General features: G+C 71.5%; 49 protein-coding genes (1 of these 49 running past the window's edge). 35 read left to right on the forward strand and 14 right to left on the reverse strand.

The annotated features are described in order from the left end of the window. Positions 1-1,900 (forward strand): hypothetical protein (locus OXG55_11570; GenBank protein MCY4103875.1); only part of this gene is annotated, 1,900 nt, incomplete at its 5' end. Between the two features lie 141 nt (positions 1,901-2,041). Here OXG55_11570 and OXG55_11575 read toward each other — a convergent pair. The 3 genes from OXG55_11575 to OXG55_11585 are packed head-to-tail and all read right to left on the reverse strand — an operon-like array spanning position 2,042 to position 4,441. Beyond that, complete coding sequence (locus OXG55_11575; GenBank protein ID MCY4103876.1) at positions 2,042-2,200, reverse strand: hypothetical protein; 159 nt, start codon at positions 2,198-2,200, stop codon at positions 2,042-2,044. A gap of 47 nt (positions 2,201-2,247) precedes the next feature. Beyond that, complete coding sequence (locus OXG55_11580; protein ID MCY4103877.1) at positions 2,248-3,597, reverse strand: 3-deoxy-7-phosphoheptulonate synthase class II; 1,350 nt, start codon at positions 3,595-3,597, stop codon at positions 2,248-2,250. A gap of 13 nt (positions 3,598-3,610) precedes the next feature. Beyond that, entirely contained in the window at positions 3,611-4,441 is an 831-nt protein-coding gene (locus OXG55_11585; GenBank protein ID MCY4103878.1) for a sigma-70 family RNA polymerase sigma factor, read from the reverse strand. 410 nt (positions 4,442-4,851) lie between these two features. On the opposite strand from OXG55_11585, the gene nadD reads away from it, so the two are divergent. Continuing rightward, positions 4,852-5,460 (forward strand): nicotinate (nicotinamide) nucleotide adenylyltransferase, encoded by a 609-nt coding sequence (nadD, locus tag OXG55_11590; GenBank protein MCY4103879.1) that lies wholly within the window; start codon positions 4,852-4,854, stop codon positions 5,458-5,460. A gap of 58 nt (positions 5,461-5,518) precedes the next feature. Next, positions 5,519-5,908 carry a ribosome silencing factor gene (rsfS, locus tag OXG55_11595; protein MCY4103880.1) on the forward strand — a complete coding sequence of 130 codons (390 nt, stop codon included), beginning with the start codon at positions 5,519-5,521 and terminating at the stop codon, positions 5,906-5,908. A 197-nt stretch (positions 5,909-6,105) separates the two neighbouring features. On the opposite strand, the gene aroC is transcribed toward rsfS, so the two are convergent. Beyond that, positions 6,106-7,218 (reverse strand): chorismate synthase, encoded by a 1,113-nt coding sequence (aroC, locus tag OXG55_11600; GenBank protein ID MCY4103881.1) that lies wholly within the window; start codon positions 7,216-7,218, stop codon positions 6,106-6,108. A 273-nt stretch (positions 7,219-7,491) separates the two neighbouring features. Between aroC and fusA the strand changes: the two genes are divergently transcribed. Further along, positions 7,492-9,510, forward strand: a complete 2,019-nt coding sequence (fusA, locus tag OXG55_11605; protein MCY4103882.1) for an elongation factor G — start codon at positions 7,492-7,494, stop codon at positions 9,508-9,510. A 277-nt stretch (positions 9,511-9,787) separates the two neighbouring features. Then, on the forward strand, positions 9,788-12,241 hold the full coding sequence (locus OXG55_11610) for a CopD family protein (GenBank protein ID MCY4103883.1): 2,454 nt from the start codon (positions 9,788-9,790) through the stop codon (positions 12,239-12,241). Between the two features lie 170 nt (positions 12,242-12,411). Here OXG55_11610 and OXG55_11615 read toward each other — a convergent pair whose 3' ends face one another. Both OXG55_11615 and OXG55_11620 read right to left on the reverse strand, forming a co-directional pair. Next, on the reverse strand, positions 12,412-12,987 hold the full coding sequence (locus OXG55_11615; GenBank protein ID MCY4103884.1) for a DnaJ domain-containing protein: 576 nt from the start codon (positions 12,985-12,987) through the stop codon (positions 12,412-12,414). Between the two features lie 19 nt (positions 12,988-13,006). Further along, positions 13,007-15,124, reverse strand: coding sequence for a sodium-translocating pyrophosphatase (locus tag OXG55_11620; GenBank protein MCY4103885.1), 2,118 nt, complete (start codon positions 15,122-15,124; stop codon positions 13,007-13,009). 150 nt (positions 15,125-15,274) lie between these two features. Between OXG55_11620 and OXG55_11625 the strand changes: the two genes are divergently transcribed. The 8 genes from OXG55_11625 to OXG55_11660 all read left to right on the forward strand — a co-directional run bounded on the left by OXG55_11625 (position 15,275) and on the right by OXG55_11660 (position 29,031). Beyond that, positions 15,275-15,880: a 5-formyltetrahydrofolate cyclo-ligase gene (locus OXG55_11625; protein MCY4103886.1), complete on the forward strand. Its 606-nt coding sequence runs from the start codon at positions 15,275-15,277 to the stop codon at positions 15,878-15,880. 82 nt (positions 15,881-15,962) lie between these two features. Next, the gene (trkA, locus tag OXG55_11630) at positions 15,963-17,303 is read left to right on the forward strand and encodes a Trk system potassium transporter TrkA (protein MCY4103887.1); all 1,341 of its coding nucleotides are present in this window, start codon (positions 15,963-15,965) and stop codon (positions 17,301-17,303) included. Beyond that, entirely contained in the window at positions 17,300-18,823 is a 1,524-nt protein-coding gene (locus OXG55_11635) for a hypothetical protein (protein MCY4103888.1), read from the forward strand. Before trkA ends, OXG55_11635 begins: the two co-directional genes overlap by 4 nt. Next, complete coding sequence (locus OXG55_11640; protein MCY4103889.1) at positions 18,820-20,361, forward strand: TrkH family potassium uptake protein; 1,542 nt, start codon at positions 18,820-18,822, stop codon at positions 20,359-20,361. The genes OXG55_11635 and OXG55_11640 overlap by 4 nt, the downstream gene beginning before the upstream one ends. Positions 20,362-20,592: 231 nt before the next feature. Then, the gene (gltB, locus tag OXG55_11645) at positions 20,593-25,182 is read left to right on the forward strand and encodes a glutamate synthase large subunit (GenBank protein MCY4103890.1); all 4,590 of its coding nucleotides are present in this window, start codon (positions 20,593-20,595) and stop codon (positions 25,180-25,182) included. Positions 25,183-25,203: 21 nt separating this feature from the next. Further along, entirely contained in the window at positions 25,204-26,667 is a 1,464-nt protein-coding gene (locus tag OXG55_11650) for a glutamate synthase subunit beta (GenBank protein ID MCY4103891.1), read from the forward strand. A gap of 38 nt (positions 26,668-26,705) precedes the next feature. Further along, a complete protein-coding gene (locus OXG55_11655; GenBank protein MCY4103892.1) occupies positions 26,706-28,529 on the forward strand; it encodes an MFS transporter in 1,824 nt (607 codons plus the stop codon). Further along, the gene (locus OXG55_11660) at positions 28,483-29,031 is read left to right on the forward strand and encodes a DNA-3-methyladenine glycosylase 2 family protein (GenBank protein ID MCY4103893.1); all 549 of its coding nucleotides are present in this window, start codon (positions 28,483-28,485) and stop codon (positions 29,029-29,031) included. The genes OXG55_11655 and OXG55_11660 overlap by 47 nt, the downstream gene beginning before the upstream one ends. A gap of 832 nt (positions 29,032-29,863) precedes the next feature. Here the strand turns inward: OXG55_11660 and OXG55_11665 are convergent. Next, complete coding sequence (locus OXG55_11665) at positions 29,864-30,781, reverse strand: glycerophosphodiester phosphodiesterase (GenBank protein ID MCY4103894.1); 918 nt, start codon at positions 30,779-30,781, stop codon at positions 29,864-29,866. Here OXG55_11665 and pyk point away from each other — a divergent pair. From pyk to OXG55_11690, 5 genes are all read left to right on the forward strand, one after another. Beyond that, positions 30,741-32,222 (forward strand): pyruvate kinase, encoded by a 1,482-nt coding sequence (gene pyk / locus OXG55_11670; GenBank protein MCY4103895.1) that lies wholly within the window; start codon positions 30,741-30,743, stop codon positions 32,220-32,222. The genes OXG55_11665 and pyk overlap by 41 nt on opposite strands. A gap of 90 nt (positions 32,223-32,312) precedes the next feature. Then, positions 32,313-32,759, forward strand: a complete 447-nt coding sequence (locus OXG55_11675) for a DUF3151 family protein (GenBank protein MCY4103896.1) — start codon at positions 32,313-32,315, stop codon at positions 32,757-32,759. Continuing rightward, complete coding sequence (locus OXG55_11680; protein ID MCY4103897.1) at positions 32,752-33,405, forward strand: molybdenum cofactor guanylyltransferase; 654 nt, start codon at positions 32,752-32,754, stop codon at positions 33,403-33,405. Before OXG55_11675 ends, OXG55_11680 begins: the two co-directional genes overlap by 8 nt. Continuing rightward, on the forward strand, positions 33,405-34,580 hold the full coding sequence (locus OXG55_11685) for an HRDC domain-containing protein (protein MCY4103898.1): 1,176 nt from the start codon (positions 33,405-33,407) through the stop codon (positions 34,578-34,580). Before OXG55_11680 ends, OXG55_11685 begins: the two co-directional genes overlap by 1 nt. 199 nt (positions 34,581-34,779) lie before the next feature. Then, positions 34,780-34,944, forward strand: coding sequence for a hypothetical protein (locus OXG55_11690; GenBank protein ID MCY4103899.1), 165 nt, complete (start codon positions 34,780-34,782; stop codon positions 34,942-34,944). A 77-nt stretch (positions 34,945-35,021) separates the two neighbouring features. On the opposite strand, the gene OXG55_11695 is transcribed toward OXG55_11690, so the two are convergent. Beyond that, positions 35,022-36,626, reverse strand: coding sequence for a chloride channel protein (locus OXG55_11695; protein MCY4103900.1), 1,605 nt, complete (start codon positions 36,624-36,626; stop codon positions 35,022-35,024). A 173-nt stretch (positions 36,627-36,799) separates the two neighbouring features. On the opposite strand from OXG55_11695, the gene OXG55_11700 reads away from it, so the two are divergent. Beyond that, positions 36,800-37,021: a hypothetical protein gene (locus tag OXG55_11700; GenBank protein MCY4103901.1), complete on the forward strand. Its 222-nt coding sequence runs from the start codon at positions 36,800-36,802 to the stop codon at positions 37,019-37,021. Positions 37,022-37,034: 13 nt separating this feature from the next. Here the strand turns inward: OXG55_11700 and tal are convergent, their stop codons facing one another. From tal to OXG55_11720, 4 genes are read right to left on the reverse strand one after another with little or no spacing between them, the layout of a single operon-like run. Beyond that, positions 37,035-38,129 (reverse strand): transaldolase, encoded by a 1,095-nt coding sequence (gene tal, locus OXG55_11705; protein MCY4103902.1) that lies wholly within the window; start codon positions 38,127-38,129, stop codon positions 37,035-37,037. Between the two features lie 23 nt (positions 38,130-38,152). Further along, positions 38,153-40,168, reverse strand: coding sequence for a transketolase (gene tkt / locus OXG55_11710; GenBank protein MCY4103903.1), 2,016 nt, complete (start codon positions 40,166-40,168; stop codon positions 38,153-38,155). Further along, positions 40,165-41,313, reverse strand: a complete 1,149-nt coding sequence (locus OXG55_11715; protein ID MCY4103904.1) for an FIST C-terminal domain-containing protein — start codon at positions 41,311-41,313, stop codon at positions 40,165-40,167. The genes tkt and OXG55_11715 overlap by 4 nt, the downstream gene beginning before the upstream one ends. Before the next feature lie 25 nt (positions 41,314-41,338). Continuing rightward, positions 41,339-41,734, reverse strand: coding sequence for a hypothetical protein (locus OXG55_11720; protein ID MCY4103905.1), 396 nt, complete (start codon positions 41,732-41,734; stop codon positions 41,339-41,341). 122 nt (positions 41,735-41,856) lie between these two features. On the opposite strand from OXG55_11720, the gene OXG55_11725 reads away from it, so the two are divergent. The 6 genes from OXG55_11725 to OXG55_11750 all read left to right on the forward strand — a co-directional run bounded on the left by OXG55_11725 (position 41,857) and on the right by OXG55_11750 (position 45,597). Continuing rightward, positions 41,857-43,308 carry a D-alanyl-D-alanine carboxypeptidase gene (locus OXG55_11725; GenBank protein MCY4103906.1) on the forward strand — a complete coding sequence of 484 codons (1,452 nt, stop codon included), beginning with the start codon at positions 41,857-41,859 and terminating at the stop codon, positions 43,306-43,308. 71 nt (positions 43,309-43,379) lie between these two features. Next, positions 43,380-43,793 carry a hypothetical protein gene (locus tag OXG55_11730; GenBank protein MCY4103907.1) on the forward strand — a complete coding sequence of 138 codons (414 nt, stop codon included), beginning with the start codon at positions 43,380-43,382 and terminating at the stop codon, positions 43,791-43,793. Further along, complete coding sequence (locus tag OXG55_11735; protein MCY4103908.1) at positions 43,790-44,005, forward strand: hypothetical protein; 216 nt, start codon at positions 43,790-43,792, stop codon at positions 44,003-44,005. Before OXG55_11730 ends, OXG55_11735 begins: the two co-directional genes overlap by 4 nt. A 4-nt stretch (positions 44,006-44,009) precedes the next feature. Beyond that, on the forward strand, positions 44,010-44,240 hold the full coding sequence (locus tag OXG55_11740) for a hypothetical protein (GenBank protein MCY4103909.1): 231 nt from the start codon (positions 44,010-44,012) through the stop codon (positions 44,238-44,240). Between the two features lie 13 nt (positions 44,241-44,253). Continuing rightward, the gene (locus OXG55_11745) at positions 44,254-45,081 is read left to right on the forward strand and encodes a tRNA (adenine-N1)-methyltransferase (GenBank protein ID MCY4103910.1); all 828 of its coding nucleotides are present in this window, start codon (positions 44,254-44,256) and stop codon (positions 45,079-45,081) included. Positions 45,082-45,087: 6 nt separating this feature from the next. Then, a complete protein-coding gene (locus tag OXG55_11750) occupies positions 45,088-45,597 on the forward strand; it encodes a CvpA family protein (GenBank protein MCY4103911.1) in 510 nt (169 codons plus the stop codon). 71 nt (positions 45,598-45,668) lie between these two features. Here OXG55_11750 and OXG55_11755 read toward each other — a convergent pair whose 3' ends face one another. Beyond that, the gene (locus OXG55_11755; protein MCY4103912.1) at positions 45,669-45,908 is read right to left on the reverse strand and encodes a ferredoxin; all 240 of its coding nucleotides are present in this window, start codon (positions 45,906-45,908) and stop codon (positions 45,669-45,671) included. 210 nt (positions 45,909-46,118) lie between these two features. Between OXG55_11755 and arc the strand changes: the two genes are divergently transcribed. The 8 genes from arc to lepB all read left to right on the forward strand — a co-directional run bounded on the left by arc (position 46,119) and on the right by lepB (position 56,024). Then, a complete protein-coding gene (gene arc, locus OXG55_11760) occupies positions 46,119-47,852 on the forward strand; it encodes a proteasome ATPase (protein MCY4103913.1) in 1,734 nt (577 codons plus the stop codon). A gap of 20 nt (positions 47,853-47,872) precedes the next feature. Then, complete coding sequence (gene dop, locus OXG55_11765) at positions 47,873-49,378, forward strand: depupylase/deamidase Dop (protein MCY4103914.1); 1,506 nt, start codon at positions 47,873-47,875, stop codon at positions 49,376-49,378. Positions 49,379-49,381: 3 nt separating this feature from the next. Further along, a complete protein-coding gene (locus OXG55_11770) occupies positions 49,382-49,594 on the forward strand; it encodes a ubiquitin-like protein Pup (protein ID MCY4103915.1) in 213 nt (70 codons plus the stop codon). Between the two features lie 73 nt (positions 49,595-49,667). Beyond that, positions 49,668-50,525, forward strand: a complete 858-nt coding sequence (gene prcB, locus OXG55_11775) for a proteasome subunit beta (GenBank protein ID MCY4103916.1) — start codon at positions 49,668-49,670, stop codon at positions 50,523-50,525. A gap of 54 nt (positions 50,526-50,579) precedes the next feature. Continuing rightward, entirely contained in the window at positions 50,580-51,302 is a 723-nt protein-coding gene (gene prcA / locus OXG55_11780) for a proteasome subunit alpha (protein ID MCY4103917.1), read from the forward strand. Between the two features lie 10 nt (positions 51,303-51,312). After that, on the forward strand, positions 51,313-52,695 hold the full coding sequence (gene pafA, locus OXG55_11785; GenBank protein ID MCY4103918.1) for a Pup--protein ligase: 1,383 nt from the start codon (positions 51,313-51,315) through the stop codon (positions 52,693-52,695). Positions 52,696-52,717: 22 nt separating this feature from the next. After that, positions 52,718-54,667: a WYL domain-containing protein gene (locus OXG55_11790; GenBank protein MCY4103919.1), complete on the forward strand. Its 1,950-nt coding sequence runs from the start codon at positions 52,718-52,720 to the stop codon at positions 54,665-54,667. Positions 54,668-54,707: 40 nt separating this feature from the next. After that, a complete protein-coding gene (gene lepB / locus OXG55_11795; protein MCY4103920.1) occupies positions 54,708-56,024 on the forward strand; it encodes a signal peptidase I in 1,317 nt (438 codons plus the stop codon). Between the two features lie 17 nt (positions 56,025-56,041). Here lepB and OXG55_11800 read toward each other — a convergent pair whose 3' ends face one another. Then, on the reverse strand, positions 56,042-56,746 hold the full coding sequence (locus OXG55_11800) for a glycerophosphodiester phosphodiesterase (GenBank protein ID MCY4103921.1): 705 nt from the start codon (positions 56,744-56,746) through the stop codon (positions 56,042-56,044). A gap of 77 nt (positions 56,747-56,823) precedes the next feature. On the opposite strand from OXG55_11800, the gene OXG55_11805 reads away from it, so the two are divergent. Both OXG55_11805 and tatC read left to right on the forward strand, forming a co-directional pair. Continuing rightward, positions 56,824-57,222, forward strand: a complete 399-nt coding sequence (locus OXG55_11805) for a twin-arginine translocase TatA/TatE family subunit (protein MCY4103922.1) — start codon at positions 56,824-56,826, stop codon at positions 57,220-57,222. Next, positions 57,219-57,671, forward strand: partial view of a twin-arginine translocase subunit TatC gene (gene tatC, locus OXG55_11810; GenBank protein MCY4103923.1) — the 5' portion only. The gene runs 384 nt beyond the window's last position; only the first 453 of its 837 coding nucleotides appear in the window; its start codon is at positions 57,219-57,221; the stop codon falls past the right edge of the window. The genes OXG55_11805 and tatC overlap by 4 nt, the downstream gene beginning before the upstream one ends.

Here is a 57,671-nt window from a genome sequence, read left to right on the forward strand (position 1 = left end):
CGCGCTGTGGCAGAGCATCTACGCCGAGTTGGACAGCCTCGAGGCGTGCCGCGAGACAGCCGGCACGCCGCCGCCGCCGCCGACGGCGCCGGAGGTCAGCGTCACTGCCGAGGCGGGCGTCACCGAGGGCGCCGCCGCGTCGTTCACCGTCACCGCCAGCCCGGTGCCGTCCTCGGCGCTGACGGTGGTGGTGACGGTCACCGGGGCTGGCGAGTTCGGCGCCACCGTCGGCGCGCGGACCGTGGAGATCCCCACGGGCGGCAGCGTGAGCCTCACGGTGGCCACCGCCGGCGACGGCGTCGAGGAGGCCGACGGGTCGGTCACGGTGACCGTCAACGCCGGCAGCGGCTACACCGTCTCGGCCACGGCGGGCGCGGCGACGGTCGCGGTCGCCGACGACGACGATTCCCAGCAAACCCCGCCGCCTCCGCCTCCGCCGCCCCCGCCGCCGCAGGTGCCCGAGGTCGGCGTGACCGCCGGCGGCGGGGTCACCGAGGGCCAGAGCGCCTCGTTCACCGTCTCGGCGAGCCCGGCGCCGTCGTCCGCGTTGGCCGTGACGGTGACGGTCACCCAGAGCGGCGACTTCGGGGCTTCGACGGGGACGAGGACCGTCGTCGTCCCCACCAGCGGCAGCAAGTCCTACAGCGTCGCCACCGTCGGCGACGATGCCGACGAGCCGGACGGGTCGGTCACCGTCACGGTGAAGGCGGGCAGCGGCTACACCGTGTCGTCGTCCCAGGGCGCCGCGACGGTGACCGTGGCCGACGACGACGACCCGCCGCCGACGCCGGTGCCGGTGGTCAGCGTCACCGCCGGCGGCGGCGTGACCGAGGGCGGCACGGCGCGCTTCACCCTCACCGCCGACAGAGCGCCCGCCTCGCCGCTGTCGGTGCGGGTGACGGTGACCCAGAGCGGCGACTTCGGCGCCTCCGCGGGCACCAGGACCGTGACGATGTCCGGGCGCGTCGCCCGCGTCAGCGTCGCCACCGTCGGCGACGGCGCCGATGAGGCCGACGGGTCGGTCACCGCCACCGTCGAAGCCGGGCAGGGCTACGCGGTCTCGTCGTCCAAGGCGACCGCCTCGGTGTCGGTGGCCGACGACGACGCCACGACCGTGGCCCTCGCCGGCGCCGCCGGCGGCAGTGTGGCCGAGGACGGCGGCGCCCGCGAGGTCACCCTCGCCCTCGGCCGCGCCCTCGCCGCCGGCGAGTCCCTCACGGCGCCGCTGTCGGTGACCGGCGCCGCCGCCGGCGGCCACTACACGCTCGCCCTCAAGCAGGGCCAGGGCCTCAACGGGCACGTCACGCTGCTCACCGGGTCGCCCCACAGCGCCCAGAACCCCGCCGTGGCGTTCGCGCCGGGCGCCCGGACGGCGACACTCGTGCTGACGGCGCTGGCGAACGACGACACCGCTGAGCGCACCGTGCGCATCGCCTTCGGCGCCGGCCGGCGCGCCCCGACCGGCCAGGGCCTCTCCGGCGGCGTCACCGCCAGCGGCGGCCCCGTCGACACGTCCATCGCCAACGACGACGCCCCGCCGCCGCCGGACACCGACCTGCCCACGGTCAGCATCGACGACGCCCGCGACGTCGAAGGCGACGTGTACTACCTCGGAGGGCTCCTGGAGTTCCGGGTCACCCTCAGCGAGGCGTCCACGCAGCGAGTCACGGTCACATGGGCCACGAAGGAGGGCACCGCCTACAATGCCGTCGACTTCGGCGAGGTCCGCGGCAGGACCCTCACCTTCGAGCCCGGCCGGACCCGCAAGACCATCATCGTGGTCATCGCCGGCGACCGCCGGCGCGAGGCCGACGAGACCCTGAAAGTGGTCCTGTCCAACCCCGTCGGCGCCACCCTCGCCGACGCCGAAGCCACCGGCACCATCATCGACGACGACTAGCAACCAGCCCCGCCGAGACAGGCATCCCACCGGACCCTCGCAGTCCGGTGGGATGCCTGTCCGGCCTGCCCGCGGCGCGCTCGATGACGCCGCAGCCATTGTCAGAGGCGGAGGCTGGCGGGCGTCAGGGGCTGGCGGGCGTCAGGGGCTGGAGGTCGGGTGGGCGTCGGGGGGGTGGGGGATGCCCATCTGCTCGGTCGGCGTGTCGGCGTGGAGGTTCCAGCGGTCCAGTGCCCGTTCGATGGCGTCGGCGAACCGGACGGCGTCGGCGGCGTGGCGGGACGCCGGAGCGGGGGGCAAGCCCGCGGAGTCCGAGGCGCCGGGAGAGACGCCGGGGCGGACGTTGTTCAGATGCGTAGCTTCTCGGCGACTCTGAACGCCAGGTCGAGGGACTGCGGGCCGTTCAGGCGGGGGTCGCACATCGTCTCGTAGCGCATCGGCAGGTCGTCGTGGCTGAGATCCTCGGGTCCGCCGAGGCACTCGGTCACATCGTCGCCGGTGAGTTCCACGTGGATCCCGCCCGGCCAGGTGCCCTCGGCCCGGTGTACGGCGAAGAAGGCGTCGATCTCGGCGCAGATGTCCTCGAGGTGGCGGGTCTTGTGGCCCGTGGCCGATGAGGTGAAGGTGTTGCCGTGCATCGGGTCGCACGCCCAGACCACCGGATGGCCGGCGTCCCGCACCGCTGCGGTGAGCGGTGGGAGCACGTCGCCGACGCGCTCGGCGCCCATCCGCGAGATCAGCGTGAGCCGGCCGGGGACGCCTTCGGGGTTGAGGATCTCGCACAACTCCAGGACCTCGGCGCGGGTCGCGGTCGGCCCCAGCTTGCATCCCAGGGGATTGCGCACGCCGCGCAGGAACTCGACGTGCGCGCCGTCGAGCTGGCGAGTGCGCTCGCCGATCCACAGCATGTGGGCCGAGCAGTCGTACGGCTCGCCGCCCAGCGAGTCGATGCGCGTCAGCGCCTCCTCGTAGGGGAGGATCAGGGCCTCGTGGCTCGTGAAGAAGTCCACGGTGTGCAACTGCACGTGATCGCCGCTGCCGATGCCGCAGGCGGCCATGAACCGCAGCGCCGCGTCGATCCCGCCGGCCAGTTCCTCGTAGCGCTGCCCGGCGGAGGAGGAGGCCACGAACTCCTGGTTCCAGGCGTGGACCCGGCCCAGGTCGGCGAAGCCGCCCTTGGTGAACGAGCGCAGCAGGTTCAGCGTCGACGCCGAGGCGTGGTAGGCGGTCAGCAGCCGGCCGGCGTCGGCCACCCGGGCCGAGGCCGAGAAGGTGATGTCGTTGACCATGTGGCCGCGGAACGAGGGCAGGGCCTCGTCGTGGAGCACCTCGGTGGGGCTGGAGCGAGGCTTGGCGAACTGCCCGGCGATCCGGCCCACCTTGACGACCGGCACGCCCGCCGAGTACGTGAGGACGACGGCCATCTGCAGGATCACGCGCAGCTTGTCGCGGATGCTGTCCGCCGACAGGGCGTCGAAGGACTCGGCGCAGTCGCCGGCCTGCAGCAGGAACGCCCGGCCGGCGGCCACGTCGCCCAGCTTGGCGGTGAGACTGCGCGCCTCGCCGGCGAAGACCAGCGGCGGGAAGCCGGCCAGGATCTTGAGCACCCGCTCGAGGTCCGCCGGGTCGGGCCAGGCGGGCTGCTGCTGGGCCGGGTAGCGCCGCCAGCTCTCCCGAGTCCAGGGCTGCGCGGCCATGGCGCGCCCCGACTCAGGCGGCGTCGGTGCGCTCGACGGCTCGCTCGCGCACCACGTTGACGGCGCGCTTGACGAGTCGCCGGGCGGCCTCTGCGGTGACGCCCAACTCCTCACCCACCTCGCGGTAGCTCCGCTTCCGGCCGTCCTGCAGCCCGAAGCGCTGCTCCACCGCGTAGCGGGCGCGCTCGTCGAGGACCGACAGCAGGTCGGTGACCATCTCGTTGTCGGCGAACGCCATCACCATCTGCTCGGGTCCGGGATTGCCGTCGGCGATCAGGTCGATCAGCTCGTTGCTGTCGTCGTCGCCGATGGTGCGGTCGAGCGAGGTCGGGGTGGTGAGACGGTGCAGGCGGGCGTGCTCCTCGTCCAGCTCGTCGCCGTTGCCCGAGACCTGGCGCAGCGCCGCCCGCAGGCTCGCCGAGCGGTCCCCGGGCAGGCGCACGAGGCTGGCCTTCTGGTCGAGCGCCCGGCCGATGGCCTGGCGGATCCAGAAGGTGGCGTAGGTGGAGAACTTGAACCCCTTGCGCCAGTCGAACTTGTCCACGGCGTGCTCGAGTCCGAGGTTGCCCTCCTGGATCAGGTCGAGCAGCTCCATGCCCGGGGGCAGGGGATAGCGCCGCGCCACGCTGACCACGAGGCGCAGGTTCGACCGGATGAAGCGGTCCTTGGCGACCGCCGCAGCCTGGATCTCGCGGTCGAGGCGCCGGGCGCGCTCGCCCGCGGCCTTGCGTTCGGCGGCGAGGCGGCCGCGCTCGATGATCTGCGACAGCTCGCGCTCGTCCGCGGCGGTGAGCAGGGGCACCACGCCGATCTCGTTGAGGTACTGGCCGACTGAATCACTCATGGCTTCTTCGTCTCTGCTTCGCTCGGTTTCCCACCTCGCAGCGGGGCCGTCGGCGGCCACCGGTGCGATCCCCTCGGGTTCGATCCGACTCGACTCGTTCCAACAACTCCGGGCGGTGTCTTGTTCCCGCCCCCTGACGCCTGGCGATCCGAGCTTGTGACAGATTTCACAGGTTCCGGACCGCCCTGCGGACGACCTTTGGCATCGGCCGCTGCAGGAGGAACTCGACCTGGTTCGCCGGAATCCGGTCGAGACCGAACGAGGGGCTATTTGCTCGCAGATTTCCTTGCGTTTCCTGCCGTATGGCCCCGACGAGGCACCACACGGCACGCGCAGGAACGCCGCAAGCACGAATCACTCTAGCGCGTCGAGACCGTCAGGTCCAGCCGGCCCGGCGGTAGGTTCGCACCATGGAGGGTTCCTCGAGCGCGGCGCCGGCGGGGCCGGAGCGCCTCGGTGTCTTCGGGGGAACCTTCGATCCGCCCCACATCGGCCACCTGGCCGCGGCGGAGGCGGCACGCTGGGCGCTGGGTTTGCACCGGGTGCTCTTCGTGGTCGCCAACGCCCCCTGGCAGAAGATCAACGATCAACCGGTGAGCCCGGCGGCTGATCGCCTGGCGCTCGTGCGCGCCGCGGTGTCGAACCTCGAAGGGTTCGAGGTCTCGACGCTGGAGATCGACCGGGGCGGCGAGTCCTCCACGGCCGAGACGTTGACCGAACTCGGCGACGAAGGACGGGAGCTGTTCCTCGTTGTGGGCAGCGACCTCGCCGACTCCCTCGACACCTGGCGCCGTCCCGAGGTCATCCGCTCCCTGGCAACGGTGGCGGTGGTGGCGCGGCTGGGTGCCACCGGAGCGGGCGTCCCGCCACCCGGCTGGCGCTGGCTGGCCGTGGACGGGCCGGGCATCGAGGTCTCCAGCACGCATGTGCGGCGTTGGTTGGCAGAGGGCCACCCGCTCGGCAGCGTCCTGTCGCGACCGGTGGCCGCCGAGATCGAGCGTCGGGGCCTCTATCGCTGAGAGGCCGGCAGCGGCGGGAACCCAACATGGCCCGCGCCGGCGATCTACACTGGCCGGAGTGCGGCACGGCAGGGACCGAAGCGACCTCATCTCCTGGGCGAGCGCCGGGGCGCGGGCGGCACAGAATCACTTCGGCCGCGACACCCTGCTGATCGACGTGGCCGACGTGCTGTCGGTCTGTGACTTCTTCGTCATAACCAGCGGCGCCAACCCGCGGCAGATCAAGGCCATCTGCGAGGAGGTCACCGGCGGCGTGCGGGCCGCGGGCGGCCCCGCGCCGCTGTCGGTGGAGGGCCTCGAGGCGCGCTCGTGGGTGCTGATGGACTTTGGCGACTTCGTGGTGCACGTCTTCAGCGAGGAGGACCGCGAGTACTACCAGCTCGAGCGCCTCTGGGGCGACTGTCCCCGGCTCTCCTGGGATCTCGGACTCGTGGCCGAGGCGGGCTGACCGCCCCTGGGACGCGGGCGCGCCGCCCGGCAAAGAGCGTTAGCGGATAGGCGGCCACCACCGACTGAGGATTCCGATCCGCGAAATCTCGTCATTTCGGCGAAGAGCCTGCCCCGGACTCGATCCGGGGCCGGAATCCAGGCTCCGGCGAAGCGATTCGCGCCGCTCTAGTCGGCTGCAAAGCGCCTGGTCAGAGCCTATCCGCGAGTGATCTCATCCTCATCGGCGAGCACCGCCACGCTCTGCTGGCGCAGCCAGTGGTCCGCCAGAACCAGGCAGACCATCGCCTCGACGATCGGAACGGCCCGGGGCACCACACAGGGGTCGTGGCGGCCGCGGGCGGCGAGCAGCACCTCCTGGCCGGAGCGATCCACCGTGCGCTGCTCGGAGGCGACCGTGGCCGTGGGCTTGAAGGCCACGCGCACGACGATGTCCTCGCCGTTGGAGATCCCGCCCTGCACCCCGCCGGAACGGTTCGAGGCCGTGCGCGGCCGGCCGTCGGGGCCTGCCACGAAGGGGTCGTTGTGCTCGATCCCCGTCATCTCCACAGAGGCGAACCCGCTGCCGATCTCGAAGCCCTTGGCGGCCGGCAGCGACAGCAGCCCCTTGGCGAGGTCGGCTTCGAGCTTGTCGAACACCGGGTCTCCCAGGCCCGGCGGCACGCCCCGCGCCACGCAGGCCACGATGCCGCCCAGCGAGTCGCCGCGCCCGCGCGCCGCCTCGATGGCCTCGATCATCGACTCGGCAGCGACCGGATCCCCGCAGCGCGTCGGCGACGCCTCCACCGCCTCGCCGGTGACGCTGCCGGAGTCGGTGGCGGCGCGGACCCCGTGTACCTGCGCCACCCACGCCACGACCTCCACGCCGCACGCCGCCGCCAGCAAGCGGCGCGCCACGGCCCCGCCGGCCACGCGGGCGGCCGTCTCGCGGGCGCTGGCGCGCCCCCCGCCCTGCCAGTTGCGGATGCCGTACTTGGCGTCGGTCACGTAGTCGGCGTGGGAGGGGCGGTACACGTCGCGCAGGTGCTCGTAGGCCTCGGGGCGGGCGTCGGTGTTGGGGATGAGCATCCCGATGGGGGTGCCGAGCGTGCGCCCCTCGAAGGTTCCCGAAAGGATCTGCACCCGGTCGGCCTCGTCGCGCTGGGTCGTGAGACGGCTCTGGCCGGGCCGGCGCCGGTCCAGGTCCGCCTGAATGTGCTCGGGACCCAGCTCCAGCCGGGGCGGGCACCCCTCCACGCTGACGCCCATGGCCCCGCCGTGGGACTCCCCGAAGGTGCTGATCCGGAAGGTGTGGCCCCAAGTGCTGCCCATAACCTCTACGTTAGGGCCATCGCCCCCACCTCAGGGCGCCTCGGGCCCTGCCACCTCGCCGAGCAGGCGCCGCTGCACGGTGGAACGATGCGCCGACCCTCCCGCACACGGTCCGGTACTGCGCTGGGGCGGCGACGGCGACCGAGGCCGGGAATCCCGGGCGCTTGGCCCCCGGTGGGGTGCCTCGGTAGTCTCCGCTGCATCGTCCCGAGCGTCGCCGGACCGCGGCGCCCGCGGCGGGCACGCTGAAGCGAACTGAACGAAGGGGTGTCGGTGAAGACCTACCCGACCGAACGCATCCGCAACGTGGCGCTCGTGGGTGCCAGCGGCGCAGGCAAGACCATGCTGGCCGAGGCCATGCTGTTCCGAGCCGGCGCACTCGACCGCATGGGCGGCATCGAGTCGCAGAACACCGTCTGCGATCACGAGCCGGAGGAGCGAGATGCCGGCAGCTCGCAGGTCATGGCGCTGGCCTCCTTCGAGTGGAACGACCACAAGATCAACCTCCTGGACACGCCGGGATCGTTCGACTTCGCCGGCGAGCAGTGGGCCGCGATGGCGGTGGCCGACCTGCTGGTGCTGGTCGTCGACGCCACCGCGGGAGTCGACCACGCCGTCGCCGGTGCCTGGCGCCGGGCCGCTGCGGCGGGCATCCCGCGCATGTTCTTCGTCAACAAGCTGGACCGCGAGTTCGTCAACTTCGACGCCGTGCTGAGCGCATTGCAGGAGACCTTCGACAGCGGCGTCGCCCCCCTCGAGTTGCCCATCTCCGAGGGGCCGGGCCTCTGCGGCGTGGCCGACCTGCTGAGCGACGACGCCTGGCTCTACGAGGACGGCTCGATCACCGAGACCCCCATCCCCGCCGACATGGCGGCGCGTGTCGAGGAGGTGCGCGAGTCGCTCATCGAAGGGATCGTCGTGGCCGATGACGACCTGCTGGAGCGGTACCTGGAGGGCGACGTTCCCTCGACGGCGGAGTTGGAGAAGACCCTCGGGCAAGGGGTCGCGGAGGCCTCGGTGTTCCCCGTGATCTGCGGTTCCGCCACGACGCCGATCGGCGTGGACCGCCTCTGCAACTACATCTGCGGCATCGGGCCGTCACCGTTGGCGGCCAGAGCGATGCTCGACGGTGCGGGTGAGCCCGTGGCACTCAGCGGCGACGGCGCACCGGCGTTGCTGGTGTTCAAGACCACCGTGGATCCCTACCTCGGCACCGTCTCGGTCTTCAAGGTTGCGACCGGCACTCTGGTCGCCGACACGAACCTACAGAACTCCCGCACGGGCAACAGCGAGCGGGTCCGCACCCTGGTGACCCTGTGCGGGGGGACCAGCGAGCCGGCCACCGAGTTGGCTGCGGGGGACATCGCCGCGGTCGCCAAGCTGGCCGACACCAACACCGGGGACACCCTTGCCGACGGCTCGACGGAACTGGCGCCGCCGCCGTGCCCCGAGGCGATGCTGTCGTTCGCGGTGGTGCCGCGCAGCAAGGCCGACGAGGAGAAGCTCTCCAACGCCCTGCGACGACTCTGCGGGGAGGACCCGTCGCTGCGCGTGACGCGCCCCATCGAGACCCGCCAGACGCTGCTCTCGGGGCTCGGCGACATGCATCTGCGCACGGCCTTGAAGCGCATCGAGCGCAAGTTCAACGTGGGTGTGGATCTCGAGGACCTGCGGATCCCGTTCCGGGAGACGATCACCGCCAAGGCGGCCGCCGAGGGCAAGCACAAGAAGCAGACCGGCGGCCACGGCCAGTTCGGCATCGCCCATGTGCGCATCGAACCACTGCCCCGGGGATCGGGATTCGAGTTCTCCGACGAGGTCACCGGCGGCGTGATACCCCGGCAGTACATCCCGGCGGTGGAGGCCGGGATCCGCGAGGCCATGGAGCACGGCGGCAAGCACGGCTACCCGGTCGTGGACCTGCGCGCCACCGTCTACGACGGGAAGCACCACTCCGTGGACTCCTCGGAGATGAGCTTCAAGATGGCCGGGCGCCTGGCGTTCAACGCGGCGCTGAGCGAGGCCCGCCCGGTGGTGCTGGAACCCGTCTCCCAAGTGGACGTGCGCGTCCCCGGCGAGTGCCTGGGGGATGTCATCGGCGATCTGTCCTCACGCCGGGCGATCGTGCAGGGAACCGACCCCGGAAACTACGGGGAGCAGCACGTCCGCGCCCTGGTGCCGGAATCCGAGCTGGTGCGCTACGCGATCGATCTGCGGTCCATCACCGGGGGGCGGGGCGCCTTCACCGCCACTCACGACCACTACGCGGTGCTGCCGGGCGTTCCGAGCTGACCGCGCCGCCCCCGATCGGCGCACTCAGCGCACTCAGCGCACCGACGACCTCGCTTCGGCGCGTTCAGGGCCCGGCGAGCCCAGGAGACTGCTGAGCAATGCCGCCGACGCCCCGACCCGATGTCATTCCGGCGAAGGCCGGAATCCAGGACTCGGTCGCGAGACCGGCGGTGACCGTGGATTGCTCGGCACGCCCAGGTGGGCTTCACTCGAGGGAGGCCGGGACCTGATGGACGCGGGGACGGGGCATAAGCTCTGGAGCATGAGGCTCCGGAGCGTGAGTCGGCAATCGACGCCGCTGCTTGCCGCGCCCCGCCGGGGGGTTTCCAGGCGCCTGGTCCCGGCGCTGCTCACGGCGCTGATCCTGGCGGCGGCGCTGCTGGCCGTCGGTTCGTCGCCCGCCGCCGCGCACACCCGGCTGCTGGAGACGATCCCCGACAACCGCACGATCAGCGACGAGCCGCCCGAGCGGCTGACCCTGGTCTTCGCCGAGGCGGTCGACCCTCGCACCGTCCAACTGGACGTGATCGCCGCCGACGGCGACGTGGTCGCCGGCCCTGTGCTGCTCACGCCGGTCGGCGCCGACCAGGCCGTCATCGAGTTCTCCCTGCCCGCGCTGGACGACGGCGTCTACGGGCTCTCCTGGATCACCGTGGGACCCGACGGCCACCGGGTGGCCGGGGAGGTCGTCGTCGGCGTGGGGGTGGTCGACGGCGCCAGCGTGCAGGACGCGCATTTCAGCGAGACGCCGCCGCTCGAACGCGTCCTGAGTGTCGCCGCCGGCGTGGCCCGCTACCTCTGGTACTTCGGCCTCGCCGCCGTGGCGGGGTCGATGCTCGTGCTCGCCTGGGGTCTGCGACCGGGGCCCGGATCGCCGGCGAAGGAGATCCTCGCCCGCAGCGCCCGGCGAATCCTCCTCCGGGGTGCGATCCTCCTGCACGTCGGCATCCTCGTGCGCGCCGCCGCCACCATCACCCTCGTGACCCGCGGTTACCGCACCGGGTCGCTGAGTGAGGACCTGCAACTCGCCCTGGTGGACGGCATGGGGTTGACGCTGCTGCTGGCGGCGGTCGGCGCCGGCGTCCTCGTGGTCTGGGCCCCGCGCCTGAGCCGGGCGCGATCGGGCTGGACGTTCCTGCAGGCTGGCCTCGGGGTGGTGGCGCTGGCGGCGGTCGGGTCGGCGACCTCGCACACGGCGGTGCTCTCCGAGGACCCCTTCGGGATCTGGGTGTCCACGCTGCACCTGACCGCCGCAGCCCTCTGGCTCGGGCCGCTGCTCGTCGTGGGCTGGAGCACCGCCTCGGGCCACTGGCGTGCCCGGCCGGCAGCCGAACGGGCGGCGACCCTGCGGGACGTCTTCGGCCGCTTCGGTCCCGTGGCCGTGGGCGCCTTCGCCGTGCTCGTGGCAACCGGCGCGCGTTCGACCTGGCTCCTGGCCGGCTCCGAGTTGCTCTCGGGCTCGGGCTACACCACCGCCCTCATCGTCAAGCTGGCCCTGCTGGCGGCGGTGATCCTGCCGCTCGGCATGTATCACGACCGGCGCCTCGGCTGGCTGGCTCGGCGCGGGCCGGCCGCAGACACCGGTGCCGCCCCGGTTCGCTCGCTGCGGCTGGAGGCCGGGGCGCTGGCCGCGGTGCTGGTCGTGGCCGCGGTGCTGGCGGGGCTGAACCCGGCCGTCTTCGGCTCCGGTGAGCGAGGCTCCGGACCGCAGGTGGCGACTGTCGGAGGGGCGGCCGCCCCCGCCGAGGCCGCCGATCCGCTGACGCTGCTCTCCGACGCGCCACCCGAGAGCGTCGAGGACTGCACCACCCGGACGGTGGGCAAGCCCAACTGCTACCGCGACTACTTCGCGGAGGTCATGCGCAACGAGGGAGCGGACGTCGCCGTGGCGGAGATCGCCGCCCTCTCCGAGAGCGACGAGTACGTGGCGCGGGACTGCCACCAGGTGGTGCACGACCTCGGCAACGATGCCGCCGAGCACTACGGCGACGTGGGCATCGCACTCACCTACGAGGGATCGGCCTGCTGGTCGGGCTACTACCACGGCGTGGTGGAGTACGCCATCTCGCAATTCAACGGCACGGAGCTGTTCGACGAGATGCCCAACATCTGCACCACCGCGGCCGAGCGGGAGTACTCCTTCACCCACTACAACTGCGTGCACGGGCTGGGCCACGGGGTCATGCTGAACACTGACGGCGACCTGTTCGGCTCGATCCCGTACTGCGAGACCTTGCCGGACCGCTGGGAGCTCAGCTCCTGCGTCGGCGGCGCCATCATGGAGAACGTCGTGTCCGCCCAGCAGGGCATCCAGACCGACCTGCGCACCGACGACCTGATCTACCCGTGCAACGTGATCGGGGACGACTACGTCGACGAGTGCTTCGCCATGCAGACCTCCTGGATGCTCTACAACCTCGGCTACGCGGACGAGAACTTCGCGGAGGCGTTCGCCATCTGCGACACCGTCCAGACCGACATGGTCGACAACTGCTACCGCAGCATGGGACGCGACATCAGCGGCTCCTCGCTGCTGGAAGTGAGCCGGATCGTGCGGCTCTGCTCGCTCGGCGATCCCGGCTACCAGGAGGAGTGCTTCGTGGGCGCCTCGCTGAACGCGGTCTACAACGACCACGGCACGGCGATGGCCACGGCGCTCTGCGAGGCGATCCCGGCCCGCATGCAGGACGCCTGCTACGCGGCGCGTGATCGGGCGGCGGGCACCTTCTGAGCCGACCGCCGGCCGCTGCGGGGGCCCCCGGCGACCCGCAGGCCTCCAGCATCGGTTGGCGTGAACGCCGCCGGCCCCGAGGAGGTGGATCGGCTACTCATCGACGGCTTCGGCCGGCCCGCCGGCCCCTTCGGTCGGGGCGTCGAGGGTCGCCAGCGAGAACGGCCGCCTCAGAGGGCCGCCAGCAACCGCTTCACGATCGCCTCGATCGGCGGTCCCGGCGCTGCAGTGAGGCTCTCGAGAGTGAACATGATGGCGGTGTCCTCCTCTCGCCGGTACACCTCCGCCAGGAGTTGGGCGGGCGGCGCGCCGGGGGCTTCGACGAGGACCTGCAGGGTCAGCGTCTCCGGGTCGACGCCGCTGAGATTGCCCACCGCGGAGGCTGCCGCGCGGAGCCGCCGGAAGACCTCCTCGGGCGATCGCCGTCCCACGACCGCACCGGCCGTGCCGGGACCTGCGGTGCGATCCGCCGGAGTGCGCCGCTTCGGCTCGGCGGGCGCGGCGCGGCGCGGGGCCCGCGGCCCGGGGGTCGCCCTCGGCGCCGGGAGCGGGCGGCGGCCGCCGTCGGTGGCCTTCTGCAGCGCGGCGTAGGCGGCGGTCAGACGAGCGGTTCGGTCGACCGCGCCGGGATCGGAGGTCAGGTCGGGATGGTGCGCGCGCAGCAGCCTGCGGTATCGGGCGCGGATCTCATTCCAGGTGGCGCCGGGCCCCAACTGCAGGGCCGCCAGGGCCTCAGCGACCTCCACCGCCCCCCCGCCGGCAGGCTCAGACGAAGGCCGAGGCGAAGATGAGCGACACGATGGTCATCACCTTGATGAGGATGTTCATGGACGGCCCCGATGTGTCCTTGAAGGGATCCCCGACGGTGTCGCCCACGACCGCGGCCTTGTGGGCCTCCGAACCTTTGCCGCCATGGTGTCCGGCCTCGATGTACTTCTTGGCGTTGTCCCAGGCCCCGCCGGAGTTGGCCATGAATATGGCGAGCGCGAATCCTGACACCAGCGCCCCGGCCAGGAAGCCGCCCAACGTGTCGACGTTGATGAAGCCGATGACGAGCGGCGCCGCGATCGCCAGCGCGCCCGGGATGAGCATCTCGCGCAGCGACGCCCGGGTGGAGATGTCGACGCAGCGTGAGGAGTCCGGCTGCACACCCGCGGCGCCTTCCCGCAAGCCGGGGATCTCCCGGAACTGCCGGCGCACCTCGGAGATCATCTTGTTGGCGGCGCGGCCGACCGCGTCGATCGTGAGCGCGGCGAACAGGAACGGCAGCATCACCCCCAGGAACAGGCCGATGAAGACGTCCACCGAACTCAGATCGAGGAACAGGAGGCCGCCTTCGGCGCCGATGGCCTGTTTGAAGGCGGCGAAGAGGGCCAGCGCGGTGACTGCGGCCGAGCCCACCGCGAACCCCTTGGCGACCGCCGCGGTGGTGTTCCCGAGCGAGTCCAGCGAGTCGGTGACCTCGCGCACCTCCGACGGCAGTTCCGACATCTCGGCGATGCCGCCGGCGTTGTCGGCGATCGGGCCGTAAGCGTCCACCGCCACGACCACGCCGGTGGTGGCGAGCATGCCGATGGCGGCGATCGCCACGCCGTAGATGCCCCCGGAGAGCTCCGCCCCCGCGGCCCCCAGCGTGGCGTCACCGGCCCAGTAGGCCAGTCCCACCGCCACCACGATCAGACCCACCGAGGCGGCCACGGAGATCATGCCCGCCGAGAGACCCGACAGGATCGTGGTGGCCGGTCCGGTCTTGGCCTGCCGGGCGATCTGGCGCACCGGCCGGTAGTGGTCGCTGGTCCAGATCTCGGCCACCTGGCCGATGGCGTAGCCCACGGCGACCCCGCACACCACCGCCAGGGGGAGCCCCCAGGAGGCGCTGCCCTCGAACAGCGCCGCGCCGACGGCGAAGACGCCGCCGAGGGTGATCAGCATCGCCGCGTTGGTTCCGCGGTGCAGTGCTTTGGCCAGATCCTTGACGCGGGAGGAGGCGCCGGCCCGGACGAAGAAGGCGCCGATGATCGAGGCGGCCATACCCACGAACGCCACCAGGAACGGGAACAGCAGCAGGTCGCCGAGCAGCCCCTCGCCGGCGTCGCCGAGCAGCCCCTCGCCGGCGTCGCCGACCGAAGTGGCTCCGTAGGCGAACCAGACGTAGGCCACCGGGGCGATGATGGCGCCGGCGTAGCTCTCGAAGAGGTCGGCGCCCATGCCGGCCACGTCGCCCACGTTGTCGCCCACGTTGTCGGCGATGGTGGCGGGGTTGCGCGGATCGTCCTCGGGGATGCCTGCCTCCACCTTGCCGACGAGGTCGGCCCCCACGTCGGCGGCCTTGGTGTAGATGCCGCCGCCGACACGGCTGAACAGGGCGATGGAGCTGGCACCCAGGCCGTAGGCCGTGATGATCTGGAAAGCGTCCAGGTGCTCCAGCCAGACGACGAAAAGCAGGTAGCAGAAGCTGAGTCCCAGCAGGCTCAGGCCGGCCACGGAGAAGCCCATGACGGCGCCGCCCCGGAACGCCAGCGGGAGGGCCTTCTGCGGACCCGTGCGGGCGGCCTGGGTGGTGCGGGCGTTGGCCATCGTGGCGACGGTCATGCCGATCCAGCCGGCCGCTGCCGAGAGCAGCGCGCCCAGAAAGTAGGCCACCGCTCCCATCGGGCCCCAGTCCAGGAGCGTGACGAGCAGCACGATCATGATGATCACGAAGCCGGCCACCCAGCGGTACTCCCGGCGCAGGAAGGTCCGGGCCCCGCCGGCGATGGCCTCCATGAGCTGCACCATGCGGGGACTGCCCGGATCCGCGGCGCGCACGTAGCGGAAGAAGTATCCGGCCAGAGCCAGGGCCGCCAGCGCGATCGCGCCGGCAAGGTAGGGGATTGCCTCCACTCCGATGACCTCCTCGGTTCCAAAAGTCCTCCGCAAGCTAGCAGCGGACCCTGCGGTCCGGCCGCTTCGCGACGCCCGGCTCGCCGCCGCCGGGGCGGCCGGGGCGCGGTTGAATCATCCGGACGCCGTCACCTCGCTAGAGTTCAATCGGTGGAGGTGTCCACACGACAGGCCCTCGCGCGACGTGAACGCCGCAGCCTTCCCGGTGACGTGCAGGCACTGTCCAGCCTCGTGCTGGCGGAGCACCTGTGGGGGATCCCCGAGATGCACCCCGCGCGCGTCGTCGCCGCGTTCATCGCCGACGACGGCGAGGTCAGCCTGTGGCCGGTGGTGGCCCGGCTGTGGGCCGACGGGGTGACCGTCACCGTGCCGGCGATCGATGATGCCGACGACCTGATGTTCGTGCGCTGGGAGAGGGGGGCGGACCTGGCGCCGGGCCGGTTCGGGATCCCCGTGCCGCCCCACGGCGAGCCGGTGGGCGTGGCGGGCCACGACGTCATTCTGGTGCCCGGCGTGCTCTTCGGGCCGGAGGGCGCCCGTGCCGGTCGCGGCCGCGGCTACTACGACCGCGCTCTGGCCGACCGGCATGCCCCGCAGGAGCCCGCGGCCCCGGAGGGTCCCCTGCTGGTGGGGATCGGCCACGTCTGCCAGTGGGATCCCGAGTTGCGTCGCAGGCCGCAGGACGTGACAGTGGACGTCTTCGTCTCGCCGGCGGGCGTGCGCCGCTTCCAGCGCACCTCGGCACCATGGAACTGACTCCCGGGATCGAGGCTCCGGAGCCGGGGGCCGAGCCGCCGCATCCGGGGGCCGGCGACGGCGACCGCAGGAGGCAAGGGCGATGAAGGTGGTCATCGTGGGTGCGGGCGAGGTGGGGTCGTATCTCGCTGAGCGGCTCACCAAGGAGAACCACCACGTGGTCGTGGTCGAGCAGGACTTCGAGCGCGCGCACCACGTCGAACAGCACATCGATGCCCACGTGGTCCCGGGGAGTGGCAGCCACCCGGATGTCATGGCCGCTGCGGGGATCGACAGTGCCGACCTTCTGGTGGCTGTCACCACCGACGACGAGGTCAACCTCGTGGCGTGCATGCTGGCCCGCCAGGCAGGTGTGGGCCGGAGGATTGCCCGCATCGAAGCCGCCGCCCTGCGGGCGCCGGGAGCCTCGGAGCTGCTGCGGGCGGCAGGGGCCGACGAGGTGATCGATCCCGACGAGGAGACCGCAGCGGAGATCCTCCATCTCCTCGAGTACCCGGGAGCGAGCGAGGTCAACATGCTCGCCAACGACCGGGTCACCGTCATCGGCACCGTCCTGGGTCCCGACTCCGCGCTCGTGGGTCGGCCCCTCTCGGAGAGCTTCGCCCCCTTCGGGACCGACTGGGAGTTCCTCATCGGCGCCGTTTCCCGAGGCGACCGGACGGTCATACCGCGCCGGGACATGGTGCTGCGGGCGGGCGACGTCGTGCGGATCGTGGACCTGGGAACGGCCTCGAACCAACTCCGCCGGCTGCTCGGACTGGAGCACGGGCGTCCCCACCGGGTGATGATCCTCGGCGGAGGCCGCACGGGGGAGATGGTGGCGAGGCGGCTGGTCGAGATGCACGCCGACGTGTGTCTTGTGGAGAGGGATCCCGAACGCGCCCGCGAACTTGCCGAATCGCTCGACGACGTCCTGATCCTCGAGGGCGACATCACCGATGCCGAACTGCTCGAACAGGAGCGGGTCGATAATCAGGACGCGGTGATCGCGGTCACCGGCAACGACGAGGACAACATCCTGGCCTGCCTGTACGCCAAGTCGATGGGAGTGCCCGAGACGATCGCCCTGCTGCACCGCCTGGAGTTCCTGCCGCTGCTGCGCACCCTCGGCATCGACGGTGCCCTCTCGCCGCGCACCGCCTGCGCCAACGGTGTGATGCGGATCATCCGCGGTGGCGTGCAGGTCGCCACCTACCTCGACATGGACGTGGAGGTGCTGGAGTTGACCGTCGCCGACGGCAGCAGCGTGCACGGGCAGCGGATCAGCGATCTCCACCTGCCGAAGGAGGTTCTCATCGCCGCCGTGGTCCGCGACGGCACCTCGATGATCGGCCGCGGCCATACAGTCCTGCAGGCGCAGGATCACCTCGTGATCTTCGCCCGCCCCAAGGCGGTCGCCGCAGCCCGCAAGCGGTTCGAGTGAGAGCCGCGGCGGACCCGCCGCTCAGGCACGGCTCCTCCGGCGCCCGGACCCGTCCCCGGCAGCGAACCGGCCTGAGCCTCTGGGCCGCGGCCTGGGCGGCTGTCGCCTGCGCCGCGGGCCTCGTGCTGTCGGGCCTCGTGGGGCTCGCCGAGGCCGGCGAGGCGACGGCACTGCTGTGGCTGGGAGTCGGCTGCGGCGCCGTGGGCGGAGTCGGGGTGCGCCGGGCGCGGCCGCCTCAAGATCTAACCTCGACGGCGACGTTCGTCGCCGTCAGCAGCGCCTGGTTGACGATGATCGTCATCTCGGTGGCGGCGTATCTGGCCACCGGCACGACAGGATCGCTGCCGGACGCCATCTTCGAGTCGGTCGCCGGCTTCTGCACCACCAACCTCAGCGTGCTGGACGGACTCGAGTCTCTCCCGGCGGGAGTGCTGTTCTGGCGGGCACTCACGCAATGGCTCGGCGGGTTCGCCGCCCTGGCGCTGATGAGCGCGGTGTTGCCCCTGCACGCCCCGGCGCTGGTGCTGCCGGGTGACGGCGGGGCGCTGCCCGACCGGGCGTCGGCTCCGCCGTTCGGTACGCAACTGCGCCGCCTGGCCATCGTCTACTGCACCCTCGGGGGGCTGTGCACCGTCGCCTACGCGGCCGCCGGCATGGGGGCGTTCGACGCCTTCAGCTATGCGTTCACGACCGTCTCCACGGGAGGCTTCGGCAATCACGACGGTGGTCTGGCCCACTTCGACTCGGTTGCGGTGGATGCGGTTGCGAGCGTGTTCATGGCACTCGCCGGTGTGAGCGCGGTCACCCTCTGGTGGGCGGTGCGAGGCAGGTTCCGGATCCTCCGCCGCTCCTTCGAGCTGCGGGTCTACCTCCTGGTGCTCGCTGCGGCGATTCTCGTCGTGACCGCGTGGACCTGGGACGGCCGCGGTCCGGAGGCGCTGCGGAGCGGTGCCCTTGCCGTCACGGCCGCCATGAGCAGCACGGGCTTCGAGGCCGTCGCCTGGTCGGACTGGGCGTGGGGGGCACAGATGCTGATCGTGACGCTCATCGCCACCGGTGGCATGGCCGGAACCGCCGGCGGCGGCTTCCGGATGCGCCGCGCCATCGCCGTGGCGCGGTACGCCTACCGGGAACTCGTCACCGAGATCCACCCCCACACGGTGCACGTGGTGAAGATCGGGCGCCGGTCGGTGGGGGAGAGATCCCTGGCCATGCTCAACGGCTTCCAGGTCCTCTTCGCGCTCTCGGTCGCCGCCGGGGTCTTCGCTCTGAGTCTCGCCGGCATGGATCTCTGGGCCGGCGCCGGCGCCTCGATCAGCGCACTCGCCACGATGGGACCCGCCCCCGGTGCTGATCTGACCGCGCTCGGCGGCGCGGAGCAGGGTGTGCTTGCGGTCCTCATGCTGCTGGGCCGCCTCGCCTTCTTCCCGCTCGTCGTGGCGACCGGCTGGGCTCTGGTCGGCGCCCGCCGTCTGCTGCTGCCGGCCGAAGGACCCAACGGCCGCAGGGAATCACCATGAGGCGCGCCCTGCGTGAGAGGGCCGAGTTCCCGCTCATCCCCCGTGCTCGCCGTCGTGAGAACCTCTCGCTGCACGTCGTCGGTCTGGCCCTGCTGTTCCTCGTGCCCGGGATGCTCGTGGCCACGCTCGTCGAGTGGGCTTCGGCGAACTCCGACGGCGAGCGGGCACTGCTGACCGCCGCCCTCATCACGGCCGGGGTCGGAGTGACCCTGGCGTTCGGGTTCCGGCCTCCCGACGACGTGCGGCCGACCGACACCTTCCCGGTCGTGGTGTGGACGTGGCTTTCCTGCTCGCTCCTCGGGGCGCTGCCGTACGTGCTGGATGCCGACATGTTCGGCTGGGCGCACTGGGACTCGGCGTTGTTCGAGGCGATCTCCGGTTTCACCGCGAGCGGATCGACAGTCCTGGTCGACATCGAGACGCACGGCCGCGGGATGCTGTTGTGGCGGCAACTCACGCAGTGGTACGGCGGCATGGGCATGCTCGTGCTGGCGGTGAGCGTGCTGCCCCTGCTCGGCGTGGGGGGGCAGGAACTCATGCGCGCCGAGATCCCCGGTCCCGAGAGCGACCGGCTGGCGCCGCGGATCAGCGGCACGGCCAAGCGCCTCTGGGCGGTCTACGCCGGACTCACCGTGGCGATCGGGGTCGCACTCTTCGCGGTGCCCGGCGTGGGGCTCTACGACTCCGTCGCCCACGCCCTCACGGTCGCCGCCACCGGAGGGTTCTCGCCCTACGGCGCCTCGGTCGGCCACTTCGATTCCCTGGCGGTCGAGTTGATCGTCGCCTCCGGGCTGATCGTCGGTTCCATGAGTTTCAGCCTCCACTACCGGGCCGTGCTCGGGAACTTCGGTGTCTACAGGCGCGCCAGCGATCAGATGCTCTTCCTGAAGATGCTCGCCACCGCGACAGGGTTGGTGACGCTGCTGCTCTGGCTGCGCCAGGGTGCCCCGTTCGGGCTGTCGCTGCGCGACGGCTTCTTCAACGTCGTGACGCTCGCCTCCAGCGGGGGATTCCACAACATCCGCCCGGGTGGGCTCGGGGATTTCGCGGCTTGGGCGCCACCGGCGCAGGTGGTGCTGGCCGTCCTGATGCTGATCGGCGGGGGAGCGGGCTCGACATCGGGCGGCATGAAGGTCTTCCGCGGCCAGATCGCCGCCGCGCACGCCCTGCGGTCGGTGCGCCAGGCCCGCCGCCCCCGCTCGGTGTTGCCCATCAAGCTCGGCGGATCCGTGATTCCCGAGCGCATCGTCGGCCGGGTGCTGGGCTACGGAACGCTCTTCATCATCACCTTCGGGGTGGGCACGATCATCGTCTCCGCCCTCGGCGCCGAGCCGGTCACCGCCGCCTCCGGCGTGATCGCCGCCATGTCCAACATGGGCCCGGCGTTGGGCGAGGCCGGGCCGGCCTCGAACTTCACGGCCTTCACCCGGCCCGCCCGCCTGGTGCTGGCCGCACTGATGCTCGTGGGCCGCCTCGAGATCACGGCCGTCTTCCTGGGCGCCGCGGTGATCCTGCGCCGCCTGCACCTGCGCCGCTAGGGAGCAGCAGCGGTCCGGCCCGGGCCGCCCCGCGCCCGGCGGCCGGCTCTTGGCCCCGCAGGGGCCTCTCGGTAGGATGGAGTCCCCAGTGGGAACCCCACAGGGGATCGGCCGCCGACGAAGTCGGCCGGCTCGGGCGCGCCGACCAGAGCATCTCCCGTCACTCGCGCGCCCGAACGGACAACCCCCACCGAGGGTACGAGACGAGACACGATGCCCATCACGACCGATCTGCCGCCGCCTCAGGGCCTCTACAGCCCCGCGTTCGAGCACGACTCGTGCGGGGTGGGTTTCGTGGTGGACCTGCAGGGCCGGGGGAGCCACCGCATCGTGGAACTGGCTCTGCGCTCGCTGGGGAACCTCGAGCATCGCGGCGCCCTCGGCGCCGAGGTCAACAGCGGCGACGGCGCGGGGATCCTGGTCCAGGTGCCCGACGCCTTCTTCAGGGCCGTCGTGGACTTCGAACTGCCCGCCCCCGGCGGCTACGCCACCGGGATCGCCTTCCTGCCGAATGACCGGGCGCGAGCCACCGAGGCCTGCGCGGTCGTGGAGCGGATCGTCCGCGACGAGGGCCTGCAGGTCCTGGGTTGGCGAGAGGTCCCGACCGATCCGAGCATGCTCGGCACCGGCGCGCGGCGCACCATGCCCCGCTTCCGCCAACTCTTCATTGCCGGCGACGGCGCCGCGGGCATCGACCTGGACCGCAAGGCATACATCTGCCGGCGCCGGATCCGCCACGAGATGGACCCCGACACCACCCGGACCAGCGGCGAGATGCTCGGGTCGATGAGCCTGGCGCACGAGGGGGTCTACTTCCCGAGCCTTTCGGCGCGCACCTTCGTCTACAAGGGGATGCTCGTCGTTCCGCAGTTGAGCCAGTTCTACCCCGACCTGCTGGACGAGCGGCTCGGTAGCGCGCTGGCCATGGTGCACAGCCGTTTCTCCACCAACACCTTCCCCTCCTGGCCCCTGGCCCACCCCTACCGGATGATCGTGCACAACGGTGAGATCAACACCGTCCAGGGCAATCAGAACTGGATGCGCGCCCGCGAGGCGCTCCTGGCCTCGGAGCACTTCCCGCCCGGCGCCCTCGAGAGCATCTTCCCGATCTGCACCCCCGGCGCCAGCGACACGGCACGCTTCGACGAGTGCCTGGAGATGCTCTGCCTCGGCGGCTACTCGCTGCCGGAGGCGGTGCTCATGATGATTCCCGAACCATGGGAGAACCACGAGTCCATGGCGCCGGAGTTGAAGGCGTTCTACCGCTACAACGCCTCGCGCATGGAGCCGTGGGACGGTCCGGCCTCGATTGCCTTCACCGACGGCACCGTCATCGGGGCGGTCCTGGACCGCAACGGCCTGCGCCCGAGCCGGTACTGGGTGACCGACGAGGACCTCGTGGTCATGGCCTCGGAGGTCGGCGTGCTGGACGTGGCGCCGGACCGCGTCATCGAGAAGGGCCGGCTGCAACCGGGGCGGATGTTCCTGGTGGACACGAGCCAGGGCCGCATCGTGCGCGACCACGAGATCAAGCACGACCTCGCCACCGCCCGCCCCTACGGCACATGGCTGGAGGAGAACCAGATCCGCCTGGCGGACCTGCCGGCGGTCTCCGCGGGTCGCAGCGCCGCCGAGCCTCTGCTGCGGCGGCACCAGTTGACCTTCGGCTACACCCACGAGGAGCTCCGGATCCTTGTCGCCCCGATGGCCCGGGACGGCAAGGAGGCGCTCGGGTCCATGGGCACCGACACCCCGGTCGCCGTGCTGTCGAAGCGCTCGCGGCTGCTGTTCGACTACTTCCAGCAGCTGTTCGCCCAGGTGACCAACCCGCCTCTGGACGCTATCCGGGAGGAGATAATCACCTCGGTCTACGGCTGGCTGGGACCGGAGGGCAACCTGTTGGACCCCCGGCCGGAGTCCTGCCGGCAGATCCTCATCGACCACCCCGTGCTGACCAACGAGCAACTGGCCCGCCTGGTCGACATCGATCACGTGAACCCGGCCTTCCGCACCGCCGTGATCGATTGCCTGTATCCCGTCTCCGAAGGCGGTCCGGGGTTGCGCAGCGCTCTGGACCGGATCCGCGCCGAGGTCAGCGAGGCCATCGCCGGCGGCGCGAACCTGGTCGTGCTGTCGGATCGCTTCAGCGACGAGACTCTGGCGCCGGTGCCGTCACTGCTGGCGGTCGGAGCCGTCCACCAGCATCTCGTGCGCGAGCGCAAGCGCACCCAGGTGGGGCTGATCTCCGAGTCCGGCGATGCCCGCGAGGTGCATCACATGTGCCTGCTCCTGGGGTACGGGGCGACGGCCGTCAACCCGTATCTGGCGCTGGAGTCCGTCGCCGACCTCATCGCGCAGGGCGCCCACGGCCTGAGCCCCGACAGCGACGTGGCCGAAGCGCACCGCAACTACATCAAGGCCTGCGACAAGGGGATCCTGAAGGTCCTCTCGAAGATGGGCATCTCCACGGTGCGGTCCTACGTCGGGGCGCAGATCTTCGAGGCGGTGGGTCTGGGTCACCGGCTCGTCATGGACTGCTTCGGTGGCACGATCAGCCGGCTCGGCGGCATCGGCTACTCGCACCTGGCCCGGGAGGTGGAGTTGCGCCATCGCCTGGCCTACGCCCCCAACGAGGTCGAGCGGGCGCACCGCGACCTCGAGCTCGGCGGCGAGTACCAGTGGCGGCGCGAGGGGGAGTACCACCTCTTCAACCCCGAGACGGTCTTCAAGCTGCAGCACGCCACGCAACAGGGTCGCTTCGACATCTTCCGGACGTACTCGCAGGCCGTCGACGAGCAGTCCCAGAACCTGGGAACCCTGCGGGGCCTGTTCCGGCTGCGCACCGAGGACCGAGAGCCGGTCCCCCTGGGGGAGGTGGAGCCGGTCAGCGAGATCGTGAAGCGGTTCGCCACCGGCGCCATGTCCTACGGCTCCATCTCCGCCGAGGCGCACGAGACCCTGGCCATCGCCATGAACCGCATCGGGGGCAAGTCGAACACCGGCGAGGGCGGGGAGGACCCGCGCCGCTACGTGCGCGACCCCAACGGCGACTACCGCCGCAGCGCCGTCAAGCAGGCGGCATCGGGCCGCTTCGGCGTCACCAGCCAGTACCTCGTCGAGGCCGACGACATCCAGATCAAGATGGCCCAGGGCGCCAAGCCCGGTGAGGGCGGCCAGCTGCCGGGACACAAGGTGTGGCCCTGGATCGCGCAGGTGCGCCACTCCACGCCGGGGGTCGGGCTCATCTCACCGCCGCCGCACCACGACATCTACTCGATCGAGGATCTGGCACAGCTCATCCACGACCTCAAGAACGCCAACCCCCGGGCCCGCATCCACGTGAAACTCGTCTCGGAGTTGGGGGTCGGCACGGTGGCCGCGGGCGTGTCGAAGGCACACGCCGACGTGGTCCTGATCTCCGGCCACGACGGAGGGACCGGCGCCTCGCCGCTGACCTCCATCAAGCACGCCGGCACGCCCTGGGAGTTGGGCCTCGCCGAGACGCAGCAGACCCTGCTGCTCAACGACCTGCGGGACCGCATCGTGGTGCAGGTGGACGGGCAGCTGAAGACCGGTCGCGACGTGATCATCGCCGCGCTGCTGGGCGCCGAGGAGTACGGCTTCGCCACGGCGCCGCTGGTGGTCATGGGCTGCGTGATGATGCGCGTCTGCCACCTGGACACCTGCCCGGTAGGGATCGCGACCCAGAACCCCGACCTGCGCGAGAAGTTCGCCGGGCGGGCCGAGTTCGTCGTCAACTTCATGGAGTTCGTGGCCGAAGAGGTCCGGCGGACTCTGGCGCAGCTGGGCTTCCGGAAGCTGACCGAAGCGGTGGGCCGGGCCGACCTGCTGGACGTGACCGGCGCGGTCAACCACTGGAAGGCCGAAGGGCTGGATCTGAGCCCCATGTTCCACATGCCCGCGGTGGCGCCGGGCAGCCACCGGTACTGCGTGAACGAGCAGGACCACGGCCTGGACCGGGCGCTGGACAACGAGCTGATCCGGCTCGCCGCCCCGGCGCTGACCGAGCGTGAGCCGGTGCGCATCGATCTGCCGATCAGCAACGTGAACCGCACCGTCGGCACCATGCTGGGCTACGAGATCACCCGTCGCTGGGGCCCCGACGGCCTTCCCGACGGCACCATCGACGTGCGCTTCGAGGGCTCGGCGGGCAACAGTTTCGGCGCTTTCGTCCCCCGGGGCGTGACATTGCGGCTCTTCGGCGACGCCAACGACTACCTCGGCAAGGGCCTCTCCGGGGGATGCATCGTCGCCCGGCCGCACCGCGCGGCGCGCTTCGTGGCCTCCGAGAACGTGCTGGCCGGCAACGTGATCCTCTACGGCGCCACCGGCGGCGAGGTGTTCCTGCGCGGCGTGGTGGGGGAGCGGTTCTGCGTGCGCAACTCGGGCGCGATCGCCGTGGCCGAGGGGGTCGGCGATCACGGCTGCGAGTACATGACCGGCGGTCGGGCGGTCATCCTGGGCCCCACCGGTCGCAATTTCGGTGCCGGCATGTCCGGGGGAATCGCCTACGTCTACGATCCCGACGGCACCTTCCCGCTCCGTGTGAACCGGGAGATGGTGGACCTCGACCCGATGGGCGAGGAGGACCGCGCCTGGCTCACCGAGCGTCTGCGCCTGCACCACGACGAGACCGAGTCGGAACTCGCCGGGCGGCTGCTGGCCGAGGGGGACCACCACCTGGAGATGTTCGTGAAGGTCATGCCGAAGGACTACAAGCGGGTGCTGGAAGCCACCGAGCGCGCCGCACGGACCGGCAGCGACGCCCAGTCGGCCGTCATGGCCGCGGCGCACGACTGAGGATGTCGACGGAGGCCGGACGTGGGTGACCGCACCGGCTTCATGCGCCACGGCCGCGCCGTGCCCGAGCGGCGTCCCGTGCCGGTTCGGCTGCGGGACTGGCGCGAGGTGTACAAGCCCTTCGGCCTCGAGGCGGTGCGCACGCAGGCCTCGCGCTGCATGGACTGCGGGATCCCGTTCTGCAACAGCGGCTGCCCGCTCGGCAACCTCATCCCCGACTGGAACGATCTCGTCTACCGGGACCACTGGCGGGATGCCATCGAACGGCTGCATGCCACCAACAACTTTCCCGAGTTCACCGGACGGCTCTGCCCGGCGCCCTGCGAGGCGGCGTGCGTGCTGGGAATCAACGAGGATCCCGTCACCATCAAGCAGGTCGAGGTGGAGATCATCGACCGGGCCTGGGAGGAGGGATGGGTGCGCCCCATCCCGGCCGCCGAGCACACCGGTCACAGCGTGGCCGTGGTGGGTTCGGGCCCGGCCGGGCTGGCCGCGGCCCAGCAACTGACGCGCGCCGGCCACGAGGTGGTGTGCTTCGAGCGCGACGACCGACTCGGCGGGCTGCTGCGCTACGGGATCCCCGAGTTCAAGATGGAGAAGCGCTTCCTGGACCGGCGCCTGGACCAGATGTCAGCCGAGGGCACACGCTTCGTGACCGGTACCGAGGCGGGAGTCGACATCTCCGCCGGCGCGTTGCGCGAGCAGTTCGACGCGGTCGTCCTGGCGGGCGGCGCCACCGCTTGGCGGGATCTGCCCATCCCGGGCCGTGAGCTGCAGGGCATCCACCAGGCGATGGAGTTCCTGCCTCCCGCCAACCGGGTCGTCGAGGGCGACCTCCTGAACCACCCCTTCCCGGCCACCGGCAAGGACGTGATCATCGTGGGTGGGGGAGACACGGGAGCGGACTGTCTCGGCACGGTGCACCGCCAGCGCTGCGCCTCGGTGCAGCAGTTCGAGATCATGCCCCGCCCGCCCGACGAGCGCGCCGCCAGCACGCCCTGGCCCACCTGGCCGCTGATGATGCGCACCTCCGCGGCGCACGAGGAGGGCGGTGAGCGGCGCTACGCCATCGGTACCCAGGAGTTCGTGGGCGACGGCGACGGGCGGGTGGCGGCGCTGCGCACGGTGCGCGTCGACCAGAAGTCCGACAACGGCGCCATGAGCTTCGAACCCGTCCCCGGCACCGAGGAGAACCATCCGGCCCAGCTCGTCCTGCTGGCGCTGGGTTTCACCGGACCCGAACGCTCCCGCCTGCTGGAGGATCTCGGTGTGACCTTCGACGCGCGTGGCAACGTGGCCCGCAACGACCACTGGATGACCAGCGTCGACGGAACCTTCGTCTGCGGAGACATGGGGCGAGGTCAGAGCCTTATCGTGTGGGCCATCGCCGAGGGCCGCTCCTGTGCCGCCGCCGTCGACCACTGGCTGGAGGGTCGGACCTTCCTGCCCGCGCCGGTGACGCCCACCGATCAACCGCTGCGCTGACCGGGCCGCGCCGAGCCGCGCCGCCGGGCACACCCGCAATGGAGCTCTACCGGCAACCCGAGGTCCACCGGCGCCGCTGGTGGCTGCTGGCGGTGGTGAGCCTCGGCCTGGCGCTCGTGATCATGTCGATCGCCGGGGTCAACGTGGCCCTCGCCAGCCTGCAGCGCGATCTCGGCGTGAGCCTGGCCGTCCTGCAGTGGATCAACAACGCCTACACGCTCGCTTTCGGCGGGCTGCTGCTGACCGCGGGCGCCCTCGGTGACCGTTACGGGCGCAAGGGCGCGCTCGAGTTGGGCCTGGTGATCTTCACAGGCGCCGCCTTGCTGGGCGGCATGGCGACGAACGCGGCCGTGCTGCTGGTCTCACGGGCGCTCATGGGACTCGGCGCCGCCTTCATCATGCCGGCCACGCTGTCCATCACGACGAACGTCTTCTCGCCGCGGGAGCGGCCCAAGGCGATCGCTGTCTGGGCGGGCGTCGCCAGCGCCGGCGGCGCGCTCGGCCCGCTCCTGACCGGCCTGCTGATGACCGGCTGGTGGTTCATCCCCCCCGGCGGTTGGGAGATGGCGTTCCTCTACAACGTTCCCATCGGCGCCGCGGTCCTCGTGGCCGCCGCGCTCTGGGTGCCCAAGTCGAGCGACCCGGAGGCCGCCCGGCTGGATCCCCTCGGGGCGCTGACCTCGCTGGTGGCGCTGAGTGCGCTGCTGTTCGGGCTCATCGAGGGGCCCGAACGGGGCTGGACCTCCCCGCTGGTGGTCTCCGGGCTGGTGACAGCGCTGGTCACCGGGGCGGCGTTCGTGGCGTGGGAACGGCGCAGCGCGCAGCCGATGCTGCCGCTCTCGCTGTTCTCCGAGCCCCGCTTCACGGTGGGGGCAGGCGTCAACACGATGTCGTTCCTGGTGCTCATCGGCTTCTGGTTCCTGCTGATCCTGTATGTGCAGTTCGCCCTGGGCTACAGCCCGCTGCAGGCCGGGCTGACGACCCTGCCCGAGGCGGCCAGCGGCATGCTCACAGCCCCGCTCACGCCGAGGCTGGTCAGCCGCTTCGGCGCCAGGCGGGTCATGGCCGCCGGCTTCGCCACCCTCACCGTCTGCTTCGGTCTGCTGTCACTGGTCGGTCCGACCACGAGCTACGGCTTCCTGGTGGCGCCGATCGCCCTGGCGGGCGTGGGGCTCAGCCTGACGACGGTTCCGGCGACCAACGACATCATGGCCGCCACGCCGCTCGCCAAAGCGGGGGTGGGCTCGGCCGTCAACGACGCCACCCGGGAGATCGGGGCGGCACTCGGCATCGCCACTCTGGGCACGCTCTCGGCGGTTGTCTATCGCCGCAGCGTCGACGTGGCCGGTCTGCACGAGGCGCTGGCGGGTGCGGCCGCCGACTCGCCGGGCGCCGCACTGGAGACGGCGGCCGGGTTGGCGGCTGCGGGGGAGCTGCCGGCCGGCCGGGTGGAGGCAGTCGCCGCCGAGGTGGCGGGGGCGTTCAGCCGGGCATTCGCCCTCAGCATGTCGGCCGCGGCGGTCCTGTCGGCGCTGTGCGGCCTGGGGGTCCTGTTCGCCCGGCGCGGATCCGCCGACAGGCGGCGTCCGGACCACCGCGAGGCTGTGGGTGATCCCGCCGCCGATGTGGGGGGACGGCGGCCGGCGAGGACTGAGGAACGGGCTCGGATCCGCCCGCCGGGCGCTGGACTCCGGTCTCCGCCGGAACCGCGGCGGGGCTTGGCGAGCGGTGTCGTAGCATCCGACCGTGCCGCGCGTCGGCCTGCGGGAGGCCAGCGAGGAAATAGCCCGCCGCAGCCCCGAGATGGCGCGCCTGATGGCCCTGCACGGCCCGTGCCGGCTGGGGCGGCGGCCGCGGCGTGACGCCCGGTTCGGCTCGCTGGCCCGGTCGATCGTCTACCAGCAGTTGGCAGGCGCGGCGGCGGGCGCCATCTGGGCGCGCGTGCTCACCGTCCTCGACGGCGCCTGCAGCGCTCGCGGCATCCTCGAGGCCGGACCCGAGGCGCTGCGGGCCGCCGGTCTCTCGGCGGCCAAGACGGCCTCCCTGATGGATCTCGCCGAACGCGATCTGTCCGGCGATCTGGCGCTCGAGAGCCTCGGACGCCTCGCGGACGACGCCGTTGCAGCACGGCTCACCCGGGTCAGGGGCGTCGGCCCGTGGACGGCCGACATGTTCCTGCTGTTCACGCTGCACCGGCTCGACGTCTGGCCCACGGGCGATCTGGGGGTGCGCAAGGGTTGTGCCCTGGCGTTCGACCTGCCCGAAGTGCCTGCTCCGGCGGTTCTCGAAGAGTTCGGCGAGCGGTTCCGGCCGTACCGGTCCGTGGCGGCCTGGTACTGCTGGCGGGCCTGCGAGGCCACCTGAAACGGCGAGGCCCCCAGCGACTCGTCGGCTTGCGCCGGCCGGCTTCCGAGGGCACCTAAGCCATTAGCGGATAGGCTCAGACCAGGCGCTTTGCAGTCGACTACAGCGGCGCGAACCGTGTCGCCGGAGCCTGGATTCCGGCCTTCGCCGGAATGACGAGAGTTCGCGGATCGGACTCTCAGTCGGTGATGGCCGCCTGTCCGCCTATCCGCTGACGCTCTAATCCGAGGCAACTGAAATAGCGAGGCCCCGATGAAATAGCGAGGCCCCGAGTAGCTTTCCGGCTTGCGCCGGTCGGCTTCTCGGGGCCTCCGTTCGAATCGTCTCCAGCGGCCGAGCCACCCCGCAGAGGTGGCCCGCCTCCTCCGACCCGTCCCGGTCTCTACCGATGGCCGCAGCCTCCGGCGGTTCCGGTTCGGTTCGGAGCAGACCCGCCTGCCTTGCGGCCGGCGGACCCGCTATCGGTTCCTGTTTCCAGGTCCCAGCGGAGCCGATCCTGGCCGAACCCTCCGCCCGCCTCCGCCGGAGCCGCTTCGCACCGGTTTCCCGGTTCGCTGCGTTTCCTGCGGGCTCGCCTCCTCGCGGCAACGAGCAAGGCAGGTGATTCGGTTGAGTGTGAGTTTGGCAAGGAGCCCGCGGGCGTGCAATCGCGAAATGCCCGAATCGGGGGAAATCCCCAGAATTTCGCGAGAAATCCCCAGTTCGACCCACGCTGTCAACAGGGTTGCAGACAGTTGTCAACGAAGTGCTCAACAGGCGTCGCTCAACAGGCGTCCAGCGCGTGGTGGCAGACTCGCCGTCCTCACCCGGGCGCGAGGCTCCTGAGGTGACCTCACCAGGCGTCGCGTGCCTGCAGGACCCGCCTCAGGACGCTCGGTCTGTCGGTCATCAGGCCGTCCACCCCCAGATCCAGCAGCTGATGCATGTGGTCGGGATCGTCCACGGTCCACACGTGGACCTGCAGCCCGCGGCGATGCGCTGCCTCCACGAACTTGCGGTCCACCAGCCTCCGCCCCTCGATGTGGGCCGGCACCTGCACGCAGCCGGCGGCGCCCGCCAGAGCCGGGACGGGGACGCCGCGCGAGTCCAGCCACAGCCGCGCCACGCCGAGCGGCCCCAGACTCCGGCAGACCGCTGGGCCCAGGATCCTGCCCAGGCGCGCGGTGCGGCGGGCCTTGAACGAACCGAAGCAGACTCGCTCGACCATTCCCAGGTCACGCACCAACCGGGCCAAGGGTTCCACGACCTCGTCGCACTTCGGGTCGATGTTGAAGCGAACCGATTCCCAGGCGCCCAGAACGTCAGCCAGGCGCGGCACCGGTTCGCTGCCGTGGACCCGGGCGGTGGAGACCTCCGCCCAGTCGAGCTCGGAGATCCGGCCGCCGCGGTCGGTCAGGCGGTCGAGGATGGGATCGTGGAAGGCCACCATGACGCCGTCGGCGGTGAGCCGGGCGTCGGTCTCGAGGTACCGGAACCCCAGGCTCACCGCCCGTTCGAATGCGGCGAGGGTGTTCTCCGGCGCCTCGTGACCGCCGCCTCGGTGCGCGAAGGCCAGAGGCCCGTCATGTCGCAGGTATGGCGCCGCCTCGGAGATGGCGCGGAGGTTAGCGAGGCCGGTAGCCTGCTGAGGAGATGAGAGGTCGAGGTCGCTTGTGTGCGCACCGGTGTGTGCACGACCCCGACATCCGCCGGGTTTTGAGACCGCCGCGATGATCGGCGACCGGCGGCGCACGAAGATCGTCGCCTCCATCGGGCCCGCCTCGGAGAGTCCCAGAGTGCTGGCGCGACTCATGGGCGCCGGCATGGACGTGGCCCGCCTCAACCTCTCCCACGGGTCGCTCGAGGCCGCACTCGAGCTCTACGAACGCATCCGCCGAGTGGCTCGGTCAGAAGGGCGCGAACTCGGCATCCTGGCCGATCTGCCCGGCCCGAAGATCCGCGTCGCACCACTTCCCCGGGGCGGTGCCATGTTCGAGCAGGACGCCGAGGTGATCCTCCGGTCGGGACGCACGGGCAGCGACAGCCGGGTACTCGAGGTGGACTACGAGCGCCTGCTCGACGACGTGCAGGTCGGGGACCTCGTCGGTCTGGCGGACGGTCAGATCCTCATCGCGATCCAGTCAGCCGGCGAGGCCGAGCTGCGCGGTCAGGTGCTCCACGGCGGGTTGCTGCGCGGCCGGCCGGGGTTCTACATCCCGGCCGATCGGCTCAGCCTCGCCACGCCGACCGATCGGGATCTCCGCTACGCCGAGGCACTCGTCGAGGCCGGCGTGGACTTCATCGGCATGTCGTTCGTGCGAGGTCCCGATGACCTGCATGCCCTCGGAACCGCGCCACCGCCGGCCGGACCGCTGTTGATCGCCAAGATCGAGACGCGACCCGCCGTTGAGAACATCGACGCCATCATCAACGCCGCCGACGCCGTCATGGTGGCTCGCGGCGACCTGGGCATCGAGTTCCCGATCGAGTATCTGCCCCACCTGCAGAAGGACATCATCCGACGCTGCATCGCCGGCGGTCGCCCCGCCATCACCGCCACGCAGATGCTGGAGTCCATGATCGAGTCGCCGGTGCCGACCCGCGCGGAGGCTTCCGACGTGGCGAACGCCGTCTTCGACGGATCCAGCGCTGTCATGCTCTCCGCGGAGACGGCCATCGGCGTCGACCCGGTCGGGGTCGTCACCACGATGGCGCGGGTCGCGCAGGAGGCGGACCTGCGCTTCGACCACACCGGCTGGGCCCAGCACATCACGCAACTGCACATGATCAACCCCGACCAGCGGTCACTGTCGGTCACCGACGCCATGACAACGGCGGCCTCCCGGGTCGTGGAGGAGGTCGATCTGGCGGCACTCATCTGCGTGTCCGGCAGCGGCTTCACGGTCCGCTCCATGACCCGGTTCCGGCCACGCGTCCCGGTGCTCGGCTTCAGCGCGGACCCCCGGACGGTGCGCCAGCTGACGCTGAGCTGGGGGGTCGAGCCCGTCTGCCTGGCCAGCGAGGTCGCCTACGAATCGCGCGTGGCCGACGCGGTGCAGGCCGCCACCGAGCTCGGCCACGTCCGCGCCGGTGATCTCGTCGCCGTGCTCGCGGGCATCAACCCGGCGATGCGCAGCACCGACGTGCTGCGGCTGCTGCAGGTACCGGAAGATCCGGGAGAACTCCGTCGCGCCCCCCAGCCGGCGCGATAATGCGGTCGACAGCCAGATGAGCCGGCGGGAGGCCGCGGCGGGGACGGCCCGGTGCGCGACCTGCGGAGAGCCGGCCGGCAAGGAGCGCAGGTGAGTGACGTACCCATTTCGCTGAGTTCGTCGGGCCCGCCGGAGACGGTGCTCGACCCGGAACCCACCGAGGCACTCACTGGCTTGGCGAGTGCCCTGGCTGCAGCCGACTCGGAGAGGCGCGCCCTCATCAGTGAAGTGGTGGCCCGCTGGCCGCAGTTCCTCGAGGGCTGGGCACGCCTGGGCCAGGAGGCCCGAGACACCGTCGAGGCCTACGCCTGCTTCCGTGTGGGCTACCACCGGGGCCTCGACCGGCTCCGGCGCAGCGGCTGGCGCGGTTCGGGCTACGTGCGCTGGAACCATCCGCACAACCGGGGATTCCTGCTGGCACTCGCCGGCCTGGCGCGCACCGCGGCGGAACTGGGGGAGTGGGAGGAGGCGCAGCGCTGCGAGCATTTCCTGCACCAACTGGATCCCCAATGGCCGCCGGAGGGATTCGATTCCTAGCTCACCGCCGACGGATTTCAGCGGCGCCGTACTCGCCGGCGGCAGCAGCAGGCGGATGGGCCACGACAAGGCCTTCGCCCCCTTCGAGGGCCGTCCCCTGGCGGAGATAGCCCGGCGCGCCCTCCTCGAGGCCGGGGCGGTCGAGGTGCTCAGCATCGGTGGCGACGAGGCCCGCCTGGCCGCGTTGGGGTTCACCGCGATCCCCGACGATGCGGCCGGCGAGGGTCCTCTGGGAGGGTTGCTCACCGCGCTCCGGACGGCCACCGCGGACTGGGTCGCCGTCCTGGCCACCGACCTGCCCCATGCCAGCGCGGCGACCGTGCGCGAACTGCTGGCGTACACCGGCGACGGCACTGACGCCGTGGTGCCGCTGCTGGACGGACGGCCGCAGCCGGCTCACGCCGTCTGGCGGCGCGACTGCAGGCAGTTGCTCGAGCCGCTCTTCGCGGCGGGTGAGCGCCGGCTCCGCCAGTCGCTGGACCACGTGCGCACCCGTCTGGTCACCGTACCTGACCCGAGGAGCCTGCGCGACGTCGACACACCGGGAGATCTGCAGTCGCTGAGCACCCCGCCGCGGGGGGCACCCGGTGCGGTGGCCGGCGGCCCGGCAGGCGGCGGATCCGCCGCGTCGAAGCGGGGCGCCTGATGGAGGACTCCGGAGCCCTGAACGACTACGAACTGGTGGAGGACGAGGCTCGCCTCGTCGAACTCGTCACCGAGGCGAGCGCTGCGCCCGGCTATGCGCTCGACACCGAGTTCCACCGGGAGCAGACCTACTTTCCCCGCGTCGGGCTCGTGCAACTGGCCTGGGGGGAGCGGGTGATCCTCCTCGACCCGGTCGCCACCTCGCTGGACCCCCTGAAAGCACTCCTGGACAGCCCCGCCACGGCTGTCATGCACGCCCCCGACCAGGATCTCGAGATCCTGCGGCAGGTCGTCGGGCGGGTGCCGGCACGCCTGATGGACACGCAGACCGCGGCGGGATTCTGCGGCCTCCGCTCGGCGTCGCTGCGGGACCTGCTCGCCCGGTTCCTGGATGTCGACATGGCCAAGGGCGACCGGCTCACCGATTGGCTGCGACGGCCGCTGCAGCCGGAACAGCTCGCCTACGCGGCCGCCGACGTGCGCCACCTGCCACCCCTCTGGGCGGCCCTGCGGGCCCGCCTGGAGACCAGCGGGCGCGTGGAGTGGTGCGAGGAGGAGTGCGAGCGGTTGCGCCTCCGTCAGTCGGCACCGCGCCGCCCCGAGGACGCCTGGCTGCGGGTGCGGGAACTGCGCAGGCTGCCAAGACGCTCCCAACCGTTGGCGATCGCGGTTGCGGCGTGGCGTGAACGGCGCGCCGCGCAATTGGACATCCCGGTCCGGTACGTGCTCAGCGACCTGGCACTGGCCGCGGTCGTGCAGTCCGCCCCGACCTCCCAGGCGGCTCTCGCGGCCGTGCGGGGGGTGGACGGCCGGGCGATGTCGGGGTCGACGGGCAAGGAACTGCTCGAGGCCGTCGCACAGGCGCGCCGCAGCCCGCCACGCGTGCCCCGCGAGCCGAAGAGTCCCGACAGGTCGCACCTGCAGCCGGTCGTGGCGCTCGTGTCCGCCTGGCTCTCGCAGGTCGCCCGCGACGACGACCTGGATCCCGCTCTCGTGGCGACCCGGGCCGACCTGACCGCGTTTCTCGAGGGCGAGCCGGATGCGCGGCTCGCCGGCGGCTGGCGCTACGAGCGCTACGGCTCACGGGTCGAGGAGTTGATGACCGGTAACGCCGCCGTTGCCCTGGAGCCGGACGGGAAGCTGCGTCTCGAGAAGCGCTCCGGGCGGCCGCTCTGAGCCCGCCGGGAGGGCATCCTCATTGCCTCAGCAGGCCCCCTGCTGCAGGTCCGAGGGGAATGATGGAGATGAACGTGACCAGCGCACTAGAGTTGTTGATCCCGCGAGAGCGCGCGGTGGTCGTGGCGTTCCTCGCCCAACAGACAGAGCCGGACGCCCGTGAAACGGCGCCCGGCACATCGAGTTCGGAGTTCTGGTTGTGAAGAAGGGACGCCACCGGCGCTACGAGGAAGCCCGAGCGCTGAAGCAGACCAGCGACGGGTTCGACGCGCTGTTCGAGGACGACGAGGAGCCCTGCCCCGAGTGTGGGGCGCTCCCGGGCCACGACTGCCGGTCCTGGTGCGCCCACAGCTCGGACGCCTAGAGCCACAAGACCGGTCACCTTCCCGTCGCGCCGGATCCGACGCCGCCTCGAGGCGCTGCCCGCGACGGCCGAGTCCCTCAGCCGCCGGTCTCCTCCAAGATCTCGTCGAGCTTGAGGATGTCGTCCTCGAGCACCAGGCCCACGAACGTACCGCCGGCGGTGACGGTGGCCAGCATCTCGACGTCGGCCGCGTCCATCGCCGCCACGGCGTCGCGGAGGGTCCAGGAGGGATTCGCCACCGGGAGGTCGGCCGCAACCATGTCCGCCACGGTCGTGGAGTCCCATTCGCTGCGGGGCAGGTCCCCGATCTGGTCCAGACCGCACATTCCGACGTAGCGGCTGCCGTCCACCACCGCCACCTCGCGCTCGCGACGCCCCAGGACGTGCATCGTCATGAGCTCTGCGATCGTGGCGTCGGGCGGAACGGTGAGGACGTCGGTCCGCAGCACCGACGTGATCGGCAGCATGAAGCGACGCTCGAGGTGCCCGAGGCGCTCGGCGGCCTGGTGGGAGGAGACACTGGCCCGGCCCGCCACGAGTTGTGCCACGGCCGCGGCGACCAGCGCCGGGACCACGAAAGCGGAGCCCTGGCTGGACTCGGCCACGAACATGACCGCCGCGATCGGGGCCCGGTAACCGGCCCCCAGGAAGGCCGCCAGACCGAGGGTCGGGTACAGACCCGTCTCGGTCTGGCCCAGCAACACTCCCACGACGGTGCCCATGAGGACGCCCTGAACAGCCAGGGGGATGAAGAGACCTCCGGTGCCGCCCGCCGCGACCGTCCCGAGGGTCGCCACGATGCGGATCCCGAACAGCGCCACGATGAGCCAGACGCCCCGCGGCACGTCCAGCACCCATTCGGCGGACCGCACGCCGGGCCCCAGGCTCAGCGGCGACCCGAAGAGAGCGTTCGTGGCGAAGGCCAGCCCGCAGAGCAGGCCGCCGGTGGCGATGATGCGGGGCACCGGCCCGACCCGTCCCGGCAGGGCCTTGGCCCAGCGCACCAGCGCCGAGAATCCTCGGCCGCCCAGGCCGGCGGTGACGCCCACCAGCGCACCACCCAGCAGGTCCACGATCGCCAAGGTCCTCACGTCGCCGGCCAGGCCGGGGAAGACGGGGCTGGTGTCGCCGAGCACGACGGCGAACATCAGGAAGCTCACGGCCGAGGCCACCAGCGATGGCAGCAGCGCCCGGCGGGTCACATCGTCCCGGTAGGGCGCCTCGAGGGCGAAGATGACACCGGTCGCCGGTGCCCGGAAGATCGCCGCCACCCCGGCGGCGGCACCGGCGGTGAGCAGCATCTGCATCTCCTCGCGGCGCAGGAAGCGTCCCAGCACCCGTTGAAGGTTGTGCGCCAGGGAGGCCCCGGCGAAGATCGAGGGCCCTTCCATGCCCAGCGCGCCGCCGCAGCCGATCGTGGCGGCCCCCGCCAGCAGCTTCGCAGGCAGGTGGCGCAGGGGCAGCCGCGGCGAACGCTCGTGGAACGCCTTGATGTACTCGTCGGAGGTGGCCGGCGTCGTGCCGCGCCCGCCGACGACGCGCAGCAGGATCGCGGCCGCGCAGAGCCCGATCAGCGGTGCGAGGGCCTGCTGCCACAGCGCCAGCCCGAAGAGCCGCTCCAGCATGATCTCGACAACGACCTGCTCGAAGAGCGCCACGAGCAGGCCGACGCAGACACCCACTCCGACCGCCGCGCCGAGCACGCGCGGCAAGCGGCCGGCCGGCCGAAAAGAGCGGAGGAAGCGCACCGGAGGCGAGGCTACCGGGCCGGTTGGGCGACCCTGAGAATTATCCGCAGGCTGTGCCGCCGGAGCCCCGTGGTCGCGACCCGCCGCGCTGCGGGCAGACTGCGGATGTGAGCGACATCCCCGATGCCCTCGAGGATCTGGCCGAGCGGCTCGCCGGTATCGCGGCGGACATGGACGACCTGGGTTTCGAGGAGCTGCGCGCCGCCGCTTCCGGTGGTGATCCCAGTCGTCTGGCGACCGAGCGGCGGCTTCTCAAGGCTCGACGGGCGGTCGGCCGGGCGATCGCCGCGCTGCGAACGCCCGAGGGGGACGATCCGGCCTCGTTCTGAGGGTTCCGGGCGCTCAGGCGGTGAGTTCGGTGGCCCGCCCGGCCAGGGTCTCGAGGAGCTCGTCGAAGGACTTGGCGAACGCCGCCACCCCTTCGGCCTCCAGGACCTCGGCCACCTCCGCCAGATCCACCCCCACATCCGCCAGGCCGTCCACAGCCGCGGCGGCCTCGTCGAGGTCGGCGTCGATCGTGCGGGTCACGCTGCCGTGGTCCTCGAACGCCTCGAGGGTCGCCTCGGGCAGCGTGTTCACCGTGTCCGGCCCGATCAGGTTGTCCACGTACAGCGTGTCCGGGTAGGCGGGGTTCTTCGTGGAGGTGGAGGCCCACAGGGGGCGCTGCAGGCGGGCGCCACGGGCGGCGAGCGCCTCCCAGCGCGGTCCGGAGAAGCGGCGCCGGAAGATCTCGTAGGCCAGCTTGGCCTGCGCCACCGCAGCCCGGCCGCGCAAGACCAGCGCCGCCGGGGTGCCGGCAGCCTCCAGGCGCCGGTCGACCTCGGTGTCCACACGGCTCACGAAGAACGAGGCCACCCCCGAGACATCGCTCAGGTCCCCCGAGCGGCTCTCCAGCCCGCTCAGGTACGCCTCGATCACCTCCTCGTAGCGCGGCAGCGAGAAGATCAGCGTGACGTTGATGCTGTGGCCCTCGGCGGTGAGGGCGCGCACGGCATCGACGCCGGCCGCGGTCGCCGGCACCTTCACGTAGAGGTTGGGAGCGTCGATCCTCCCGTGCAGTTCCCGGGCCGCCTCGATGGTGGCCGCCGCGTCGTGTGCCAGTTCGGGCGCCACCTCCACCGAGACGTAGCCGTCGCCGCCGGCACTGGCGTCATGGACCGGGCGCAACACGGCGAGCGCGGCGCTGATGTCGCTGGTCACGAGGTGCCAGTAGCTCTCCTCGGTACCGGCCCCGCCGGCGGTCAACTCCGCCAGGTCGCGGTCGTAGGCGTCGCCGGAGGTCATCGCCTTCTGGAAGATCGTGGGGTTGGAGGTGATGCCGCGGCAACCTCGCTCCACCCAGCGGGCCAGCTCGCCGCCGGTGATCCAGTTCCGTTTCAGGTTGTCCAGCCAGGGGCTCTGCCGGCCCACCTCGTGGAGTTCGATCAACCTACTCATGACAGCTCCCTCCTCTCAGCCGTTCACCGCGGCGCCGGCCCGGTGCTGAGCAGCTCCTTGGCCGCCGCCACGACCCGATCGGGGTTCATGCCCAACTCGGCGAGGACGGTCTTGCCGGGCGCGGAGGCGCCGAATCGCTCCACCCCCAGGGCGCGGTCCACCCAGCGTTCCCAACCCTGCGTGACACCCGCCTCCACCGCCAGCGACGGTCGGTCGGGTGGGATCACAGCCTGCCGGTACGCAGCCGGCTGAGCAGCGAACAACTCCCAGCAGGGCATGGACACCACTGCCGCGGCGATGCCCTCGTCCGCCAGTCGCTCGGCTGCGCTCACGCACAGCGCCACCTCGCTGCCCGAGCCCACCAGCGTCAACGCCGCGGCGACGGGTTGGTCGAGGACGTAGGCGCCGAGGGCGACTCCCTCGGGAGTGGTTCCCGCCAGCACCGGCGTGCCCTGGCGCGTGAGAATCAGCGCGGTCGGGCCGTCGGCCTCCAGGGCGACCCGCCAGGCCCCCAGGGTCTCCGGCGCATCCGCGGGGCGCAGGACCGTCAGGTCGGGGATGGCGCGCAGCGCGGCCACGTGCTCCACCGGCTGGTGCGTGGGTCCGTCCTCGCCGACCCCCAGGGAATCGTGCGACCAGCAGAACACGACCCTGGCGCGGGACAGGGCCGCCAGTCGCACCGCCGGACGCATGTAATCGCTGAAGACCAGGAAGGTGCCGCCGACGGGCAGCAGGCCGCCGTGACGGGCGACCCCCACCATCGCCGCGCCCATGGCGTGCTCGCGCACGCCGTAGAACACCTGGCGCCCGTCAGCGGTCCCGCGGCTGAGCGGGCTGGCGCCGGCCAGCTTCGTCCCGGTGTTCCCGGTCAGGTCGGCCCCGCCTGCGAGGAGGTGATCCATGGCGGTGGCGAGCGCGTTCAGGCAGGCGCCGCTGGCGGCGCGGGTCGCCACCGAGGCACCGACCTCCCAGGGGCCCACGGCATCGTCCCAACCCGCCGGCGCTCGGGCGGCCCACAACTCCGGCAACTCCCGGTGGGCCTCGGTGGCGCCCGCCCAGCGAGCCTCCCAGGTCCGGCGCGCCGCGGCCCCGCGACCGGCGACGGCGCGGTAGTACTCCAGTACGTCGTCGGGCACCCAGAATCGCTCCTCGTGCGGCACACCCATCACGGCCTTGGCGGCCGCGATCTCCTCGTCCAAGAGGGCGTAGCCGTGGGCCGCCGGAGCATCGGTGAGATCCGGGGAGGGGTGGGCGATATGACTCCGCAGCACGAGCAGCGAGGGAGCCTCGGCGGCCATGGCGCGACGCAGCGCGGCCTCGAGCGCGTCGAGGTCCTCGGCCACCTCGCCCAGCGTCTCGACATGCCAGCCGTAGGCGGCGAAACGACCGGCGGCGTCGTCGGAGAGCCAGAGATCGGTGCCGCCGTCGATGGAGACGCGGTTGTCGTCGTAGACGTAGACGAGGCGGCCCAGACCCAGATGACCCGCCATGGAGGCCGCCTCGTGGCTCACGCCCTCGGCGAGATCGCCGTCGCTGCAGATCACGAAGGTGTGGTGGTCGCAGAGTTCGGGGCCGTAGCGGGTGCGCAGCCAGCGCTCGGTCAGCGCCATGCCGACGGCGTTGGCGAAGCCCTGGCCCAAGGGACCGGTGGTGACCTCCACGCCGATGGCGGTCTCGGCCTCGGGGTGGCCGGGAGTGCGGCTGCCCCACTGCCGGAAGGCCTTCAGGTCCTCCAGGGTGAGGCCGTAGCCGCAGAGGTAGGCCATGCTGTAGAGCAGGATCGAAGCGTGGCCGGCGCTCAGCACGAAGCGGTCCCGGTCGGGCCAGTCGGGCGCAGCGGGATCGAAGGTCATGATCCGGCTCCACAGCACGTGCGCCAAGGGGGCCAGGGCCATGGCGGTGCCCTGATGGCCGGAGCGGGCCGCGTGGGGCGCATCCATGGCGAGGCCGCGGATCACCTCGATGGCGCGCTGCTCGAGGATGGGGTCGCGGGGCACTCCGGGGGCGGGGTGATCCTGGACGAGACCACCGAGGCTCACGGAGCCGCTCCTCGCCCGAACAACGCAACAGAGGCCGTGAACCCGTGCAGGTAGCTGCGCGGACCCACCGGTCCGATCTCGCCGGCACAGAACATCCCGGCCAGCGGCGCCGGGGCGATGGCGCCGGCCACGACCGACGCGTCCTGGTCGGCAATCTCGAAGAGACGCCGGCCCCGGCCGTTGCAGGTGAACAGCAGGGCGCCCTCGGCGCGCCGCCCCGCCATCAGGCCGCTGAGATCCTGGCGCGCGCTGGCAGCGTCACGGACCTGGAATTGCACCGTCGTGCCGGTCTCGACCATGTCGCCCACTGCCAGAGCACGGGACTGCCGCTCCAAACCCAGCACGCCGCGCACCAGGAAGTCGCCCCTACCGAAGTCCAGCTTGTGCTCGTCCACCACGATGCCGAGGTGCAGGCCGCGCTGCACGAGGGCGCGTTCGGCGGCGTCGAGACCCTCCACGATCTCCTGCAGCCGTTCGAGGGCCGGCCGGCCCCCCAACTCGTGGATCAGGTTGCGCTCGCCGCGGGTCACCACGTAGGGCCGCCCGATCGGCCGGCAACCCTGGGACACCACGGTCTCGACCCCCGCCTCCGATCCCAGGAGCAGGCCGACGGCCCCGTCGTCGAAGACCTCGCCGTCGAGCACCAGCCGGTTCCCGCCCGCCGACCCCGACGCCGAGGCCAGCCCGCCGATGGCCCGCACGTGGGGCAACTCGCTCCCGAGCTGGTTCAGCAGGCGATCGGCGGGAAAGCTGAACGGATCCGCCAGCAGCAGCAGGGTTCGCGGCTGTTCGTCGAGCGGCGGCAGGTCGTCGGTGGGCGCGGGGTCCGCACTGAGTGCGGCGTTCAGGCGCACCGGCACGGCGCCGACGAGAGGAGCGGTCCAGGCCGCCACCGCAGGCGTCTCCTCCAACTCCCGGCCCCCGGCGATCACCGAGACCGCGCCGGCCCCCAGGAGGACCTCCGGCGCGAGCCGGTCGGCGAGGGTTGAGGCGAGGAGGTCCATGGCCTCGAGGTGCGCCGCGGTGGCGAAGAAGACCAGCGCCGCGGGCAGGTCGGCATCGAACGCCCCGGCCAGGTCGTCGGCCACGGCTGCGGCCGCATCCGCCGTGGACTCCGCCTCCGAGAGAGCCACCGCGAAGCTCATCGAAGCGGCGACCGTCGCGTCGGATTCACGCGCCCGACGGTGCCGGCGGCAGCAGCGTGTAGGGAACCACCGTGGTGGGGCCGTCGCCGAGGCGGCAATGCGCCTCCACCGTCGCGTACTCCTCGAACTGCATCTCCGCGCGCACGAGCCGGAAGCTGAACTTTCCGGGCTCCACCTGCAGGTACTGCACGTTGCGGGCGATCTGCGAGCCGTCCCGGGTGTAGACCACTTCGAGCACGCCATCGCCGTCACCGTCGGCGGGGCACCGCACGATCACCACGAGGTGCGGCGTCCAGAGCAGCGGCAACTCGGCGGGCGCCGCCACCGAGAAGTGCACGCCCGTGAGATCGAGGCGCGTGGAGGGGCCCGGCACTTGGCGCACATCGATCTCCTCGATGAACAGCGCGGCGACGATCTGCACGCCCTGACCGTACCCCCTGCGCCGCCGGGAACGCGGCTTCTGGCGCGACGGGCGGAGCGCACACCGCTGTCTGCGCGCCGGCGCGCCGCGCGCGGGCCCCTCGAGCGTACAGTTTGGGCGGTATGTTCCGCGTCTTCGTGCCGCTCGTGCTGCTCGCCGTGGCGGTCGCGACCCTGCTGGTGTCCAACCAACTGGCGGACGAACCTCCGCCGGCCGAACCCCTCGGTGTGGCCGGGGCGGACATCCCGCTGCTCTCGGCGCGGCGGCTGCCGACGGTGGCCACGAGCGCCACTCCGGTGCCGGCGCCCACCCGCGATGTGACCCTGGGGCGCGATCTGACGGCGCTGGCGATCAACGCCCCGGCACAGAGCTGCGTCGTGGTGCGCCAGGACGGCGAGGACCTGTTCGTGAAGGATCCCGATGAGCCGCTCACGCCGGCATCCCTGCAGAAGCTCGCCACCGCCCATGCGGCCCTGTCGGCGCTGGGACCCGACTACACCTACCGCACGGTGGCGATCGCCGAGTCCCCGCCCGCCGGCGGTGTGCTGGGCAGCGATCTGTACCTGGTGGGCGGCGGGGATCCGCTGCTGGCGACCGAGGCCTACGCGGCCCTGCTGGCAGCGGCGGGAGCCGAACCCACGCCGCTCGACGACCTCGCGGCCGACCTGGTCGCCGACGGGCTGACGCGCATCGAGGGAGGCGTCATCGCCGTGCAGGACCGCTACGACGACGCCACCTCGGTGTCCTCGTGGCCCGACGAGTGGGTCCAGGCCGGCGCCTCGGGGACACTGAACCCGATCGCCCTCAACCAGGGATACCGGACACCGGAGGGGATCACCGGGACGGCAGGGCTGCTGCCCGAGCCCGAACCGGCCCTGCGCAGCGCCGTCCTGTTCGACGACATGCTCGAGGCCCGGGCGGTGCGCATCCCCGAACGCCCCGGCGTGGCCGCACCCGAGAGGGACTTCAGCGGCTACCAGGAGCTGGGATCGATCGACTCGGCACCGCTGAGCAGCCATCTGCGCTTCATGATCGCCGAGAGCGACAACACGACAGCCGAATTGCTGCTGAAGGAACTCGGTCTGAACTGGTCCGGCACCGGCACGACGCTCGACGGCGCCCTGGCCACCCTGGAGTTGCTGGCGGCGGACGCCGGCCGGCCGGTGCTGGTGTTCCCGCCCGCGGACGGCTCCGGGCTCAGCCCCGAGAACGAGCTCACCTGCCGTCAGGTCACCGACATCCTGGAGATCGGCGGCCCCGACGGGCTGCTGGCCTCCTACCTCCCCGTGGCGGGGGAGTCGGGCACCTTGCGCGATCGCTTCGTGGACTCCACCGCCACCGGACGCGTCCGAGCGAAGTCCGGCTCGCTGCCCGGCGTGTTCTCCCTGGCCGGCTTCGCCACCGGCCGCGACGGTCGGCCGGTCACCTTCGCCGCCATCCTCAACGGGGAGGGCCTGGCCCAGGTCGACGCCGACGCCTTCCTGCAACAACTGCTGGAGATCCTGGTGGCCCACCCCAACTACGCCGAAACCGGCGGCGACAGCGCCGAGACCGTCGACGCCGGGGAGGGGTAGCCGCCCGGCGGGCGCGCGGCGCTCGATTCCCCGGCTCAGAGCGCCGGAGGCCCGGCGGTAGACTCGTCGGCATGGTTCTTGCCAGCGGCGACGAGCCGCGGCCCTCCGACGAACCGGCCGCCGGAACCGCTGCGCCGGAGGCCGAAGCGCAACCGGACGACTGGCCGACCGAGCCGGCCGAGGCCCTCGCCGAACTGCGCGACGTGGTCCTCGCCTATTTCCGCCAGGAAGCGGTGGACCCCCTCAAGCGTCTGGCGGCCTGGCTGGGATTCGGGCTGGCGGGCGGTGCCTTCGTCTGCACGGGACTGATCCTGCTCGCCCTCGGCGGTCTGCGGGCACTGCAGACCGAGACCGGCGGGCACCTCACCGGCAGTCTCAGCTGGACGCCGTATGCGATCGTGCTGGCCGGGGTGCTCGTGGTGTTCCTCTTCGCGCGCTCGGCGGCGCGGGCACGGCGCCGTGGCGCCCCGGAGGGGGAGCAGTGAGCGCCGCTCGGCCCGGCGACATCACTCGGGAGGATCTCCTGGCACGGCTGCAGCAGGTGGCCGACGCCGTCAACACCTCCAGCGCTCCGGCCCGGCAGAGCGGGTTCCGGCTCGGCGTGATCGCCGGAGTGGCTCTCGTGATCCTGGCTTTCGTCCTGGGCAGGCGCCGCGGCCGCCTCACGCGCACCTTCGTCGAGCTTCGCCGGTACTGAACCCGTGGCCGGCGCACCGAGGAACCGCCCCCTGGCACTGGCGCGACGGCGGGGCATCACCCGTGGGCTGCTCGGTGACAGCAGCTTCTGGCTGCTGGCCGGCGTGCTGGCGTGGGGCCTGCGGGGCCTGCGCCGGGCGCTTCGACCCACCCGGCCGGCCGCCCGCACGGCATTGCGGCTGAAGCCGGGGGAGCGGCTCGTGGTCAGCCACGGCGCACCGCCGCGGCGCCGCTGAGTCACCGGACCTCGTGAGCCGGCAGAGCCACGGCCCCGCCGGCGGGGAAGCGGGCGCGGCGGGCGGCGCCGGCGAAGGCTTCGGCGGCGGGGAACTGGTCCTGCTGGTCGACCGGAAGAACCGCAGCTACCTGCGCCGGCTCGAGCCGGGAGGGTTCTTCCACTCCCATTCAGGGCTGGTGGCTTGGGACGACCTGCTCGGCCGCCCCGAGGGCAGCGAGGTGCGCTCGGTCGGAGGCACCCGGTTTCAGGCCTTCCGGCCCACGCTCTCGGACTTCGTGGTGAAGATGAAGCGCGGCGCACAGGTCATCTACCCGAAGGATCTCGGCCCCATGCTGCTGCTCGCCGACATCGCTCCGGGCCACCGGGTCCTGGAATCCGGCGTGGGTTCGGGGGCACTGTCGCTGGCGCTTCTGCGGGCCGGCGCGGAGGTGTTCGGCTACGAGATCCGCGGCGACTTCGCCCGCCGCGCCACCAAGAACGTGCAGGAGTTCCTCGGCCCGGAGGCACTGGCCCGCTACCACATCTCCGAGCGCGACTGCTACGACGGCATCGACGTGGAAGGCCTCGACCGCGTGGCGCTGGACCTGCCCGAGCCCTGGCGGGTCGTGCCGCACGCCGCTGGTCGCCTCCGGCCCGGCGGACTATTGATCGCCTACACCCCCAGCGTGCTGCAGGCCACGCAGTTGCGCGCGTCGCTGGAGCGCGGACCCTGGGCGCTCGCAGCGACCGTGGAAGTCCTGCAGCGGAGTTGGCACATCGCGGGTGAGGCCGTCCGACCGGACCATCGCATGATCGCCCACACCGGGTTCCTGACCCACGCCCGGCGGCTACCCGCCTAGGCGCGCATGAACCTCCTCGACCTGGCAGTCCTGGGTCTGCTGCTGCTGGCGGGGCTGGCGGGGTTGCGGACGGGGCTGCTCCGGCCCGGTCTCGCCCGGCTCGGTGTGGCACCGGGTCTCTGGGGAGCGGTCCGCCTCCTGCCGTGGGCACTCGAAGAACTCGCTCCCGCCGCCGAGCGGTGGCACCCGACGGCCTACCCGCTGGGCGTCAGCGCGGGCGTCCTGGTGGCCGGCGCGCTGGTCGGCCAGATCGCCGGGTTCGCGCTGGGGCGGCTGCTGCACCTCGCCCTGCCGGAGTCACTGCGCACCGCCGACCGGGTCGCCGGACTCGTGGCCGCAGCCGCTGCGGCGGGAGCCCTGGTGTGGCTGCTGACGCCGACCGCGGCCAGCACACCCGGCTGGTTCGCCGAGGCGAGCGAGGACTCGCTGCTGGTGCGGGCGAGCCTGGAGCATCTGCCGCCGCCGCCGGAGGACCTGGACCGCGTCGTGGCGTGGGTGCGGCTCGACTCCGGCTAGCGCGCCCGAGACGCGGAAACTCCGCCGATCAGAGAGAACGTCGAGTCGCGCGCCGTGACGCCGCAGGCGTCTCAGGCGTCGATCTCGATGAAGATGCACTCCCCGGGGCATTCCTCGGCAGACTCGATCGTCGCCTCTTCCTGCCCCGCCGGCACGACGGCCAGCCCGGTCGGGCCGCCCGGATCGCTGAAGATGGTGTCACCCTCACGCACGTACGCCAAGCCATCGTCGAGCAGAGTGAACACGTCCGGTGCGATCTCCTCGCAGAGACCGTCGCCCGTGCACAGATCCTGGTCGATCCAGACCTTCATCTTGCCGCTCCCCGATTGAGTGGATGGTGCGTGCCTGATCGGTGAATCACCGCCGCGATCAGTATAGCGCCGGCCCGGGCACGCCCCGCACGGACCGGGCCCGGACGCCGCAACCGGCTTCGCCGCGAGCGCACCGCAGCCGGGGCGAGTGTAGTCACCTGAATCCATGGCGCCGCGTGTAGGGTCGCATCCGACGATCCCCGGAGGGAGGTGAGAACCATCGACGAGGTCCCCAAGGATCAGGCCGTGCAGCTCAAGCTGCTGCGCCAGGAGATCGAGGCGCTGCGCCGCCGCCTGCAGGACACCCCCCAGCGCATCCGCACGCTCGAGGAGCGGCTGCTGGAGACCAAGGGGCAGCTGGCCCAGGCGGTCTCGCAGAACGAGAAGCTCACCCACACCCTGCGCGAGGCGCGCGAGCACATCAGCGCCCTGCGGGAGGAGGTCGAGAAGCTCACCCAGACCCCCAACGCCTACGGCACCGTCCTCCGGCTCAACGACGACGGCACCGCCGACGTCCTCTCCTCCGGGCGGAAGATGCGCGTGGCGATCCATCCCGAGGTGGAAGGCACCCTGGAACGCGGCCAAGAGGTTGCGCTGAACGATTCCCTCAGCGTGGTGCTGGCCCGCTCCGCCGACGGCACCGGCGAGGTGGTCACCCTGACCGAACTGCTGGAGGGCGGGCGCCGGGCGGTGGTGAGCTGCCGCGCCGACGAGGAGCGGGTCGTGGATCTGGCCGAGCACCTGGCCGGTGTCCCGCTCCGCGTCGGCGACCCGATGCTCATGGACACCCGCTCCGGCCTCCTCACCGAACGCCTCGTGCGCTCGGAGGTGGAGGACCTAGTGCTCGAGGAGGTGCCCGAGGTCACCTACGACGACGTCGGGGGGCTCGACGCGCAGATCGAGAAGATCACCGACGCCGTGGAACTGCCCTTCCTGCATGCGGATCTGTTCGCCGAGCACCGCCTGCCGGCCCCGAAGGGCATCCTGCTCTACGGACCGCCGGGCTGCGGCAAGACCCTCATCGCCAAGGCGGTCGCCAACTCGCTCGCCACCAAGGTGGCCGCCGCCACCGGCAACGAGAAGGCGCGGAGCTACTTCCTGAACATCAAGGGACCGGAGCTGCTCAACAAGTACGTCGGCGAGACGGAGCGGCAAATCCGCAGGGTCTTCCAGCAGGCCCGGGACCGATCGGCAGAGGGCTGGCCGGTCATCGTGTTCTTCGACGAGATGGAGTCGCTGTTCCGCATGCGCGGCAGCGGCATCAGTTCGGACATGGAATCCACCGTCGTGCCGCAGTTGCTCGCCGAGATCGACGGGGTAGAGGCACTGCGGAACGTCATCGTGATCGGCGCCTCCAACCGGGAGGACCTGATCGATCCGGCGATCCTGCGCCCAGGACGCCTCGACGTGAAGATCAAGATCGAGCGGCCCGACGCCGAGGCGGCCGCGGCGATCTACTCCCGCTATCTCACCGTGGAGCTGCCGATCGCCCACAGCGCCGTGGAGATCATCGGCGGCGGCGAGAGGGACAAGGCGGTGCGCGGCATGATCGAGCAGACGGTCGCCGAGATGTACAGCACCGAGGAGCGCAACGAGTTTCTCGAGGTCACCTACCAGAACGGCGACAAGGAGACGATGTACTTCCGCGACTTCGCCTCCGGGGCCATGATCGAGAACATCGTGCGGCGGGCCAAGAAGCTGGCCATCAAGCGCGTCATCGCCGGCGGTCCCGGTGGCATCACCCTCGAGGACCTGCTGCACTCGGTCGGCCAGGAGCACGCCGAGCACGAGGACCTTCCCAACACCACCAATCCCGACGACTGGGCCAAGATCGCCGGCAAGAAGGGCGAGCGGATCACCTTCGTCCGCACCCTCGTGCACCGCGACGACACCAACACCGGCGGCCGCTCCATCGAGCGGGTTGCCACCGGCCAGTACCTGTAACAACGCGGACCTCGCCGAACGTGGTCGTCCCCAAGATCTGCGGGCTCGAGACCGAGTACGGGATCACACATCGCGGCGCCGAGGAGTCCAACCCGATCACGGCCTCCTCGCTGCTGATCAACGCCTACCTGTCCGGCCTACAGCACGCGCCCGGCTCGCCGATCGCACGCGTGGAGTGGGACTTCGAGGACGAGATGCCGGGGCGCGACGCCCGCGGCGTCGGCGGGGGCGACATCGGTTACGAGCCCGAGACGCACCTCGTCAACGCCGTGCTGACCAACGGCTCGCGCTACTACGTGGATCACGCCCACCCCGAGATCTCCGGGCCGGAGTGCGCCGATGCGCGCAGCGCCGTTGTGTGGGACCGGGCGGCGGACGTCATCGCCCGGCGCTCCATGGAGGCGGCACGGGCACTGCTGCCGGAGGGCCAGGAACTCGTCGTCTACAAGAACAACTCCGACGGCAAGGGCAACTCCTACGGCTGCCACGAGAACTACCTCATGGATCGCGCCACGCCCTTCGGGCGCATCGTGGTTGGGGCCACACCGCACTTCGTCACCCGGCAGATCTTCTGCGGGGCCGGGAAGGTGGGGACCGAGGCGGCGGGAGTGGAGCGCTTCTCGGTCCCATTCCAACTCAGCCAGCGGGCCGACTTCTTCGAGGAGGAGGTCGGGCTGGAGACGACCCTGAAGCGGCCGATCGTGAACACCCGTGACGAGCCTCACGCCGATGCCCGGCACTACCGGCGGCTGCACGTCATCGTGGGCGACGCCAACCTCGCCGAGGTGGCCACCTTCCTGAAGGTCGGCACCACCGCCCTGGTGCTGGCCCTCGTGGAGCACGATCTCTTCCCCGATGACCTGTGCCTGGCCGCGCCGGTGCAGGCGATCAGGGCCGTCAGCTGCGACCTGAGCCTGCGGCAGCCGTTCCGGCTCGCCGACGGCACCGGTGCCACCGCCCTGGACGTGCAGTGGGAACTCCTCGAGCGCTGCGCCAAGTACTGCCACGACGTCGGCACCGAGGCGGTGGGCGGCGCGGTCGCCGACGAGGTGCTGGCGCGCTGGGAAACGGTGCTCACGCAACTGGAGACCGATCCGCTCAGCCCTGCGACGACCGTCGACTGGGTGGCCAAGTACCGCCTGCTGGACGCCTACCGCTCCCGCAACGGCTGCGACTGGAGCGATTCCCGCCTGCAGGCCCTGGATCTGCAGTATCACGACCTGCGCCCGGAGCGATCGGTGGCGGACCGCCTCGCACTGGAGCGACTCGTGGACGCCGAGGAGGTCCGGTGGGCCACCGAGAACCCCCCGCCGGACACCAGGGCCTACTTCCGCGGCCGCTGCCTGCAGCAGTTCGCCTCCCACGTCGTCGCCGCCAACTGGGACTCGGTGGTCTTCGACCTCGCCGGCGAGACTCTGCACCGGGTCCCCATGATGGAACCTGCCCGCGGAACCCGGCAACATGTGGCTAGCTTGTTCGACGAGTGTCAGACCCCGGCCGACCTCATCGGGAGGCTGCAGCAGTGATGGGTGAGCGCGAGAACCATGGCTGAACGAGAGCGGATCCAGAAGTCGTCCCGGCCGAGCGCCGAATCGGTCCAGGAGGAGGAGACGCGGGCCGCCAGTCCCACCGGTGACCGTCTGAAGGCGGAACTCGACGACCTCCTCGACGAGATCGACGAGGTGCTCGAGACCAACGCCGAGGAGTTCGTCAACTCCTACATCCAAAAGGGCGGCCAGTAGCGCCCGCGCCGGGCGGGCCCGCCGCCGCCGCCGGGAACCGCGCTCGCCGGATCGGTGGGAGTAGCCTCGCGCCATGAGCCTGCCGCTGCTGCGGAACCTCCCCATTTTCGGCGCCGGTGGGGATCCGGGGCCCAGTTTCACCGGTCTGCTGGCCGCGGCGGGACATCCCGGCGACATCGGCCGTCCCGACGCAGCGGGCCAGGGAGACCTGTCCGGCGTGACCCACGGCACCACGGTGGTGGCGCTGCGTCACCGTGACGGGGTGGTGATGGCAGGGGACCGGCGGGCAACCGCGGGAAACCTGATCAGCCACCGCACCATCGAGAAGGTGTACCCCGCGGGCCGCCACGCCGGGGTCGCCATCGCCGGCGCGGCCGGTCCGTCGATGGAGATGGTGCGCCTGTTCCAGTTGCAACTGGAACACTACGAGAAGGTCGAGGGGCAGCCGCTCAGCCTGGACGGTCAGGCCAACCAGCTCAGCCAGATGGTCAGGGCGAACCTCACCTCGGCGCTGCGGGGACTGCTGGTCGTGCCGCTGTTCGCGGGCTGGGACGAGCGCCGCGAGTGCGGGCGCCTGTTCCAGTACGACGTGACCGGCGGTCGCTACGAGGAGCAGGACTACGCCGCCGGCGGCTCGGGCAGCCTGCACGCCGGCACGGTCGTGAAGCTGGGTTTCCGTCCTCGGTTGGCGCCCGCGGCGGCCGTCGACCTGGCCATCTCCGCGCTCTTCCAGGCCGCCGACGAGGATGCCGCCACCGGCGGACCCGATCTCGTCCGGGGAATCTTCCCGGTGGTGGTCAACATCGACGCCGATGGTTACCGGCGACTCGACGACCCCCACGTGGAGGAGCGCTTCCGGGCCCTGCTCGCCAGGCTCGACGCAGACGGCGGCGAGGCGCACACAGACCGGAGTCCCGGTGACGCCACCTGAGCCTGAGATGCCGGCTCCGGGCCCCCAGCGCGACACACGAGACGAGTGCCGCCCATGAACATGCCCTTCTACGTGGCGCCCGAGCAGATCATGAAGGACCGAGCGGACTACGCCCGCAAGGGGATCGCCCGGGGGAAGAGTCTCGTGGCCGTGACCTATCGCGACGGCATTCTGCTTTGCGCCGAGAACGTCTCGAACACGCTCCGGAAGATCAGCGAGATCTACGACCGCATCGCCTTCGCCGGGGTGGGGAAGTACAACGAGTTCGACCAGCTCCGCATCGCCGGCGTGCGCCACGCCGACCTGAAGGGGTACGCCTACAGCCGCCAGGACGTGGAGGCTCGCAGCCTCGCCAACCAGTACGCGCAGATTCTGGGACAGATCTTCACACACGAGATGAAACCCATGGAAGTGGAGATCCTCGTGGCGGAGATCGGGGACGAGGCGGGAACCGAGCAGCTCTTCCACATCCTCTACGACGGCACGGTCAACGACGAGAGCCGCTGGTCGGTGCTCGGCGGCGACGCCGAGGCCATCTCCGAGCGCCTGGGCGACCTCCACGACGCCGACCTCGATGCGGCGGCTGCGCTGCGCGCCGCGGTCGGTGCCCTGGCCGGGCCGGAGCGAACGCTCGTGGCCGACGACCTCGAGGTGGCCCTGCTCGACCGCACCCTCGGCCGGCGCTGCTTTCGCCGGCTGGGAATCGCCGAGGTGGACGCGCGGCTGGAGGAGCCGCAGCCGGCATCCCGCGAGGTGCCCGACGGGGCGGCGGACTAGGGGCGACGCTTTGCAGCGACGCATCTACGGGATCGAGAACGAGTACGGCGTCACGTTCGCGCTCGGCAGCCAGCGGCGCCTGAGCCCCGACGAGGTGGCGCGTTACCTGTTCCGCCGGGTGGTGTCCTGGGGACGCAGCAGCAACGTATTCCTCGCCAACGGGGCGAGGCTCTACCTCGACGTCGGGTCGCACCCCGAGTACGCCACCCCCGAGTGCGACTCCCTGTACGACCTGGTGGCGCACGACCGCGCCGGGGAGCTCGTCCTGGACCAGCAGGTGGCCTACGCCCAGGAGCGGCTCAACGCCGACGGCATGCGCGGCGAGATCTACCTCTTCAAGAACAACACCGACTCGGCGGGGAACTCCTACGGCTGCCACGAGAACTACCTCACCACGCGCCGCGAGGAACTCGCCGAATACAGCGAGGTGCTCATCCCGTTCCTGGTGACCCGGCAGATCTACGCCGGCGCCGGCAAGATCCTGCTGACTCCCCGGGGCGCCAAGTACTGCATCAGCCAGCGCGCCGAGCACATCTGGGAGGGAGTGTCCAGCGCCACCACGCGCTCGCGGCCGATCATCAACACGCGTGACGAGCCCCACGCCAACGCCGAGTTGTTCCGCCGCCTGCACGTCATCGTGGGGGACTCCAACATGAGCGAGTACGCCACGTTCCTGAAGGTGGGAGCGTGCAGCATCCTGCTGCAGATGCTGGAGGAGCCGTCGATCGTGCTGCGGGACATGACCCTCGAGAACCCCATCCGGGCGATCCGGGAGATCAGCCACGACGACTTCGAGAAGATCAGCGAAGGCACGCGCCCCTGGCGGCGCGTGCGCCTCGCCAACGGCCGGCAGTTGAGCGCCCTGGACATCCAGCGCGAGTACTTCGAGCGGGCCCAGGAGTTCTCCACCCGGTTCGACATCGGCGACGAGCAGAAGCAGGCCCTGCAGATGTGGGGCCACTGCCTGGAGCGCCTCGAGGCGGACCCCCTCAGCCTCGACCGGGAATGCGACTGGGTGATCAAGTACCGGCTGATCAACCACTACCGGGAGCGCAACGGTCTCACCTGGGACGACCCCCGGCTGGCGCTCTTGGACCTGAAGTACCACGACGTGAGCCGCGATCGGGGGCTGTTCCACAAGCTGCAGCAACGGGAGCTGGTCGAGTCGATCTGCCTGGAGGACGACGTGCTGGAAGCGATGCACCGTCCACCCCAGACCACGCGGGCCCGCCTGCGCGGCGAGTTCGTGCGGCGCGCCAAGGAGCGCAAGCGGGACTACACCGTGGACTGGGTGCATCTCAAGCTGAACGACCAGGCGCAGCGCACGGTGCTGTGCAAGGACCCGTTCAAGTCCCACGACGAGCGGGTCGAGAAGCTGATCGCATCGCTGTGAACGGCTGCGGGGAGCCACTGCGGTGAGCATTCCGGCCAGCGCCAAGCTGGAACGGCTCCTGAACCTGACCGCCGCCCTGCTCGCCACCGAACGACTCCTGCCGGCCAGCGAGATCGCCGCCAAGGTGGCGGGCTACGCCGACGGCAAGGCGGCCTTCCGGCGCACCTTCGAACGCGACAAGAGCGAGCTGCGCGAGATGGGCATCCCGCTCACGACCGGCGCCGTGCCGGGGAGTGATCCGCCGGTGGAGGGCTACCGGATCCACCCCCGCGACTACTACCTCGACGATCCCGACCTGGCAGCCGACGAGCGGGCCGCGCTGCACCTTGCGGCCCGCACGGTGCGCCTGGAGGGCGCGTCGGTCGAGACGGCCTTCTGGGCCCTCGGCGGGCGGCCCCCTGAGGGAGATCCGGACCAGGAACTGGCCGTGATCCCGTTCAACGAGCACCTGGCCACCCTCTACCGGGCGATCTCGGGCCGCAGCGTGGTGTCGTTCCGCCACCGCGGCGAGCCGCGCTCGGTGGAGCCGGTGCGGCTGTACTTCACCCGCGGGCACTGGTACCTCGGCGGCCACGACCGCGACCGCGCCGCCTGGCGGCACTTCCGCCTCGACCGCGTCGCCGACCCGGCGGTCGGCGACGCCGGAGGGTTCGTACCGAAGCCGGCTCCGGCCGAGAGCCTCGGGCGGCCTCCCTGGGAGATGGGCGCCGACTCCTGGACCGCGCAGATCCACGTGGATGCCGACGTCGCCGACTGGGCGCTGGGGCAGGTGGGGCAGGGCACGCGCCGCGAGCGGCGCCCCGACGGGTCGCTGCTGCTGCACCTGCCGGTCGCCAATGCGGACGCGCTGGTGGAGTTCGTGCTCGGGCTGCTGGACCGAGCCGAGCTCGTCGGCCCGCCGGAGCTGCGGGAGAAGCTCCTCGAGAGGGTGCGGGCCTGCGCCGGTGCGGTCCATTCGCCGGCGGCGACCAGCGCGGTCACGGCCGCCGAGCCCGAGCCGCCGGCGTGGGCCCCGGCGGCTGCCGCTCCTTCGCGCGCGCGGCGACTGACCTCCTCCGAACGGATGCACCGGCTCCTGCAACTCATTCCCTGGGTGGCCGACCGTGGCGGGGCGACCCTCGTGGAGATCACCGAGCGCTTCGACTATCCCGCCGACGGGTTGCTCGACGACCTGCAGCAAGTGGTCTTCATGGTCGGTGTGCCTCCCTACACACCCGACGCTCTGATCGAGGTGGAGGTGGCGGACGGCTTCGTCCAGATCAACTTCGCCGACTACTTTCGCAAGCCGTTGCGCCTCACGCCGCCGCAGGCGGTGGCGCTCCTCGCCGCGGCCACCGGGCTGCTGGGCCTCACCGGCGACAGCGCGCTGGAACGAGGACTCGCCAAGCTCGCCCGGACCCTCGGCGTGAATCCCGCCGAGGCGCTCGAGATCCACCTCGGTGACGCAACCTCCGAAGCGCTGGCGACCCTGCAGGAAGGCTGCCGCGATCACCGTCCGGCCGCCATCCGGTACTACAGCTACGACCGCGACGCCGTCACCGAGCGGGTCATCGAGCCCTACCGCACCTTCGCCCACGAGGGGGCCTGGTACGTGCGCGCCTTCTGCCGGCGCAGCGACCAGGTGCGCACCTTCCGGCTCGACCGCGTGACCGCCGCGGACCTGCTGGAGGAATCGTTCGCCCCACCTGCGGGGCCGATCGCTGCCACGGTCTGGGATCCGCCGCCAGAGGGACCCTGGGTCGAGTTGGCACTCGAGGGTGTTGCCCAGTGGGTTCTGGACTACTACCCGGCGAGCCGGGTCGCCTGGGAGGGACAGACCTGCGTGGCACGGCTGCCCGTCGGCGGGGTGGCCTGGCTCGAGAGGCTCCTGCTCCGCCTCGGGCCGGCGGCTCGGGTCACAGCGAGCCAGGGACTCCCGCCCGAACCGGGCGCCGAGGCGGCTCGACGAATCCTCGCGCGCTACGCCGGATAACCGCTGGACAGAGGGTGGGGTCGGTTACGGTGAACCCTCGATGACCCAAGAACCTCCCCGGGATCCCTCGCGCCGGCCAGACCCCTCCGACCCGGCGTGGGTGGATCACATCCTGGATCAGCTCACCAGCCGGCCGATGCCCGCGGCACCCGAAGTGGCAGGCGCCGAGGCCGACGAACCCGAGCCCTTCGACGCTGTCCCGGAGCCTGCCGAGGGGGAGGATGTCGAGTTCGAATCGCCCGCTGTCGAGGCCCCGGAAGTGCAGGCACCTCTGCCGCCCCCGCCTGCTGCGCCCGATGAGCTCCCGATGATCTCTGGCCCAGGGCTGCTGGACGAACTGCTCTCGCTCGACCTCGACTCGACCGCCGGGCCCGCCGACGATCCGGAACCGCAGCCCGAACCGCCCCCGCCGGAGGTACCCGAGGCCCCCGCAGAACAGGCCGCTCCGCCGCCCCCGCCGGAGGTACCCGAGGCCCCCGAAGTGCAGGCACCCTCACCGCCCCCGCCCGCCGCCGCGGCGCCCCCGGCACCGAGGCCGCCTGCGGGAGTTCCCCGCCCCGTCCCGCCGCGGCCGGCACAGGTGCCGCCCCCGATCCCGCCTCCGCCGCGGCGCGGCGCGCCTCGCGGGACCCCGGTCCCGGCGAGGGGCCACGGCGACCCCATGCTTGCCGGCCCTCCACCGAGCCCCGCTCCGGCGCCGCCCCGGCCGCGCCGCCGTCGCGCCCTCGAGCCGCCGGAGGAACCGCGGGACCCCACCTACGACGGCGTCTACGACGAGGACTACACGGCCGAGTTCGACGAGCACCTGGTGGAATCCCACAGCAGGTGGCGGACCGCGGTGGGCTGGGCCCTCACGGTGGCGATCGCCGTCGTGCTGTCGCTGGTGATCCGCTCGTTCGTCGCCCACGCCTTCCATGTGGAGTCGGGCTCGATGGAGCCGACGCTGGCGCCCGGCGACCGGATCCTCGTGAACAAGCTCGCCAGCAACCCCTCGCGGGGCGACCTCGTCGTCTTCAGCCGGCCGGACGGTGACCTCGTCAAGAGAGTCATCGCCCTCGAGGGTGAGACCCTGTATTTCGAGGACGGTCTCCTGAAGATCGACGAGAGCTGGCTCGTCGAGCCCTACCTCTCCGCGGGGACCGGCACCTACGTGCGCGCCGCCATCCCCAACTGCGATCCGACCGAGGGGTTCGGCCGCAATGAGGCCTGCACCGTCCCCGAGGATCACGTCTTCGTGCTGGGCGACAACCGGAGCGTCTCCTTCGACAGCCGCAACTTCGGGCCCGTGCCCCGGGAGAACCTCGTCGGCAACGCGGCCCTGCAGTTCTGGCCGCTGGGCGATCTGCGCAGCCTCTGAGCGGCGCCGCTGCGCCGCTAGCCGTAGTAGGCGGCGATGGCGCTCATCATCCTGTCCACGTGGTCGCTGTAGACCGCGTCGAGCCCGGCGTCGAGGAGTTCGCCGAGCGTGCGGTCGTGGTGGGCATCCCAACCGAAGGCCAGGACCCCGAAGCGATGGAACAGCGCCGCGGTTCCGCCGGTCCAGTCGGCATGGGGCATGTTGATCGCGTCGATGCGGTTGCGGGACATGCGCTCGGCGAGGCGCTCGGGACCGTGCTCCATGCGTCGGCGCCTCACCGAGAGCACCAGCCGGACATCGCTCCAACGCTCCCGCCATTCCTCCAGCAACCGCAGCGAGCCCGAGCACAGCCAGAGCCGACCCGCTGCCTCGCGCCCGGCCCCCCTGGCCGCCGCGACCACGCCGGGTGCCGCATCGGGATCCTTGATGTCGATGGAGAACTCGAAGTCGCTGCCGCAGGATCCGTAGAGCTCCTCCGGGGAGAGCACTCCTGAAGGCATGGCAGCCCGCGGCGCAGCGCGCACTTTGCGGGTGCCCAACCGGGGGAGGGGTGGGCGGAAACGGCTGTCGTGGTGCAGCACGACCGCGCCGTCAGCGGTGATGCGGGCATCGCTCTCCAGCCCGGTCGCCCCCTTTGCCAGCGCGGTCTCGAAGGCCACCAGCGTGTTCCCCGAGGCGTGCGCCATGCCACCCCGGTGGGCGAATCCGATAGGTCGCGACATCAGGGCAGGGAGTCGCGGACCCATGCCACAGTGTGCCCTCCAGAAGGCCGATCGCGGCCCACAGATAGGCTGACGGAGTGCTGGGGTTCCTGAACATCGGACCCGGCGAGGTCGTGGTGATCCTCGTCATCGCCCTGGTCGTCCTCGGCCCGAGCCGGTTGCCCGCGACGGCGCGGACCCTGGGCCGCTTCATGGCCAGGACCCGCGACGTCGTCGCCAGGTTCCAGCAGGAGATGCAGGCTGCCGCTGATCTTCCGCTGGAGGTCATCGCCCGCGAGCGGGGCCGTCTCCAGGAGCCGATCCGAACCTCCGACCGGACCGGCACACCGCAGTCCGATGAGCCGGAGCCCGGCGACGGCGAACCCGCCGTGACCGCCACCGAGCCCGACGAGATCGACGAAACCGTCGGCGGGGCATCCGAAGTGCCCGCCGCTTCCGAATCGGATTCCGAGCCCGAAGACCACGACGCTCGATGAGCGACGTCCCACCACTCGAGGAGGCCGCGGGCGGTCGGATGACCCTCATGGAGCACCTTGCCGAACTTCGCCGCCGGCTGATCATCTCCATGGTCGCGCTCGCCTGCGGTTTCGTGGTCTGCTGGGTGTTCTACCCGCAGATCCTGGACTTCCTGGTGGCGCCCTATTGCGACGTGGTGAGCCCCGACGCCGAGGGCCTCGACGCACCCGGAAATTGCCGCCTGCTGGTGCTCGATCCCCTCGAGCCGTTCGCGGTGCGCGTCAGCGTGGCGGGGTACGGCGGCGCTGCGCTGGCCATGCCGATCCTGTTGTGGCAGGCCTGGCGCTTCATCACGCCCGGCCTCTTCCCCCGTGAGCGTCGCCACACCGCGGGGTTCGTCATCATGGCCACGCTGCTGTTCGCCGGTGGCGTGGCCCTGGCGTTCTGGACGATCCCGCGCGCCCTCGGC

The organism is bacterium (genome assembly GCA_026708055.1).
Taxonomy (GTDB): Bacteria; Actinomycetota; Acidimicrobiia; order Acidimicrobiales; family CATQHL01; genus VXNF01.

What these genes read in the sequence shown, in the direction of transcription:
- OXG55_11580 (MCY4103877.1), bottom strand. Translation starts at nt 3,597, where the DNA reads ATGGCCGCGCAGCCCTGGACTCGGGAGAGCTGGCGGCGCTACCCGGCC.
- OXG55_11585 (MCY4103878.1), bottom strand. Translation starts at nt 4,441, where the DNA reads ATGAGTGATTCAGTCGGCCAGTACCTCAACGAGATCGGCGTGGTGCCC.
- nadD (MCY4103879.1), top strand. Translation starts at nt 4,852, where the DNA reads ATGGAGGGTTCCTCGAGCGCGGCGCCGGCGGGGCCGGAGCGCCTCGGT.
- aroC (MCY4103881.1), bottom strand. Translation starts at nt 7,218, where the DNA reads ATGGGCAGCACTTGGGGCCACACCTTCCGGATCAGCACCTTCGGGGAG.
- trkA (MCY4103887.1), top strand. Translation starts at nt 15,963, where the DNA reads ATGAAGGTGGTCATCGTGGGTGCGGGCGAGGTGGGGTCGTATCTCGCT.
- OXG55_11640 (MCY4103889.1), top strand. Translation starts at nt 18,820, where the DNA reads ATGAGGCGCGCCCTGCGTGAGAGGGCCGAGTTCCCGCTCATCCCCCGT.
- OXG55_11655 (MCY4103892.1), top strand. Translation starts at nt 26,706, where the DNA reads ATGGAGCTCTACCGGCAACCCGAGGTCCACCGGCGCCGCTGGTGGCTG.
- OXG55_11660 (MCY4103893.1), top strand. Translation starts at nt 28,483, where the DNA reads ATGGCCCTGCACGGCCCGTGCCGGCTGGGGCGGCGGCCGCGGCGTGAC.
- pyk (MCY4103895.1), top strand. Translation starts at nt 30,741, where the DNA reads ATGATCGGCGACCGGCGGCGCACGAAGATCGTCGCCTCCATCGGGCCC.
- OXG55_11665 (MCY4103894.1), bottom strand. Translation starts at nt 30,781, where the DNA reads ATGGAGGCGACGATCTTCGTGCGCCGCCGGTCGCCGATCATCGCGGCG.
- OXG55_11685 (MCY4103898.1), top strand. Translation starts at nt 33,405, where the DNA reads ATGGAGGACTCCGGAGCCCTGAACGACTACGAACTGGTGGAGGACGAG.
- tal (MCY4103902.1), bottom strand. Translation starts at nt 38,129, where the DNA reads ATGAGTAGGTTGATCGAACTCCACGAGGTGGGCCGGCAGAGCCCCTGG.
- OXG55_11715 (MCY4103904.1), bottom strand. Translation starts at nt 41,313, where the DNA reads ATGAGCTTCGCGGTGGCTCTCTCGGAGGCGGAGTCCACGGCGGATGCG.
- OXG55_11725 (MCY4103906.1), top strand. Translation starts at nt 41,857, where the DNA reads ATGTTCCGCGTCTTCGTGCCGCTCGTGCTGCTCGCCGTGGCGGTCGCG.
- OXG55_11730 (MCY4103907.1), top strand. Translation starts at nt 43,380, where the DNA reads ATGGTTCTTGCCAGCGGCGACGAGCCGCGGCCCTCCGACGAACCGGCC.
- OXG55_11750 (MCY4103911.1), top strand. Translation starts at nt 45,088, where the DNA reads ATGAACCTCCTCGACCTGGCAGTCCTGGGTCTGCTGCTGCTGGCGGGG.
- OXG55_11755 (MCY4103912.1), bottom strand. Translation starts at nt 45,908, where the DNA reads ATGAAGGTCTGGATCGACCAGGATCTGTGCACGGGCGACGGTCTCTGC.
- prcB (MCY4103916.1), top strand. Translation starts at nt 49,668, where the DNA reads ATGAGCCTGCCGCTGCTGCGGAACCTCCCCATTTTCGGCGCCGGTGGG.
- prcA (MCY4103917.1), top strand. Translation starts at nt 50,580, where the DNA reads ATGAACATGCCCTTCTACGTGGCGCCCGAGCAGATCATGAAGGACCGA.
- lepB (MCY4103920.1), top strand. Translation starts at nt 54,708, where the DNA reads ATGACCCAAGAACCTCCCCGGGATCCCTCGCGCCGGCCAGACCCCTCC.
- OXG55_11800 (MCY4103921.1), bottom strand. Translation starts at nt 56,746, where the DNA reads ATGTCGCGACCTATCGGATTCGCCCACCGGGGTGGCATGGCGCACGCC.